Here is a 56,822-nt window from a genome sequence, read left to right as displayed (position 1 = left end):
GCAGGATGCCGGCTCGATCCGCTTCAATGGCGAGATCATCGACGCACTGCCGACGCCGGAACGGGTCCGGCGCGGCATCGGACGCCTCTACCAGATCCCGCAATTGCTCGCCGACGACTGCGTGCTCGACAATGTCGCGCTCGCCGTCCAGGCCTCGCAGGCGCATTCGTTCCGGTTCTGGCGCCAGGCGCGCCGCGACCCGCGCCTCGTCGCCCCTGCGATGGCGGTGCTCGACCGGGTTCGTCTTGCCGGGCGCGCCGGGGCCAGGGCCGCCGACCTGTCGCATGGCGAGCAGCGCACGCTGGAACTTGCTATCGCGCTGGCGCGCGGATCGCACCTGCTCCTGCTGGACGAGCCCATGGCAGGCCTCGGACCGTCGGAGACGGTCGAGATGACCGAGGTCATCGAAGGCCTCAAGAGAACCCACACCATTCTGCTGGTGGAGCACGACATGGAGGCGGTGTTCCGCCTGGCCGATCGGATCTGCGTTCTGGTCGCCGGACGTGTCGTGGCGAGCGGAACCGCCACCCAGGTGCGCAGCGATCCGCAGGTGCTCGCCGCCTATCTCGGCACGGAGGCCCCCTGATGCTGGAAGTAGTTGGCCTGAAGAGCGGCTACGGCTGCAGCCAGGTGCTTTTTGGCGTCGACCTGCAGGTCGGCAAAGGCGACATCGTCACGCTCATGGGGCGCAACGGCATGGGCAAGACCACGACCATTCGTGCTCTCATCGGGCTCAATCACGTGCTCGGCGGCGAGGTCGTCTTCGATGGCGCGAAGGTGACCGGCCTCCGGCCCGAGGTCATCGCACGCCGTGGCATCGGTTATGTGCCGGAAGGCCGCCACGTCTTTCCGACGCTGACCGTCCACGAGAACCTGGTCGCCACGGCGGCCAATCGTTCCGGCCAGGGCGCCTGGTCGCTGTCGCGCGTTTATGCCTTGTTTCCGCGCCTCGCCGAGCGTCAGCGCCAATATGCCCGCACCTTGTCGGGAGGCGAGCAGCAAATGCTGGCGATCGGCCGGGCGCTGATGACCAATCCCAAGCTGCTGGTCCTCGATGAAGCGACGGAGGGCCTTGCTCCGACCGTCCGTACGGAGATCTGGACCTGTCTCGAAGCACTGAAGGCCGAGCGCCTGTCGATCCTGCTGATCGACAAGAACGTCGCGGCACTGCGGCGCCTGGCGACCGCGCATACCTTCATCGAAAAGGGCGTCACGGTCTGGCGCGGCAACGAAACCGCGCTCGCGGCAGATCCGCATGTCTTTGCCCGTTATGTCGGCCTTTGAGCGCGACAAATGCTGATGGGAGCCTCCGCATGCTTACCAACCTGACCGACGCATCCTTCGACAGCGACGTGATTCAGGCGCGCGGCGCCGTGCTCGTCGATTTCTGGGCACCGTGGTGCGGCCCCTGCCGCATGCTCAAGCCGGCGCTGAAGCGGCTCTCGGTCGAATTCGCCGGGCAATTGCGCATCGTCAAGCTGGACATTTCGCAACACGAAGAAACCGCCCGGCGTTTTGCCGTTCGTACCACGCCGACATTGCTCCTGTTCAAGGACGGCGAAGCCGTCGACAGCCGCGTCGGCGCATTGCCGGGCGCCGCCATCGCAGATTGGCTGCGCGCCGTGCTGGGCGAGGGCCAGTCACCACGAGCCGGCCGGAGTTGAGGCTGACGCGGCGGTCGCCGAGACGATTGATCAATGCAGAACATTCTCTTATCGTAGAATAGGATCCACCATATAAGATTTCATGGCATCCCCCTTGGCCTCCCGGAACGTGCGCAACAAGGCTCTCGGACATAATGGCGGGCCCGCCCTGGACGACTATCTCGGGCCGCCCTGGGGCAAGGGCGACGCCCATCTCTTCCTGCACTGGAAACGGGCCCATCGCGACGCGTGGCGCAAGGTTTCGGCCGATGTCATGCGCTTCCGCATGGACAAGGCCGACCGGCTCGGCCTGACCTACGAGGAATATACGCTCGAGATTCTCGAACGCGGCCGCCACCTGCAGATCGAGGACGAGGTGCGTATCGCCGAGATCAAGGCGGCGCGACGCAAACGCCGCCGCCGCTGAATCTCCGCTTCGAATGCTCATGTCCGCGGTGCGGGACGCGATCCTCGCGCCGCCGCCGTGCCCTCCTGCAGCGCCGCCAGCAATTGCTGGCGCAGCCAGGCATTGGCCGGATCGGCATCGGCATTGGCGTGCCAGTAGAGATAGATGTCGACGACCGAAACCTCGAGCGGAAACGGCAGCAGCTGATTCTTGAACTGGGCGTTGATGATGCCAGCGTAGCGTTCGGGCATGGTCAGGATCAGGTCGGTTTCGCTCACCACGTGGCAAGCCGCGAAATAATTCTGGCAGCGCAGGCGGACGCGGCGGCCGAGATTGTGCCGCCCGAGTTCGAAGTCCTCGGCGGTCTGGCCGCGGCGGCGCGCCGAGACGACGATGTGCTCCTGGGCCAGATAGCTGTCGAGATCGAGCCCCGGCCGGACGTGCCGATGCTGCCGTCGCGCCACAACCGCCAGTCCCTCGGCGCTGACGCGCCGGCGCCGGATCTCGTCGGCCAGCGGCAACAGGATGTCGATCGCAACATCGAGCGTGCCGGCGGAGAGCTCGCTTTCCAGCTCCCGCCGCTCGGCCCTGACGATACTGATGTCGATATGCGGAGCATCCCTGGCGATGCCACGCATGAAGTTCGGCAGAACGACCGATTCGAGCACATCACGGATGCCAATCGTGAAGCGCTTGGTGGCGCCGGCCGGATCGAACCGGTCGACCTTGTTCAAGGTCAGCTCCAGCTGCTGCAGTGACTGACGGATCGGCTCGATCATCCGGCGCGCCAGCGGTGTCGGGGTCATGACATGGCCGTGGCGGGTGAACAGCGGATCATCGAACATCTGCCTGAGGCGCCCGAGCGCGTGGCTGATGGCCGGCTGCGACAGGTTGAGCCGCTGGCTCGCACGCGTGATGCCGCCTTCCGCATAGATGGTGTCGAACACCACGAACAGGTTCAGGTCGACCCGCGATAGATGCATCTGATTTATTGGTCCGTATTCAGACAATGCATTTGCTGAATGATACGCCCGCCTCCTACCCTCGCTCAACGGGAAAAGGCGTGGCGACCGCCGAGCCCGCCGATGCCGCACCGCGCCGGCGGCGCCGGATGGCGATCAGCAGGGGACAGCGATCATGGATTTCGACAGGACAGCCAAGATAGCCGCCGTCCGCGCCGCGGGAGGCTTCAGCGGATTCCGCGTCGCCAAGGACAACCTGCGGCAATGGTCCTGGCACGAGCGCGATGCGCCGGACAGCACCCGTATCGCGGCTGGCCAGATCGTCGTGGCGATCACCAAATTCGCCTTCACGGCCAACAATGTCAGCTATGCCCGGTTGGGTGACCAGATCGCCTACTGGCGGTTTTTCCCGGCCGAGGACAACTGGGGGTGTATTCCGGTCTGGGGTCTCGGCGACGTGGTCGGATCACGCCATCCGGAGGTGCATGAGGGCGAGCGCATCTATGGCTATTTTCCGATGGCCACACATCTCCCGATGCAGCCGGACGGCTTGCGCGGCACCCGCTTCGTCGACGCCACGGCCCATCGCAACGTGCTGCCGCCAACCTATAACGAATATGTCCTGGTCAACCGTGACGGCAGCTATGAGCGGACCCACGAGGACGCGCACCTGGTCCTGCGTCCGCTGTTCAGCCTGTCGTTCTTCTGCTCGGAATTCCTCAAGGACGCGCGGTTCTTCGGCGCCCGGCAGATCATCATCTCCAGCGCCTCCAGCAAGACCGCGCTCGGCCTCGCCTTCCTGCTGGCGCGGATACCGACGCGGGAATTCGAGATCATCGGGCTGACCTCGGGTGCCAATGCGGACTTCGTCCGGCGTCGCGGCGTTTACGACCGGGTTGTCGGTTATGACGCGATATCGTCGCTCTCCGACGCACCTGCGGTCTTCATCGACATTGCCGGGGATTCGAAGGTGCAGGCGGCGGTCCATGGCCGCATGGGCAACGCCTTGCAGCACAGCGCCCGGGTCGGCCTGACGCATTGGGATGCCTTTGCAGGCGCGTTTGGTTCAGCTGGCGCCGAACTGCCGGGGCCAGCGCCGACGCTGTTCTTCACCCCCGACCACATCATCGCACGCCGCAAGGAATGGGGCGCCGACCTTCTGAGGGCGCGACTGGCGGAGGCATGGCACGGCTTCCTCGGATATGTCGGGCCTTGGCTGGTGGTCGAACATTCGACCGGCAGGGACGGGCTCGAGCGCATCTATCGCGACGTCCTCGACGGCAGGACGGCCCCTGAAAAGGCGCATGTCCTGTCAATCGGCGCGTCCTGAAGCGGCGCGGCGCCCGCCGCCGGTCAGGCGGCCACCGGTTCGGCGACGGCCTTGAGCACCTGCTGCGCATCCTTCGGGGCGAGCCGCACCTGCAAACCGCGCTGGCCGCCATTGATGAAGACGTGATCTTCGGCCAGGGCTGCCGTCTCGATCACGGTCGGCACGGCGCGCTTCTGTCCGAACGGGCTGATGCCGCCGACATGGTAGCCGGTCAGCCGCTCGGCATCGCCCGGCTTCATCATGTTGGCCGATTTGCCGCCGAAGGCCGCGGCGAGCTTCTTCATGCTGACCTCGCGGTCGGACGGCAAGACGACACAGACCGGCTTGCCATCGACCTCGGCCATCAGCGTCTTGAGCACGCGCCGGGGCATTTCGCCAAGTGCTTCCGCCGCTTGCAGGCCAATGCGGTCGGCGCCCGGGTCATAGTCGTAGGTATGAACGGTGAAGGTGGCGCCGGCCTTGGCAAGGGCAAGCGTCGCGCGGGTGGTCTTCGACATCGGTCATTTCATTCGGTCGGCGCAACGATGACGCCAAGGCTATGGCGCCGGCCGAATGGCGGTCAACCGGGCCGATCGCCGGTCATGCCCGATGCCGCCGCAAAAAAAACGCGGCGTCAGGCGAACCGCTTTGGCTCCTGGCCGCCTCTTCATCCCTGCAAGCCGGCCAGCCCGGCGACACAGGAGATGAGATCCATGGTCTTCTACCGAAAGAATATTGGCGGCTTTCAGCAGATCGCCCGCATTGCGCTCGGCCTTGCCGGCGCCGGCGCCGCGCTCGCCCTGATGGCGCCCCCACTCAGCCTTGCCGGCGCCGCGGCGGGCGCGATGTTCGCCTTGACCGGTATTGTCGGCTATTGCCCGATGTGCGCGGTCGCCGGTGTCGGCCGGCGCGATGGACGCGGCGCGTGACCGGCAAAACCTGGCCCCAACCTCTGTTCGAAGCGGCGCGCCTGGGCGACCAGGCCGCCATCGTCGCGCTTCTCGCGATCGCCCAGCCCGACATCCGGCGTTATGCGCGCGCCGCCTGCCGCGGCTCGGCTGATGCCGAGGACGCCGCCCAGGAGGCACTCTGGCTGCTGTTCAGGCGCGTCGGCAGCATTCGTTCGCTTGCGGCGGTATCGCGCTGGCTGTTCGTGGTGGTGCGGCGCGAATGCCTGCGCCTGGCACGTCGCGCCGGCCTTGTCCCGACCGAACCGATCGACGGGATCGATCTGGAGCGCACCTTTGCCAGCCGTCCCGACATCGAGATACGGCTGGATATCGCCGCCGCCATGGAGGCCTTGCCGGCGCAGTATCGCGAGATCGCGCTGATGCGCGATGTCAGGGAAATGACCATCGACGAGATCGCAGGCGAACGCGGCCTCAGCCGCGAGGCGGTCAAGGCGCGGCTTCACCGGGCGCGCATGATGATGCGCGAATATCTCGCCCGATGAGATCGATGTTCTCTCCGGGCCACGATTAACGACAAATGCATCCCCTTTTCCGACATGACCGATTTGTCGGGCGGGGGGCTTACCCGCGCCCCCGCCGCCGTGGCAGCCTGTGCGCAGGGGAGACGATGCATGACCAGAATTTCCGATCTCGACGCTTTCGCCCTTGGCCAGGCTTTCCGGCGCAAACAATTGTCGCCGGTGGAGGCGACGTCCGACGCGCTCGACCGGGCCGAGGCGGCGCAATCGACGATCAACGCCTTCGTCACCCTTGACCGCAAGCGCACGCTCGACTGGGCGCGCGCGGCGGAAGCGCGCTGGATGAAGGGCGAGCAGAAGAGCCGGTTCGACGGAGTGACCGTCACGGTGAAGGACAACATGGCGGTCGAGGGCTGGCCGAGCCGCAAGGGCTCCAAGGTCGCGTCGGCGACGCCGATGACCTTCGACGCGCCGGTTACCGCGCGCTGCAAGGACGCCGGCCTGGTCGTTCTCGGCACCACCACCATGCCGGAATTCGGCTGGATCGGCCTGTCCTCCTCACCGCTCACGGGCCATACCCGCAATCCCTGGAACAAGGACCGGACCGCCGGCGGCTCGAGCTCGGGCGGGGCGGCGGCGGCGGCGCTCGGCATCGGCCGTTTCCATCTCGGCTCCGACGGCCTCGGCTCGATCCGCATCCCCTCGGCCTTTTGCGGCGTCGCCGGCATCAAGCCGAGCTTCGGCCGCGTGCCGGCCTATCCGCTCTCGGTGATGGGCGAGCTCGCTCATCTCGGACCGATCGCCCGCGAGGTGCGCGAGGTCGCTGCCCTGCTGTCGATCCTGTCCGGGCCCGACGCACGCGATCCGATGGCCTGGAACACGCCGGCGCCCGACTTCACCGTCGGGCTGGAGGACGGCGTCAAGGGGCTCCGGATCGCCTATTCGCCACGGCTCGGCTTCGTCAAGAAGGTCGATCCGGCCGTGGACAAGGCGATCGCCGACGCGGCCCGGGTGTTCGAGGATCTCGGCGCGACCGTCGATCAGGTCGACCCGCCGATCGACGATCCCGCGCCGCTGGCCTGGGATATCTGGAACGCCGGGGCAGCGCTGGCGCTGTCCGCCTTCAGCCCGGCCGAACAGGCGGAGATGGATCCGGGCCTGGTCGACTGTGCCCGGATCGGTGCCAGGATGCCGGCCACCGCGCTGATCGACGCCTTGCTCTACCAGCGCGCCAAGGTGGTCATCGCCATGGCCAAATTCCACGAGACCTATGACCTCCTGATCACTCCGACCATGCCGACCGGCGCCATCCCTATTGGCGCCGACCTGCCGCCGGCCGGCTTTGCGGGCCAGGCCGAATGGGGCCCGCTGTGGACCGACTGGAGCCCGTTCACCCCACCGTTCAACGTGACCCAGCAGCCGGCGGCCAGCGTCCCTTGCGGTCGCGACGGCGACGGCTTGCCGATCGGCCTGCATATCGTCGGCGCGAAGCGCGCCGACGCGCTGGTTTTGAAGGCCATGAGTGCCTTTGAGACGGCCCGGCCCTTCGCACGCGTCTGATTGTCGCATCGCCGGTCTGCACAAAGCCTGTGCGTGCATCGAAATTACGCGCCCCCTGGCTGCGGAACGGGATTGACTTCGCTTTGACAAGCATCGTCTCATCCCGATCGCGCTCGGTGGCTCCGTTTACCCACCGCGTCCTCCGAGGAGTTTCGCTATGTCGTCCGTGAAATTGTCCCGCCGTTCCGTCGTGGCCGGCGCCGCCGCCACCGCAGGCGCGCTCTCTGCCCCGATCTCCGTCAGTGCGCAGCAGCCGCAGGATGTCCTGCGCGTCGTGATGCACTCCGACCTGCGCATCGTCGACCCGATCTGGACCACCGCCTATATCACCCGCAACCACGGCTACATGATCTACGACACCCTGCTGGCGATGGACGCCAAGGGCGAGATCCAGCCGCAGATGCTGCAGGGTTTCACTGCCAGCGCCGACAAGCTGACCTATGACTTCACCCTGCGCGACGGGCTGCTCTGGCACGACAACCAGCCGGTCACGGCGGAAGACTGCGTCGCCTCGATCAAGCGCTGGGGCGCCCGCGATGCGCTCGGCCAGACCGTGCTCGGCTTCGTCGAGGCCATCACGGTGAAGGATGCCAAGAGCTTCCAGATCAAACTCAAGGAGCCGACCGGCCTCCTGATCTTCGCGCTCGGCAAGCCCTCCTCCAACGTTCCCTTCATGATGCCGAAGCGGGTCGCCGACACCGATCCGAACACTCAGATCTCCGACTTCACCGGTTCCGGCCCGTTCCGGATGGTGCGCGAGGAATGGCGGCCGGGCGACAAGGCTGTTTATGTCAAGTTCGACGGCTACAAGCCGCGCGCCGAGCCGCCGTCCAGCCTCGCCGGCGGCAAGGTCGCCAAGGTCAACCGGGTCGAGTGGCGTGTCATCGCCGACCAGCAGCAGGCAGCCAATGCCCTGCTCGCCGGTGAAATCGACCTGATGGAGGCACCGAGCCACGACTTGCTGCCGCTGTTGAAGGGCGATCGCTCGATCAAGCTGGTCGAGTGGAACCCGCTCGGCAACCAGTACACCATGCGCTTCAATCAGTCGGTCAAGCCGTTCGACAACCCGAAGATCCGCCAGGCCGTGCTCTATGCGCTGAACCAGGAGGACTTCCTCAAGGCGACCATCGGCGACCCGGAATATTACAAGGTCTGCAAGGCCATGTTCGTCTGCGGCACGCCGCTGGAGACGACCGCCGGCATGGAAGACAAGCTGGAATCGAACTTCGCCAAGTCGCGGCAGTTGCTGCAGGAAGCCGGCTACAACCGCGAGCCGATCGTGCTCCTGCATTCGACCGATCTGCAGGTTCTGACCAATCTCGGGCCGGTCGCGAAATCGCTGCTGGAGCGCGGCGGCTTCGTCGTCGACATGCAGTCGATGGACTGGCAGACGGTGGTCGCCCGCCGCGTCAAGAAGGACCCGCCGGCGCAGGGCGGCTGGAATGCCATGCTGACCTCCTGGGTGTCGGCCGACATTCTCAACCCGGTGATGGCCGGCTTCTTCAACGCCACCGGCGACAAGGCCGCCTTCGGCTGGCCGAACGACCCGGAACTGGAGGCGCTGCGCCAGCGCTTCGCCCGCGCCGGCACGCCGGCCGAGCAGAAGAGCATTGCCGAAGCCGTGCAGCGGCGCGTGGCGGAAAGCCCGACCCACGTTCATCTCGGCCAGTGGTATCAGCCGGGCGCCACGCGCCCGAACATCAGCGGCTGGATCCCGGCGCCCGCGCCGATCTTTTGGAATATCGAGAAAGGCCGTGGAGCCTGATAAGGTGAGCTGTCGGCGGCCGGACCCTCCGGCCGCCGTTTTCTTTGCGTAGTCGATCGGTTTCGTATGATTTCCTATATCCTTCGCCGCCTCGCCGCGACCGTGCCAGTACTGCTCACCGTTGCGGTATTGGTGTTCTTGATGCTGCGCCTGACGCCCGGCGACCCCGCGGCGGTCATTGCCGGCGACAACGCCACCTCCCAGCAGATCGTCGAGATCAGGACCAAGCTCGGGCTTGACCAGCCGATCGTCTCGCAGTTCTTCATCTGGCTGACCAACACGGTCCGCGGCGATCTCGGCGAGAGCTTCTTCTTCCGCAAGACCGTCTGGGAGCTGATCTCCGACCGGATCGAGCCGACCCTGTCGCTGGCCGCCTTCACCATCCTCATCGCCGTGCTGGTCGCCATTCCGCTCGGCGTGCTCGCCGCCTATAAGCAGGGCACCTGGATCGATCGGGTGGTCATGGGCTTTTCGGTGATCGGCTTCTCCGTGCCGGTCTTCGTGATCGGCTACCTGCTGGTCTATATCTTCGCGATCAAGCTCGGCTGGTTTCCGGTGCAGGGCTATCAGCGCATCGGCAACGGGCTTTGGCCCTGGTTCGTCAGCCTGGTTCTGCCGGCCTTCACGCTGTCGGTCATCTATGTCGCGCTGATCGCCCGGATGACCCGCACCAGCGTGCTGGAGGTGCTGTCGGAAGACTATATCCGCACCGCCCGCGCCAAGGGCCAGACCGAGATCAAGGTGCTGTTTCACCACGCGCTGAAAAATGCCGCTGTGCCGATCGCCACCGTCGTCGGCATCGGCGTTGCGCTGCTGATCGGCGGCGTGGTGGTGACCGAGAGCGTCTATTCGATCCCGGGTCTCGGACGACTCACCGTCGACGCCGTGCTGGCGCGCGACTTCCCGGTGATCCAGGCGATCATCCTCTTGTTTTCGCTCGTCTATGTGCTGATCAACCTGCTCGTGGACCTCTCCTACACGATCTTCGACCCGAGGATCCGCTATTGACCGCCCCCGCTGCCTCCACACCGCTCACCACCGCCGCCGTGGACATTCCGGCGCCGTCGAAGCCGACCGTCTGGCGCAAGCTGAAGCGGAACCCGTCGGTCATCGTCGGCGCGGCCATCGTTCTGGTGATGATCTTCATCGGCCTGATCGCGCCCCTGATCGCCACCAACGACCCGTCCGCGATCAACCCGGCCGCGCGCAATCGCTTGCCGATGGCCGAAAGCTCCTACCGGCTCGATGACGGCACCCGCAAGACGATGCTCCATTACATGGGCACCGACACGCTCGGCCGCGACGTCTATTCGCGGGTCATCTACGGCGCTCAGGTGTCGATTTTCATTGGCGTGACCGTGGCCTTCTTCTCGGTCGTGATCGGCCTGATCATCGGCATGCTGGCCGGCTATTTCCGCTGGCTCGACGGCATCATCATGCGGATCATGGACGGACTGATGGCGATCCCCGCCATCCTGCTGGCCATCGCGCTGGTCTCGCTGTCGCGCGCCGGCGTGCTCACCGTCATCGTCGCCATCATGGTGCCGGAAATTCCACGCGTCGTGCGGCTGGTGCGCTCGGTGGTCCTGTCGGTGCGCGAGGAACCCTATGTCGAAGCGGCGATCACCGTCGGCACCCCGACGCTGCCGCTGCTGATCCGGCATATCCTGCCCAACACCATCGCACCGCTGCTGGTCCAGGGCACGTTCATCTGCGCCTCGGCGATCCTGGTGGAAGCGATCCTGTCCTTCCTCGGCATCGGCATTCCCCCTGAAATCCCGACCTGGGGCAATATCATGGCCGAGGGCCGGCAAGTGTTCCGCCTGTTCCCCCACAACATCCTCTATCCGGGCATTTTCCTCGCCCTCACCGTTCTGGCGGTCAACATGCTGGGCGATGGACTGCGCGACACGCTCGATCCGAAAATGGAGAAACGCGGATGAGCGGGCCAGTTCTCGACATCAGGAACCTTTCGGTCCGACTGCCCAAGGGCGGCGACCGCGCGCATGCGGTCGACAATGTCTCGTTCTCGGTCAATCCGGGCGAGATCGTCTGCGTGGTCGGCGAGTCCGGCTCGGGCAAATCGGTCACCGCCCATTCGGTCATGGGGCTCTTGCCCAAGGGCCAGCTGGCGCCGGTGGCCGGTGAAATCATGCTCGAAGGCGAGGACATGCTGAAGGCCAGCGGCAGCCGGCTGCGGGCGTTGCGCGGCACGCGCATGTCGATGATCTTCCAGGAGCCGATGACCGCGCTGAACCCGGTGGTCACCTGCGGCGAGCAGATCGACGAGGTTCTGGAAATCCATACCGACCTGTCCTTCGCCGAGCGCAAGGACAAGGTGCTGGCGGTGATGGATTCGGTGCGCCTGCCGGATCCGGCCAAACTTTACGACGCCTATCCGCATCAGCTCTCCGGCGGCCAGCGCCAGCGCATCATGATCGCCCAGGCCTTGGTGCTCGACCCCTCGCTCCTGATCGCCGACGAGCCGACCACCGCGCTCGACGTGACGACCCAGGCGCAGATCCTGAAACTGATCGCCGAGATGCAGCAGCGCCGCGGCACCGGCGTGCTGTTCATCACCCATGATTTCGGCGTGGTCGCCGAGATCGCCCACCGGGTGGTGGTGATGCAGAAGGGCAGCGTGGTCGAGACCGGCACCGCCGACGCCGTGCTGAAGCGGCCCGAGCATCCCTATACCAAGATGCTGATCAACGCCGTGCCGACCCTGACCCCGCCGAAGCGCGAGGTGAAGACCGGCCAGCTCATGCTGGAAACGGTCAAGCTGTCCAAGGTCTATGGCGGCGGCGGCTTCTTCCGGAAGGCCCGCGAGGTGCGCGCGGCATCCGAGGTCGACATCCAGATCCGCAGCGGCGAGACGCTCGGCATCGTCGGCGAGTCCGGCTCCGGCAAGTCGACGGTTGCGCGCTGCATCGCCCGGCTGATCGAGCCGACCTCCGGCACGATCCGGGTCGGCGATCTCGACGTCGCCATGCTGCCGGAACGCCAGCTTCGCCCGCATCGGCGGATCTGCCAGATCGTCTTCCAGGATCCCTATCGCTCGCTCAACCCGCGCCGCTCGGTCGGCGCCTCGATCGTCGAGGGGCCGTGCAATTTCGGCATGAGCGCGGAGGATGCGCTGAAGAAGGCGCGCGACCTGATGAAACTCGTCGGCCTGTCGCCGGATGCTCTCGATCGCTATCCGCACCAGTTCTCCGGCGGCCAGCGCCAACGCATCTGCATCGCTCGCGCCCTCGCCATGGAACCGGAGGTGCTGATCGCCGACGAAGCGGTGTCGGCGCTCGACGTCTCGGTTCAGGCCCAGGTGCTCGACCTGCTCGACGATGTCAGGCGCAAATTCGACCTCGCGGTGCTGTTCATCACCCACGACCTGCGCGTCGCCGCGCAGATCTGCGACCGCATCGCGGTCATGAAGAACGGTATCGTGGTCGAGCACGGCAAGACCACGGAGATCTTCGCCGCGCCCCAGCACCCCTATACCAAGTCGCTGTTCGAGGCCGCTCCCGGGCGAAACTTCCAGTTCGCGCGGGTGGCCTGAGGGCGTTTCGGCTTCCGTCGACCGGAAGCCCGCCTTATCTCTTTGTCCGTTCGCTTCCTGCCGGCTCCGCGCGCCGATCGAAGGCCCCGCGGAGCCGGCAGGACGCCCAAGCACCGGACCGGAGGGACCATGACCCGGATCGACGCCGCAACGCTTGCCCGCCGCATTGCCCAGGGCCGTGGCACGAACCCGGCCGACCTGGTCATTCGCGACGTCAGGCTGCTCGATCTCGTCACCGGTGAACTGATCAGGACCGACATCGCGATCGCCGGCGACTGCATTGTCGGGACCTATGGTTCCTACCAGGGTGCGCGCATTGTCGAGGGCCGCGGCCGGATCGCCGTGCCGGGCTTCATCGACACCCATCTGCATGTCGAATCCTCGCTGGTCACGCCAATGGAATTCGACCGCTGCGTCACCCGGCACGGGGTCACCACCGCCATCTGCGACCCGCATGAGATCGCCAATGTGCTGGGGCGGACGGCGTTCGACTACATGCTGGAAGGCGCCGGCCGCACCGTCATGGACCTGCGCGTCCAGCTCTCGTCCTGCGTGCCGGCAACCCATCTGGAAACCTCGGGCGCCAGGCTGGAAGCCGCCGACCTCGTCGCCTATCGCGACCATCCGAAGGTCATCGGGCTTGCCGAATTCATGAACTTCCCCGGCGTGCTGCACCAGGACCCGGCCTGCCTGGCCAAGCTCGAAGCCTTTTCCGACCGGCAGATCGACGGCCACGCGCCGCTGCTCGTCGGTCTCGACCTCAACGGTTATGCCGCGGCCGGCATCCGCACCGATCATGAGACGACCACCGCCGACGAGGCGCTCGAAAAGATCCGCAAGGGCATGACCGTGCTGATCCGCGAAGGCTCGGTATCCAAGGACCTGCACGCCCTGGCGCCGCTGCTGACGCTTCAGACCTCGCCGTTCCTGGCCTTCTGCACCGACGACCGCAACCCCCTCGATATTGCCGAGGAAGGCCATCTCGATTTCATCATCCGCACCGCCATTGCGCTCGGCGTGCCGCCGCTCGCCGCCTACCGCTCGGCCTCGCTGACCGCGGCGAGCGCTTTCGGCCTGAGGGATCGCGGCATGATTGCGCCGGGCAAGCGCGCCGACATCGTGCTGCTCGACGATCTCGAAACCTGCGCGGTGAGCCAGGTCTTCGCCGGCGGCGTGGCGGTTGACGAGGAGGCCTATCGCGGGCGCCAGACCGTGCCGCCGGTCGGGCTCGACAGCATGAAGGCAAGGGTGGTCGGCGCCGAGGATTTCCTGGTACCAGCGACCGGCTCGACCGCCTCGGTGATCGGCGTGATCCCCGGCAAGATCATCACCCGGCACCTGCGCATGGAACTGCCGGTCAGGAACGGGGCAATGGGCGTCGATCTCGACCAGGACGCGGTCAAGGTGGCCGTGGTGGCGCGCCACGGCATCAACGACAATATCGGTCGCGGCTTCGTCCATGGTTTCGGCATGAAACGCGGTGCGATCGCCTCGTCGGTCGGCCATGACAGCCACAATATCTGCGTGGTCGGGGTCGACGAAACCGACATGGCGATCGCGGTCAACCGGCTGGTGGCGATCCGCGGCGGCTTCGTCGTGGTCGAGGGCGGCGCGGTGCGCGCCGAATTGCCGCTGCCGATCGCCGGGCTGATGAGCGACCGTCCCTTCGAGGAGCTGATCCGGCCGCTCAGCGATCTGCGCGAGGCGGCCAGGGCGCTCGGCGTCGTGTTGCAGGAACCGTTCCTGCAAGTTGCCTTCCTGCCGCTGCCGGTGATTCCGCACCTGAAGATCTCGGATCGCGGCATGGTCGATGTCGACCGCTTCGCGCTGATGGTTTGAGCGCAAGAAACGGATTTTGACCGCGGCGGCGCCATGGGACGAGCGGGCCAGGAGATCATCCATGGCCACGCCCTTCGCCCGCCTCTTCACCACCTCCGGTTTCGTCCAGGCCGCCGATCAGATCGCGCTCGCCGCGCTGCCGGTGACCGCAGTTCTGGTTCTCGATGCCGGGCCCGGCCTGGTCGGCGTACTGGTCGCGGCGCAGACCGCCGCCTGGTTGCTGATCTCATTGCCGGCCGGCGTGATCGTCGACCGCTGGCCCAAGCGGACTGTTCTGATCGGCGCTTTGACGCTGAGCCTGGTCGCGGCGGCCGCCGCGACGCTCGCCGCCCTGGCCGGCAGCGTGCCGCTGCTGGCGCTCGGCGCCTTTCTGGCGGCCGGCGGCACGGTGACCTTCGTGCTGGTGCAGATCGGCCTGGTGCCGTCACTGGTGCCGGGCGCCGATCTGCCGACCGCCAATGCGCGCATCGAACTTGCGCGCGCTTCGGCGGTGGCCGCCTCGCCCTTCATCGTCGGTCTCCTGGCCGAGCGGGTTTCACCCATGGCCGGTTATCCCCTGGCCGCGGCGCTGGCCTGCGCGGCGCTTATCGCAGGGCTCACCATCGTGCCGCCAGCCGCGGCCAGCTCCGCTGGTTCGATCCCTGCCAAACCGCCGATCCTCAAGGCCATCGCCGAGGGCGGCCGTTTCGTGCTGAAGGAGCCGCTGCTGCGCGCCATCGGGCTCTGCGCGATTTTCTGGAACTTCGCCTTCATCGCACTCACCGCCATCTTCGTGCCTTTCGCGCTCGCCCGGCTCGGGGCCGATGTGGCGACGGCCGGCCTCGCCATCGGCGCGAGCGGTCTCGGCATGATCCTGGGGGCGGCCACGGCGCCTGTCATCTTCGCCCGGGTCGAGCCGAGGGTCGTGCTGATGTTCGGGCCGGTCTCCTCGATGCTCGGCGCCATGCTGATGGTTGCCGCGCCGCGTTTCGGCGGCATCGCGATCGCGGCTGTCGCCTTCGGCCTGATCGGTTTCGGGCCGATGCTGTGGCTGGTCATGCAGACCTCGGTGCGCCAGCTGGTCACGCCGCCCGGCCTGATGGGCCGGGTGACCGCGACGATCCAGGTGGCGATCTATGGGGTCAGGCCGCTCGGCGCGCTCGCCGGCGGCTTGGTTGGCCAGATCTATGGCCTGGATGCCGCGATGGTGCTGGTCGCCGTGGCTTTCGCTGCCTCGGCCCTGGTCTCGCTCGCCTCGCCGCTCGCCAGCCTCAAGACCATGCCGCAAGCGGCTGCGGCCTGACGCGGCGGCGTCGTCCTCACTCGGGCAGGGACGACCACATGGCGCTGGCGAGCGCGAGGATCTTGTCGGGCAGGAAGCGGACCTGTTCCGGGGTCATCACGTCGTCGAGCCGCGCCACCTGGATGATCATGCTGGCGGGCCGGCCGGGGGCGTTGACCAGCGCGTCGGTCAAGAGTTCACGCACGGCCGCCTGCTCGTCCGGGCGAAGCCCGGAAAAGTCCGGCCTGCCCTTCAGCACATCGTCAATGGCGGTTCCTGCCGCCGCGAGCCGGCGCATGGCGGTTCTCGGTTCGTGAGATCGGACCCGTTGGCGCGCGTCGAACGCCGTCGCCAGCAGGCGCTTCCAGCGCGCGACGTCGATCGGATCCTCGATCTCTTCCGCCATGCGGACCAGCACGCGCTCGAAGGTCTCGTCGTCGAGCTGGCGCAGCCAATCGATGGCCGGTGCGAAGTTCACGGCCCATTTTCGCACATCCCGCGGCGTTGCGCCGGCAGGCAAGGTGAACATATTGCTCCAGGCTTCGGCCTGCTTGCGCCGGCTCTCCAATCGCTCGGCGAGTTCGGCTTCGTAGCGCCCGAGGACCTGCCGGTCGGTCGGGCTCAGGGTTGTGCCGCCGGCACTTTCGAGGAAACGCCGCAGGCCTTGCGCCGTGGGTGCGTCGCGCTCCAGCCGCCCCGATCCTGCGATGGCCGCGACCCAGCCCTTGTCGAGCGGCCGGCTGCGGTCCTGCAGGGCCCGGAAATAGGATTCGAGCGCGGCTTCCGCGCGCATCGCCGCCTCGAACCGGGCATCCAGAAAGGCCTTGGCGCTATCGACTGCCCGGGCTCCCGGGGGGTGGTCGACGTCGACCGGAAGCGAGGCGGCCGGCGCGGGGACGCCGGCTGCCGCCCCGGGCTGAGGCGCGACATCGACCGAAGGCGCGCCGGCATCCGGCGCGGCCTTGGCCGACAAGCCCCAGCAAGCGACCAAGATCAGCACCACGATCCGTCCGATCACCATCTCCTCCATTGCCGGCGGTGACGATCCGGGCCAAGCGCATGCTGGTGCAGCTCGTCCGAATCCGGCCCCGGCGCAACGCGCATTCCTGATCGAAGGTGCTCGTCGACGCAATATCGCGGCGGCCGGGCCAGGTCATCGCGGGCGGTGGGAGAGGGCCGGAGCGCCGAGCGCCACGGCGATCCGTTCGGCGGCCGATTGCACCGGCTTCAGAAAGCGGCCGATGGCTTCTTCGCGACCCATCGGCTCGCGCAGCAAGGTCAGGTTGAGCGAAGCCAGGGCCTCGCCAGAAACCAGGACCGGCACGCTGAAAGCCCAGACCGCCGAGCCATAGGCTTCCCGTGAATAGGCTTCGGTCATCAGCGAATAACCGCGCGCCCGGATGTCGCCGAGGAGCTTCTCCAGAGCCTTGTCGTCACGCGCCAGATCGTTCCACGCGCCGGACTGGCCGGATGCGCCTTCGATCGCGCGCCGACGGTCCAGCGGGTTGCAAAAAGCCAGATAGGCCAGACCGAGCGAGGTTCCGAACACCGGCGCCCGGAAGCCCGGCTTGCGATCGAAGAACAGGCGCCCTCGCCCGCGGCTGGTCTCGGCGACGATCATCGCGTCACCGTCGAAGATCGCGAGGTCGGAGGGCCAGGCCACCTGCCGCTGGAGCTCCTCCAGAAACGGCCGGGCGATGGCTCCCACTTCCAGATGCGCCTGATAGCCGCGGCTCAGGTCGAGCGTCCGGCCGGTCGGCGTGAAAGTGCCATTCTCGATATCCCTGCGCACGAAACCGCCGGCGACCAACGTCTCGAGCATGCGGATCGCGGTCGCGGCATTGATGCCGACCGCGCGCGCCACCTGGCCCGACGTCGGCCGCTCCAGCCGGTTCACCGCGAGGAGGACGTCGAGGACCCGCAAGGCGGCAATGACGGGCCGGTACGATGCCATGTGTTCTCCGCAAAATGGCCAGGGGATGCGCCCGCCGATCGGCCAATTGACTCGGCCTGCCTGCGCGTGATTTTCTAAGAATGAACTATAATTTCACTAGATGAAAGTCTCTAGAACCTTTCGGCCTGCTGATCCCCGGGGATCAGGCCCCGATGGGTTCTGTGCTTGCGTCAACGCCCCTGCCTCGCTCCCCGACACTCTCGAAGGCCCGCCATGTCGCCTATGCCCGATACGTCTCACCTCCCCACCCTCGGCCACGGCTTCTTCTGGCAAGACCTGACCGCAGGGCAGAAGCTCAAGACCTTCCGCCGCACCATCACCGAGACCGATCTGGTCAATTTCATCGGTGTCACCGGCATGCTCGAGGCGATCTTCATCGCTGCCGACTACGAGCATGGCGCGATCACCGGACGGCCGGTTCCGGCCGCCCTCACCTACGCGATCATCGAAGGCTTCATCCTGCAGACGATGATCCAGGGCACCGGGCTTGCCATGCTGGAACTCGCCCAGACCATCCATGCCCCGGTCAAGGTTGGCGACAGTGTCTGGGCGACCGTCGAAGTGACCGAGATCCGCCCGACCTCTAGGAGCGGCCGAGCCGTCGTCACCTCGCTGATCCAGGTGTTCAACCAGCGCAACGAGGGCGTGCTGACCTATACCGCCAAGCGTCTCCTGGCTGGCCGGCCGGCCGCCTGAAGACGTTCGACTCAAAGCAAAAAACGACCCTTCCGGAGGACCACCCATGCTGACGCGCCGATCGACCTTACTGACATCCCTGGCCCTCCTCGGCGGCACCGCCTCGCGCGCGGCGGCTCAGGCTGGCTATCCATCCCGCAATGTGCGCCTGCTGGTGCCGTTCCCGCCCGGTGGACCGACCGATCTCGTCGCGCGCGTCCTGGCAGAAAAGATGGCGGTGGCCCTTGGCCAGGCCGTGGTGATCGACAATCGACCCGGCGCCAATGGCAACATTGCCGCGGAGGGGGTCGCGAAAGCCGAGCCCGATGGCTACACCGTCCTCTACAACACCTCGTCGATCGCGCTCAGCGCCTCGCTCTATGCCAAGCTCAACTATGACGTGACGCGCGATTTCGCGCCGGTCGCGCTGACCGCGACCGTGCCCTTGCTGATCGCCGTCCATCCCTCGCTGCCGGTCCGCTCGCTGGCCGAATTCATCGCCTATGTGAAGGCCAATCCCGGCAAGCTGTCCTATGGTTCGGGCGGCGCCGGCAACGTCACCCATCTCGGCAGCGCGCTGTTCCTGAAATCGCAAGGACTGGAGGCGGTCCATATCCCGTTCCGCGGCAGCGCGCCGGCGCTCAATGCGCTGGCCGGCAACCATGTCCAGTTCGTCGCCGACACCGTGAATTCGGCCCATCCCCTGGCGCAAAGCGGTCATGTGCGGGCGCTGGCCATCATGAGCGCCAAGCGCAGCCCGGTGCTGCCGGATACGCCGACCTTCGCGGAGGCCGGCCTGCCCAATGTCGAGATCGGCGCCTGGCAAGGCATCCTGGCTCCCGCCCGCACGCCACCCGAGGTGATCGCCCGGTTGAACCAGGCGACCCTCAAGGCGCTCGCCGACCCGGAAGTGAAGGCCAAGCTGGATATCCAGGGCGCCGAGCTGCTCGGCTCCACGCCCGAGGCCTATGGCGCCTATATGCGCGCCGAGATCGCGCGCTGGGCCGGCGTGGTGAAGGACTCGGGTGTCAGGATCGAATGAGCCGATCCGCTCGCCCTCCGGTCACGCCGCCCACGCCAGCCGCTTGAGCCCGACGCGGGACAGGCCACGGCCGGCCCGCGCGCCGGAATGGCCGCCATTGGTCCAGGTCAGGACGCCATTGACCCAGACGCCGGAAATGCCGGCGGCGGGCTGCGCCGGGTTCTCGAAGGTCGCGGTGTCGATGACGCTGGCCGGATCGAACAGCACGAGGTCGGCAAAGGCGCCCTCCTCGATCACGCCGCGGTCGCGCAGCCCGAAGGTCGCGGCGGTATGGCCGGTCATCTTGCGCACAGCATCCTCGAGCGTCAGCAGGCCGGTCTCACGGACATAATGGCCGAGCACGCGCGGGAACGTGCCCCACAGCCGGGGATGCGGATGGCTGTCATGCGGCAGGCCGTCGGAGCCGATCATGCTGTGCGGATAGGCCAGGATGCGGCTGACATCGGCCTCGTCCATCTGGAAATAGATCGCGCCTGCCGGCGACAGGCGCTCGACCGCCTCGTCGAGCGTCAGGTTCATCTCGCGCATGACATCGGCGAGGTCTCGGCCCGACAGGTCCGGGAACGGCACCGACCAGGCGATCATGGTGCGGGTCGAGCGCTTGACCCGGACCGCCGCCAGCATGGTCGAGGAAGCGACATAGGGGTAGACGTCGAGCGTCACCACCTGGGCCGTGCGATAGCCTTCGATCGCGGCGAGCGTCTCGACCGATTTGCCGTGGTGGCCGATGCCGGACAGCTTGTGATGCGAAATCACCACCGGCACCTGGGCGTGCTTGCCGATGCGGGCGCTCTCGGCGAGGCTCGCCATCACGTCCTGGCCTTCGTTGCGCATATGGGTGGAGTGGAAGCCGCCGAACTCATGCACCACCTCGGCGATCCGCTCGATCTCTTCGGTCGGGGCTGCCTCGGCGGTCGGATATTCGAGGCCGGTCGAGAAGCCGGCGGCGCCTTCGCCGAGCGCCTGGCGCAAGATCTCCTGCATGCGGCCGATCTCGGCCTCGGTCGCCGGCCGCTTCAGGTCGTCCATGGTCATGAAGCGCAGCGAGGAATGACCGGCCTGGGCGACGACGTTGAGCGCCGGGGCATTGTTGCGGAGATGATCGAAATAGGCCGCGAAACTTGGAAAGAAATGCTCGGGTTCGGAGCCGATCAGGTCGATCGGCGCCGGCGGCCGGACCGGCGCCACCACCGGGCTGAGCGAGATGCCGCAATTGCCGACCACCACCGTGGTCACGCCCTGGCTGACCTTGCAGGTCATGGCTGGGTCGGCGACGACAGCCCGGTCGTCATGGGTATGGGCGTCGATGAAGCCGGGCGCCAGCGCCAGGCCCTTGACGTCGATGTCGTGCCCGCCATGGGGCAGCATATCGCCGATCGCGACGATCCGGTCGGCCGTGACGGCGACGTCGCCGACGCGGCCCGGCGCACCGGTACCGTCGATGATCAGGGCGTTGCGAATGACAAAATCGGCGCGGGGCATGGGACACTCCTGCTGGTCTTCTTGAGCGCGCTGTTGCCGCGCGGCTTGTTTGGAAACGCCATCATCGGCCGGGCCGCGATGGCGTCACGGCCGGATTCTTAGCCGGGCAATCCGGCTTTTTTGGTGGAATGTGGTCGCCTTTGGCGGAATGTGGTCACCCGGCGAGCATTGCCAGCTCGCGCGTCAGCTCCGAGGCAGGATCGGCAAAGGGCAGCACCACGGTGAAATGATTGGCACCGGCCACTTCGATCGCCCGGGTCGTGGCGCCAAGTACGCCCCAGCATTCGATCAGGCTCCGGCTCTGGCGCAGATATTCCGGCGCCTCGTCGCCGCCGACCACCGTCGTCACCGGCAGGCCCCGCCGCGGCGTCCAGGTCAGCGGCGACAGCCGGGCCGCCGCGGCCGCGTCGAGGCCGAGCGCCGTGTTGAGGCTGGTCGGCACCAGCGGCGCCAGATGAAACAGCCCGGAGATCGGCAGGATCCCGGCGATCAGATCGGCGGGCTCACCGAGCGAGAGCCAGTCGGTCGCGCCGAGACAGGCCGCCAGATGGCCACCGGCCGAGTGACCGAACGGCAGGATCCGCCGGCCGAACCGCTCGCGCAGCACGCGGGTGCAGGCGATCACCTGGCCGACGATCTCGGCGACCGTCACGGCGGGGCAAAGGTCATAGCTCATGACGGCGACATCGAGGCCATGGCCATTGGCGCCGCGGGCCATCTGGCTGAACCAGGTCTTGTCAAGCGCCTGCCAATAGCCGCCGTGAATGAACAGCAGAAGCGGCGCTTCATGGCGAGCCGCGGCGGCCGGAAACAGATCGTAGCGATGCCGCGCGCCGGCGCCGTAGGGCTGGTCGAGCCGGGCGGCGGGCGAAGCCTCGCGATAGGCGGCCGCATCGCGCGCCCACACGTGCATGACCGCGGGATGATCGGCCACACGGGCGCGGTTGTTGTATTCGATTTCGAGGTCGGGGCTGGACATGACAGGCTCGCTCATTCCGGGCAGCGGCGCAGGACTTCGCCGTCGAGATCGATGCGGTCGTCGTCGAGCCGCTTGATCGGCACGCTTCGGCCGACAGTGCCGATGATATAGTCGCCGTCGGCGACGCCAACTTCGGTGATCGCCTGCTCCTGCTCACCGGCGACCCGCAGCGATCGCGCGGTGATGTGGGTGACCCGGTCGCCGCCGGCCTTGCAGGCCGCCTCGTCGCCGAACGAGCCCTCGAAACCGAAGACGCGCATGCGAGCGCCGCCGGTCACCACCCCGAGCGCCGTCCAGGTGTCGAGCGCCCGTTCGATATCGGCCGGGCAGGATGCCGCCGGATCGGAGAACACGCCGCGCAGCAGGGTGGAGGCAAACCGCGTCATGCCGCGGTTGAAGCTGCAGGCGTGAACGGCGCGATTGGCAAGATCGATCGTCACCGACACCAGGGTTTCGTCGGGCTTGTAGCTGCCGGAGACGAAGATCAGCTCGCCGCGCCGCTCGACCGGCGTGGTCAGCGTCATCTTGAACGTCCAGCCGAGCGCCTCGGGCTCGAGCAGGGCAGCCAGCGCGTCGGCCACCGGGGTGAAATTGAAGAAGCGGAAGCCCCGGTCGATGCGCTCCCAGGGCTGCCGCCCGACCCACCAGGTCAGCGCATCGAAAGAGCCGGCGATGACCAGCCGCTCGAACTGGATCGGCTCGCCCGGTGTCAGTGACCAGCGGGCGTCGAGCAGGCTGGTGCGCGCCTGAGCGGTGACGATCAGCCGGCCGCTGTCGACCGCGAAAGTGGGATCGGCAGCACAACTGTCCTCCCGATCGGTGACCAGGAACCGCTCGCGCGTCAGCGTGACATAGACCCGAGTATAACCGCAGCCCGCGGCGTCCGCCGTGCCGCGCAGCACCACCACATCGGCACCGTTGACCTGAAACACCTTGGCGTCGCAGCAGTCGACGAAGGTCGCCAGCGCCGCGTCCACCCGCTGGCCGGCAATGCTGACGCGCCGGCCATCGGAGAAACCGGCCGGCGCTCCGGCCTGCCGGAACGTCGTGATCTCCATCGGGCCGAAGCGGGTCGCCACGGTCTGCTTATGCGCCGCCCTGGCCTTGCCGGCACGAATGCGCTTTTCCAGGTCGACATCGCGCACCAGCGCTCCGAAATGGCGAAAGGCCCGATCGGGCGGGTCGCGAAAGCCGGCCTGGCGGACATAGACCGCGATCGCCGCCGAGAGCGCCTCGGAGTTCTCGCCGTCGACCGGCCCTTGGAACAGGCCGAGCGTCTTCAGATCCTCCTGCAGCGCGCGAATTTCCGCTTCCTGGGCCGCGGTTCCGCAGATCAGGCCGAACAGCAGCATGACGCCGGCCAGTACACTGGCGAAGCGCACGGCAAGGCGGTCGAAATGCCGGCCGGTCGATGGGCTCACGATTGCCTCCCGCCGGAGAAACTGCCGGATTGACCCGTGCTGCAGCGCAGCCTAGGGCTCATGGGCATGGTTCGGCGGGCCCGCGCGCGATGACATCGATCAAACAAAAAGCAGCCCTCGCATCCATTGCGATCACCATTGCGCTGACCTTGGCGAAACTCGCGGTCGGCCTGGCGAGCGGCTCGATCGCCATTCTCGCCGAAGCGGCCCACGGTCTCGTCGACACCGCCGCGACCCTCCTCACTTTCTACGCCGTGAGGCTCGCCGACAAGCCCGCAGACGAAGAGCACCAATACGGCCACGGCAAGGTGGAATCGATCGCCGCCCTGGCCGAGACGGCATTTCTGTTCCTGGTTTCCGGCATCGTCGTGACCGAGGCCCTGCGCCGCCTGGCCGATGGTGGCGCCACCGTCGAGGTCACGCCGGTCATGGCGCTGCTGATGGCCGCGGTCATCGCCGTCGATTTCTGGCGCTCCCGGATCATGGGCCGGATCGCCAAGCAGACCCATAGCCATGCGCTCGAATCCGGCGCGCTGCATTTCACCGCCGACATGGGCAGTTCGGCGGTGGTGCTCGCCGGCCTCGTCTTCGTCTGGCTCGGCTACCCCAAGGCGGACGCCATCGCCGCCATCCTGGTCGCGGTGTTCATTTGTGCGATGAGCTGGCGGCTCGGCCGGCGGACCATCGATGCGCTGATGGACGCAGCCCCCAAGGGCGCCACGGAAGCGATCACCGCGGCGGTCGACGGCGTCCCCGGCGTGGTCGCCGTCGATCAGATCCGGTTGCGCCAGGTCGGCCCGGAAGTGCTCGCCGAGATCCTGGTCAGGGTCAGCCGCGCGCTGCCGCTTGAGCGCGTCGCCGAACTCAAGGCCAGGATCGCCGCGGCGGCGATATCGGCTCACCCCGGCACCCGGCCGACGGTGACCGCCAATCCGGTGGCGCTCGACGACGAGACCGTGCTGGAACAGGTCCACCTGATCGCGCGCACCGAAAATCTCGCGGTCCATCATGTCACGGTACAGCGTCTCGGCGGGCGGCTCTGCATCGGGCTGGACCTGGAGGTCGACGGCGTGATGACGCTCGGCGTTGCGCACGAGATCGCCAGCCGGCTCGAACAGGCGATCCGCGGCGAACTCGGCGAAGATGTCGAAGTCGAGACCCATATCGAGCCGCTGCAGGCCGAATTGCTGGCCGGCAGCGATTGTGAACCCGATCTCGTCACCGACATTGCCCGCTCGCTGGCGACACTCGCCGACGAGACCGGGCTGATCACCGACGTGCATAGCGTCCGGGCGCGCTCCACCGAAGCCGGGCTGGTGGTCATCTATCACTGCCGCGCCGATCCGGCCTTGCCGGTCGCCCGGGTGCACGAGGCGGTGGACCAGATCGAGCGCCGGTTCCGGCGCGCGCATCCCAAGGTGTTGCGGGTGGTCGGCCATACCGAGCCGCCAAGGACCTGGACCCCTTCCCTCGGGCCAGCCTGAGCCATAGGTTCGACCTCGACGTCGATTGCCTCTGGAGTGCCCATCATGCGCAGCGATCAAGCGAGACCGGTCAAGCTGTCCGACTACCACGTGCCGGATCACCGGGTCACGAACGTCGATCTGCTGGTGACGCTGCATCCGACCGCGACGCGCGTGGTGGCGAAGCTGACCGTCGAGCGCCACCCCAAGGGCCGGCCCGCTGCGCCGCTCGCCTTCGACGGCGACGAATTGAATCTCGTCGCGCTGACGCTCGACGGTGCCGTCCTCGCCGCCTCGGCTTATGAAGCGATGCCCGATCGGCTGGTGATCCATCTCCCGCCGGCCGGTCCCTTCACGCTGACCATCGAAACCATGGTCAATCCGGAAGCCAATACCCAGCTGATGGGTCTTTATCGCTCATCGGGCACATGGTGCACCCAATGCGAGGCGGAAGGCTTCCGCCGGATCACCTATTTCCCCGACCGGCCTGACGTGCTCGCCGTCTATACGACACGGATCGAGGCCGACAAGGCCGAGGCGCCCGTGCTGCTCGGCAACGGCAATCTTGTCGAGACGGGCGATCTCGGCAATGGCCGGCATTATGCCGTCTGGCACGACCCGCATCCGAAGCCGAGCTACCTGTTCGCCCTGGTCGGCGGCGACCTCGCCTCGACTTCCGACCGCTTCGTCACCCGTTCGGGGCGCGACGTCGCGCTCAGGATCTATTCCGAGCACGGCAAGGAAGGCCGGCTGGCCTATGCGATGGACGCGCTGAAGCGCTCGATGCGTTGGGACGAGGAGGTGTTCGGCTGCGAATATGACCTCGACATCTTCATGATCGTCGCGGTCAGCGACTTCAACATGGGGGCGATGGAGAACAAGGGCCTCAACATCTTCAACGACAAATATGTCATGGCCCTGCCGGACACCGCGACCGACCAGGACTATGCCCATATCGAAGCGGTCATCGCGCATGAATATTTCCACAACTGGACCGGCAACCGCATCACCTGCCGTGACTGGTTCCAGCTCTGTCTGAAGGAAGGCCTGACCGTCTTCCGCGACCAGGAATTCTCCTCCGACATGCGCTCGCGGGCGGTCAAGCGGATCGCCGATGTCCGGCTCCTGAAAGCCCAGCAATTCGCCGAGGATGCCGGTCCCCTCGCCCATCCGGTGCGGCCCGAACTCTATAACGAGATCAACAACTTCTACACCGCGACCGTCTATGAGAAGGGCGCCGAGGTCATTCGCGTCCTGAAGGTCCTGCTGGGCCCCGCCGAGTTCAAGACGGGCATGGACCTCTACCTCGCCCGCCATGACGGCGATGCCGCGACGATCGAGGATTTCATCGCCTGCTTCGCCGAGGCGAGCGGCCGCGATCTCGGCCAGTTCTTCCTGTGGTATCGCCAGTCCGGCACGCCCGAGGTGAGTGTCGAGGGCCATCACGACCCGAAGGCCGGCACGTTCAGCCTCGACATCCGCCAGACCTTGCACCCGACGCCCGGCCAGCCGACCAAGCAACCCATGGTGATCCCGCTGGCGCTCGGGCTGATCGGCCCCGATGGCGCCGAGCGGCCGCTGCTGACCGAGGACGGCCAGAGCGTGCCCGGCGTCGTCGCGCTCACCGCCAGCCGGCATCGCTTCGTGTTCACCGGGCACACGACCCGGCCGATCCTGTCGATCAATCGTGGCTTCTCGGCGCCGATCAGGCTGACCACCGACCTGACCGAAGCCGACCTGCAATTCCTCGCCCGCCACGACGGCGATGCCTATAATCGCTGGCAGTCGATCCAGACACTGGCGAGCCGGTTCCTGATCGCCTCGACGGCGGCGATCGCCAGGGGCGACGCGGCGCTCGTCTCGGTGCCGTTGATCGAGACGCTTGGCGCCGTGCTCAATGACGCCGGGCGCGACCCCGCCTTCACCGCCCAGGCGCTGAGCCTGCCGTCGGAGGCCGACATCGCGCGCGAGATCGGCAGCGAGGTCGACCCGGATGCGATCCAGGCCGCCCGCCTGGCGTTGCGCCGGACCATCAGCGACCAGCTCGGCGACGAGCTTGTGGCCACCCTTTCGGGCTTCGCCGCCAAGGGTCCGTTCGCACCGGATGCGGCCGCCGCCGGTCGCCGCGCCATCGCCAATGTCGCGCTCGACCTATGGGCCGCCAACGGCACCGAGAGCCGGCTCGCCGAAGTCGAGCGCCGTTTTGCCGGCGCCGACAACATGACCGACCGCTTCGCGGCTCTGGCGATCCTCGCCCAGCACGCCGGCACGCGGCGCGAGGCGGCGCTCGGCGCCTTCTACGAACGTTACGGCAGCGATCCCCTGATCATCGACAAATGGCTGGCCCTGCAGGCCGGCATAGCCGAACCGGCCACGCTCGACCGGATCAAGACCCTGCTGGCCAACCCGGCGATCAATTTCGGCAATCCGAACCGGCTGAGAGCCCTGGTCGGCAGCTTCGCCATGACCAACCAGACCCAGTTCAACCGGCCCGACGGGCTCGGGTATGGTTTCCTGGTCGACGTGGTTCTGGATGTCGACGCCAAGAACAGCCAGGTCGCGGCGAGGCTCCTGTCGGCCTTCCGCTCCTGGCGGGCGATGGAACCGGGCCGGCGCGGCCGCGCACAGGCAGCCCTCATCCGCGTCGCCAATGCGCCGAGCCTGTCTCCGGATGTGCGCGATATCGTCGAACGGTCGCTTGGTTAGACCGGGAGCCGTGAAGATCAAAAGCCGCGCTCCCGGCGGCTTTCATTCCTAACGCGTTAACTAAATATTTCCATTTCGGTGAATCCACGACTCTAGACAGTTGACCCCAAAATCGATTCTTATGTGCGTGATTCGGGGACGTCAGCGACACTTCTCCTGATGAAAATCAACTGATTGTCGACGGGGGAACCGGCGATGGCGCGCAATTCAGCGGCCAGCGCGGAAGCGCGGATTCATGCTCTCGGCGCGCGCGGCTTCGCGCAGCCGATCAGCGCCTCGCTTGAGACGTGGCTTGCCCCCTATGAACCGCTGCTCCGCCGTCTGGTCCCCGGTCTGATCGTCGCCTTCCTGGTGGTGATGGGAACCGGCGCGGTCCTGCAGATCTACAACAGCCGCATCGAGGCGCTCGGTTCCGCGGCCGAAGACCTGGCGATGATCGCGCAAGCCTTCGACGACGGCCTCAGCCATCGCGCCGCGATCGCCACCGGCGACCTGACGACGGCGGCGCAGACCGCAATGAATCTCGCCACCACGCGGGCTACCACCGGCGTCAACCGGACCCTTGTCGTCACCGACCTCGCCGGCACCATCATGGCCGCCATTCCGGCCCGCGCCCGCAGCGCGCTGGTCGGCCGTCCGATCACCGACCTGCTCGGCGGTGCGCTCGCCGGTGCCGAGACAGACCGCCAGCAACTGGCCATCCATGTGACGCTGCCCGACGGCGACACGGCATTGCTGGCCATGCGGACGCTGCAGCCGCCGTTGCTGCGCCTCTATGTCCTCCAGCCGACCGGCGATGCGCTGGCCAGTTGGATGCGCGCCTCGCTGCTGACCGGCACGTTGTTCACCACCACCGGCCTGCTGCTGTTGATCCTGGGCCTTGCCTTCCACATCCAGACGGTGCGCGCCGCAACCGCCGACATGATCAACCAGAACGCCCGCGCGACCATCGATGCGGCACTGGAAAGCGGCGGCTGCGGCCTGTGGGACTGGGAAATCGGCAGCCAGCAGATGTTCTGGTCGGCCTCGATGTTCGAAATCCTGGGATTGAAGCCGCGCGAAGGCCTGCTCACCATTGCCGAGCTGCAGCCGCTGCTGCATCCCGAGGACGGCTATCTCGCCAGCATCGGCTCGCTGGTCGACCTCGATCCGAGCACCGCCGTCGACTTCCAGTTCCGCATGCGCCACGCCGATGGCCGCTGGATCTGGCTGAGGGCGCGCGGCCGCGGCCTGAGCATCGCCGGCGTGCCGCACCGCCGCTTTGTCGGCATCATCGTCGACATCACCGAACAATTGGCGCTGGCCGAACGCAGCGCCGCGACCGACATCCGCATCCGCGAGGCGATCGAGACCATTTCGGAGGCCTTCGTGGTCTGCGACGACGACGAGCGCATCGTCGTCTGCAACTCGAAATTCCGCGAGCTCAACGGCCTCACCGAAGAGGGCGCCCGCGCCGGCACCTGCTACCACGAGGCGCTGGCCAAGGGCGGCGGCGCCAAGATCGTCGATGGCCGGGTGCTGGCGACACAAGCCCAGGACGGCTCGCGCGACCTGGAGGTGAAGCTTGCCGACGGCCGCTGGCTGCAGATCAGCGAGCGGCGCACCCATTGCGGCGGCTTCGTCTCCGTCGGCACCGACATCACCGCCCTGAAACACCATGAAACCGAGCTGACCGCCAGCGAGCAGCGGCTGCGGGCCAGCGTCGCCGACCTGCAGCGCAGCCAATATACCCTGGAGATCCAGACCCAGCAGCTCGCCGAGCTCGCCGAAAAATATGGCGAGCAGAAAACCCGTGCCGAAGAGGCCAATCGCGCCAAATCCGAATTCCTGGCCAATATGAGCCATGAGCTCCGAACCCCGCTCAACGCGATCATCGGCTTTTCGGAGATCCTCAAGGAGGGCCATTTCGGCCCGATCGGCGTGCCCAAATATGGCGAATATGCCCGCGACATCTACGACAGCGGCCATTTCCTGCTCTCGGTGATCGACGACATCCTCGACATGTCGAAGATCGAGGCCGGCCGGCTGAAGCTCGACCCGCGCGAGACCCATCTGGAGGAGACGCTCGACGAGACCATGCGGGTGCTCGCCAAGATGGCCTCGGACAAGCAGATCATCATCGAAGCCGAAATTCCCGAAGGCCTGGAACTGGTCGCCGACCGGCGGGCAATCAAACAGATCGCGCTCAACCTTCTGTCCAATGCGGTGAAGTTCACGCCGCCGGGCGGCATGGTGTCGGTGCGCGTCCGAAAGGCCCGCGGCGTGGTGGCGCTGGCCATCGAAGATACCGGCATCGGCATTCCGCGCCAGGCGATCCGCAATCTCGGGCGCCCGTTCGAACAGGTGCAGAGCCAGTTCTCCAAGAACCACAACGGCTCGGGCCTGGGCCTGGCGATCGCCAAGTCGCTCGCCGAAATGCATGGTGGATCGCTCAGGATCCGCTCGACCGAAGGCCGTGGCACCACGGTGGTGGTGCGCCTGCCGGTCGACGGTCCCAATGCCAAGACCGCAGCCTGAGCGACATCTTCCCGGCGGGCGCCGGATACCGCCCGGCGGCGCTGCCGTCGTCCCGGCTCAGATCGGGCCGACGACGCTGACGAAACTCTTGCGCACGGCCTTCTGCACTTCGCCCAGATGGGCGTTGAGCGTGACGAAATCGGGCAGTTCGCCGGCCCGCGCCAACAGCCGCTTGAGGCCCGGCGTGCCCGATGCCGGCTCGAACCGGTCGACCAGGCAGAGCCTGAGGATCTGGGTCAGCCGCTGATACAGCCGGCAAGCCGAACGCAGGACGTCGGCATCCTCGGCGGTCAGCAGACCGGCGGCCGCCGCCCGCTCCAGCACGCGCAACGTGTTGGTATCGAGAATATCGGGATGTTTGTGGGCATGGACGAGCTGCAGCGCCTGGGCGACGAATTCGATGTCGATCAGGCCGCCGCGGACATATTTCAGGTCCCAGCGGTCGCTGTCGCCCTTGTCCTCGGCAATCGCCCTGCGCATGTCGACGATGTCGCCGAGCGTCGCCTTGGTCACCCGCTCGGCGGTCAGGACCGCGTGGATCGCAGCCTCGACCTCGGCATCGAAGCCGGGTGTCGCCGAAATGACCCGGGCACGGGTCAGCGCCATGTGCTCCCAGGTCCAAGCTTCCTCCAGCTGGTAGGAGCGGAAGCCGTCGAGATGGGTGGCGACCGGACCGGACCGGCCCGACGGCCTGAGCCTGAGGTCGACGTCATAAAGCACGCCCTCGCTGGTCGGCACCGAGAGGGCGCTGATCAGCCGCTGCGTCAGCCGGGCAAAATAATGGCTGCCGACCAGCGGACGCTTGCCGTCGGAGGCGTTCTCGTCGGGGTCGTGGGCATAGAGCAGGATCAGGTCGAGATCGGAGCCGGCGGTCATTTCGCGGCCGCCGAGCTTGCCGAGTGCCACCACCGCTGTGCGCATGCCCGGGATCCGGCCGTGGGCTTCGACGATCTGCGCCTCGACCGCCTTATGCAGCGCGACGATCAGGCGTTCGGCAAGCCGGGCGAAAGCCTGGCCGGCAGCCTCCGCCGAAACCGTGCCGGCGAGCACCCTCACCCCGATCAGGAACAATTGCTCCTGACCGAAGATACGGACCCGGTCGAGCACCTCCTCGGCGTGCCGGGCGAGCCCGATCATATGGTCGAGGCTGCGCGCCAGTTCGGCGTCCGAGGGCAATTCGCCGAAGAAGGCCGGCTCGAGCAGCGCGTCGAGCACATGAGCCCGCCGGCCGAGGAGATCGGCAAGGCGCGGCGCCGAACCGAGGATCTGCGAAATGAGCTCCAAGAGATCGGGATGCGCACGCAGCAGGGCCAGGAGCTCGATCGGCTGCGAATGGCGGGTCAAAAGCTGGTCGAAGGCGCGCAGTCCCAGATCCGCATCGCCGGTGCGCGACAGGGCATCGAGCAGCGCCGGGGCCAGTTCGGCAACCCGCTCGCGCGCCTCCCGGGCCCTGAGGCCGCCCGACTGCACCTCCTGCCAGCCGCGCACCATGGCGATCGCCGCCATGGCGTCGTGAAAGCCGAGATCGGTCAGCGCCGAAAGGGTCGAGGCCCTCGGCGGATCGGCGGTCAGGTCGAGCGTGCCCTTGACCTCGGACATGGGCGGCAAGGTCTCGAACAGATGCGCATAGGCGGCTTCCACCGGCCGCAACTCGTCGATCAGCGCTTCGGCGAAGGCGGCGCGGTTCTTGAAGCCGAGGAACCGGGCGATGCGCTCGACGTCCTCGGTCGCCTCCGGCAGGCTGTGGGTCTGTTCGTCCGCGACCATCTGCAGGCGGTGCTCGACCTTGCGCAGGAACCGGTAGGCCAGCCCCAGCGCCTCGCGGGTTTCCGGCTGGACCCAGCCGGCGGCTACCAATTGCGCCAGCCCGTTCAGCGTGTCCTTGACCCGGAGCGCCTGGTTGCGCCCACCGGCGATCAATTGTTGGGTCTGCACGAAGAACTCGATCTCGCGGATACCGCCGCGGCCGAGCTTGATGTTGTGGCCTTCGACGGCCAGCGCGTCATGGCCGCGGAAAGCGTGGATCTGCCGTTTCATGGCGTGGACGTCGGCCACTGCCGTGTAGTCGAGATATTTGCGCCAGATGAACGGCTCGATCTCGCGCAGGAAAGCCTGGCCCGCGGCCAGGTCGCCGGCACAGGGCCTGGCCTTGATGAAAGCCGAACGTTCCCAGGTCTGGCCCAGCGTCTCGTAATAATGCAGCGCCGCCGGAACCGAAATCGCCACCGCGGTGGCGCCGGGGTCCGGCCTCAGCCGAAGATCGGTCCGGAAGACATAACCTTCGGCCGTACGCTCCTGCAGGATCTTGACCAGCCGCTGGGTCAGCCGGACATAGGCCTGCTGGGGCTCCTTGCCGGGCTTGAATGGCGCCTTGTCCGGATCGAAGAAGACGATCAGGTCGATATCGCTGGAATAATTGAGCTCATGGGCGCCGTGCTTGCCCATGGCCAGCACGATATAGCCGGAATCGCGCTCCGGATGCCTGGCATCGGCGGATCTGAGCGTTCCGGCCTCTGCCAGTTCGCGCATGAGATGGGCGACGGCCTCGGCGACCGCCGTATCGGCGGTGCGGGTCAAGGCGGCGGTGACACGTTCGAGCGGCCAGACGTCGCCGATATCGGCCAGCGCCACCAGCAGCGCGACATGGCGGCGGAACCGGCGCAGCGCGACACCGACCGCTTCGTCATTGGCCGCCTGCCGGCAAGCGGCGGTCGCCGTCGCCACCAGCGCCTCGAACTGCACCTGCGGGCCCGTCACCAGGCAGTCGCGCAGGAATTCCGGCTCGTGGGTGGCGATGGCGGTGAGGAAAGGCGAATGAGCGAGCAGGCCGGCGACCACGGCACGCGGTTTCGGCGCCTTCAGGATGACGCCGAGCTCACCGGCTACCGCTCGATCCTCGATCGCGCCGAGGAAGGCGCCGATGAGTTTCGCTCCGCCGACGCCCTTGGGCAGCACCGGCGCGGCCACGAACCGCTGGTGCAGGGGGTCTTCGTGGTCAGGGATTTCCATTCGCATTGATCGCATCGCCCAGCATTCGCGGCAGACGTAGCACGACCTTCAGGCCCGGTGCATTGTCGACGAGCGAAAGGTTACCGCCATGCAGCCTTGCAACGGCTGCGGCAAGCGACAGGCCGAGCCCCGACCCGGGGCGCGAACGGCTGGCCTCGAGCCGCACGAAACGCTCCAGCACGCGCTCGCGATCGGCCTGGGGAATGCCCGGCCCGCCATCCGCCACCGTCAGAACCGCATCGGCACCATCAACCGCGACGGCCAGTTCGATACGTCCGCCCTGGCCTTCGACCTGGCCATATTTCAAGGCATTGTCGACGAGATTGGCGACCACCTGGCCAAGCAGTTCGCGGCTGCCTTTGACCGAAACCTGCGCCGCGCTCACCACCAGCGCCATGCCGGCCTCCTCGGCCAGCGGCTCGTAGAGCTCGCCGACGCCCTGAACGATCTCGGCGAGGTCGACCGACGCCATGCCGTCCTGCTGGTTGCCGGCTTCCGCCCGCGCGATCATCAGCAGCGCGTTGAAGGTGCGGATCAGGCCATCCGATTCGTCGATGATACCGGCCAGCGCCTGGCGGTGCTGCTCGTCGCCCGAGGCGTTGCGCAGCGCCTCCTCGGCCCGGTTCTTCAGGCGTGTCAGCGGCGTCTTCAGGTCGTGGGCGATATTGTCGGACACCTCTTTCATGCCGGCCATCAGCGCCTCGATGCGGGCGATCATGGCGTTGACGCTCTCGGCCAGCCGGTCGAGTTCGTCGCGCGTGCCGGCGACCGGCAGGCGGCCGGTGAGGTCGCCGGCCATGATCCGGCGCGAGGTCTCGGTCATCGCATCGACACGCTTCAGCACGCGGCGGGTGACGAAATAGGCGCCGAGCAGGCCAAGGACCAGGGCAACCAGCAGGGACAGCCGGAAGCCGCTGCCGAAGATGTCGAGCACCCGGTCGCGCTCTTCGAGATCGCGGCCGACCAGCAGGCGGAAACCACCCGGCAGGCCATAGACCTGGGCGAGCGCGCGGTGCGGTCGCGCCGCCGCGGTCTCCTCGGCGCGCCGATAATCGGTTTCGATCCAGCCCTGGCGGGTCAGCGTTCCATCGGGCAGGTCGCCGATATTGCCGGCGACCACCTGGCCGGCAAAAGTCGTGACCATGTAGAGCGAGGCGCCGGGCCTGCGGCCGCGCTCGTCGATGACATTGACCAGCCGGCGGATGCCGCCAATGGCATATTGCTCGGCCAGGCCGCGCACCTCGGCTTCGACCGTCTCGGTGATCTGGTCGGTGAACAGGCGCTGGGTGGCAAAGCCGAGCCAGCCGATGAGAAAGCCGGCGAACAGCACGAACATCAGGAGATAGGCGGCGATGATCTTGAACGCCGTGGTGCGCAGCAGGGTGCGCAGGCCGAAGCCGCGCCGGCCGGCATGATCGTCGGGCACGCCGGCATCCACCTGGCGCGGCAGAGCCCCGGTCACGCGCGCACCGTATAGCCCGCGCCACGAATGGTCTGGATCAGCGCCTTGCTGAAACCCTTGTCGATCTTCGAGCGCAGCCGGGAGACATGCACGTCGATGACATTGGTCTGCGGGTCGAAGTGATAGTCCCAGACATGTTCGAGCAGCATGGTGCGGGTGACCACCTGGCCGGCATTCTTCATGAGATATTCGAGCAGGCGGAACTCGCGCGGCTGCAGCACGATTTCTTCACCCGCGCGGGTGACGCGATGCGACAGGCGGTCGAGCTCGAGGTCGCCAACCCGATAGACGGTTTCCGGCGTGCCGGTAGCGCGGCGGCGCGACAGGACCTCGACACGGGCGAGCAGTTCCGAGAAGGAATAGGGCTTGGGCAAATAGTCGTCGCCGCCGGCGCGCAGGCCTTTGACCCGGTCGTCGACCTGGCCGAGCGCGGAGAGGATCAGCACCGGCGTCTCGCGCCCCGAGCGGCGCAACTCGCCGATCAGCGTCAGTCCGTCCTTTTTCGGCAGCATGCGGTCGACGACCAGCACGTCATAAGGACCGCCTTCGGCGAGCGCCAGGCCGGTCTCACCGTCGGCGGCATGGTCCGCGACGTGGCCGGCTTCCTTGAACGCCTTGACCAGATAGGACGCCGCATCACGGTCGTCTTCGACAATCAGAATCCGCATGTCGGGCATGGTAGGGAGGTCTCGTGCCAATCGCCAGACGCTGAATGCGCCAGCGGGAAGGGCCAGAACGGGAACGAGGCGAACGGTGGGTGATCCGTCCGCCTCGCCCGAGACCGATCCGACGCAGCGGGGGGCGACTGGGGGGTTGCCACGCCGGATCGCTTATGTGTCGGCGTGGGTCCGAAAAAGGTTCGAACCCACGCGACTTTTTTTTCAGCCCGCGTTGAGCGGGATGGCGATGAAGCGCTGGCCGTCGCCGGAACGCAGCCGGATCAGCGCCGAACGGCGGCCCTGGGCGCGTGCTGCGGCCAGCGCCTCGTGCACGTCGCGGGTGGAGGCGACCGCCCGTCCCGCGACATCGATGATGATGTCGCCCTCACGGACGCCACGCTGGGCAGCCGGCCCCGATGGGTCGACCTCGGTGACCACGAGGCCTTCGCCGCTGCCGCCGAACTTGCCGCCGCGGCCGGCCGGCTGGAGCGACAGGCCGAGGCGCGGAACCTGCGGGCCGGCCGACTGATCGCCACGCGGCTCGTTCGGCTGATCGCCACCGCGCGCCGCCGCCTGACGCTCGTTCGGGATCTGACCAAGCGTCAGGTTGATGCTGCGCTCGGCGCCGTCACGCTGGACCGTCAGCTTGACGGTCGCGCCGGGATGGGCGGTGCCGATGCGGCGGCTGAGATCACGGGCATCCTTCACCGGCTGACCGTCGACCGCGGTGATCACGTCGGACGGCCTGAGCTCGGCGCGTGCCGCCGGGCTGCCGGCCTGGACGCCGGCGACCAGGGCGCCTTCCGGCCGGGCGAGCCTGAGGCTCTCGGCGATCTCTTCGGTGACCGGCTGGATCTGGACGCCGATCCAGCCGCGCGAGACCGTGCCGGTTTCGCGCAGGGCGGCGACCACGGTCTGGGTGGTCTCCGAGGGGATGGCAAACGCAATACCGACATTGCCGCCCGACGGGGAATAGATCGCCGTGTTGACGCCGATCACTTCTCCGGCGGCATTAAAGGTCGGGCCACCGGAATTGCCGCGGTTCACCGCTGCGTCGATCTGCAGGAAATCGTCATAGGGACCGGAGCCAATGTCACGACCACGGGCCGAGACGATGCCGGCGGTCACGGTGCCGCCGAGACCGAAGGGGTTGCCCACCGCCAGCACCCAGTCGCCGACCCGCGGCGCCTGGGCCGCGAAACGGACGAAGGGGAAGTTCGAGCCTTCGACCTTCAGCAGCGCCAGATCGGTGCGCGGATCGGTGCCGACCACCTTGGCCTTGACGGTGCGGCCGCCGTCGATGACCAGCTCGGCCTCGGTCGCGCCCTCGACCACATGGTTGTTGGTCACGACATAACCGTCGGCGGAAATGAAGAAGCCGGAGCCCTGGGCCATGGCGCGCGGACCGCGGCCCTGGCCGCCACGGCGCTCGCCCTGGCCGAAGCGCTGATCGCCCTGACCGAAGCGCTGATCGCCCTGGCCCTGCTCGCCGAAGCGGCGCATGAAGCGCTCCATCATGCCGCGCTCGTTGTCATCCAGGCCGGGCATGTCGCGAAACGACATCTGCTCGCTGGTGGCGGCGCGCGACACGCGCACCGAAACCACGGCAGGACGGACACGATCGACGACGTCGGCGAAGGACGGCAGGCCGGCGATCTGGGCCTGCGCCTGAGCATGGGCGGGAGCGATGAAATTGGACGGGGCAGACTGGAACTGCAGGACGCCGGCGCCGATGGCCAGGGCTGCAACGGTGCCGTAGAGCGCGGTACGCAGGCGGGGGGACATGGGATCTCTCCATCGAAACGGGGACACGGAAGCTCCGTGAGTGCCCCGGACAATGGTGCAGGCCAGATTACGGCGCTCTGGCCGGGAGATTACAGTTTGGTAAGGTGACGCCCAGCCCTTGCGCGACTGCCGTCCGAGCCCGGATTTCGCGCAAGCCCTAGTGCGCTCCGCCGAAGCAGTCTGACGCGATCTAGAATGCGCAGAGGTTGATTTTGCGGTGCGTTGGCAGGAATAGAGGCATCATCCGCCTCTGATAAAAGCGCATCCAGGCGAGCAATAAGTGCTACTGCAGTGTCAGAAATATCTGCGCAATCTCCAAAATTTATATATCTGCATTGTTCAGAACGCTTGCTTGCGCTATAATAAATCATAGTGATAATACACTCGGCTCTTATCAATTATTACTGTAAAACGCTTCGGAGAAAAAATTTTTGTTTGGGATTATTGTAGCACACTGTCATCACTTCGGCAGATGAACGAACTTCACGCATCAGGCGTTTTCTCGGCAACGGGCGGCAAATCGCCCTTGGCAGAGGCTATGTTCATGGTATGTTCTCATTCGCGACAGAGTGCTTCGGTAAGAGACTCATGCTAATTTGATATACGCGCTCACCTTAGAGGCATTCAAACGTGGGCCTGAGTGGGGATAGTTTCATGCTAATCTACCGCCGGACGAGCATCATGGAGTCGTCGGCGCAGACGTTGGTTAACACCGTGAACTGCGTCGGTGTGATGGGGAAAGGTATCGCCAAGGAATTCAAGGAGCGATACCCGGCGATGTTCGCTGCATACAAGCACCTTTGCGATCAGAAGAGCATTCGCCCGGGCGTGCTCTGGCTCTGGCGAGGCGCGGATCGTTGGGTGCTCAACTTTCCAACCAAAATCCATTGGAAGAACCCGTCCCAGCTCGATTGGATCGAGATGGGTCTTCGCAAGTTCGCGGATAATTATGAGTCACAGCTGATCCAAGAAATTTCATTCCCTCGGCTGGGATGCGGAAATGGAGGCTTGAATTGGGACGACGTGCGGCCAATCATGGAGCATTATCTCAGCCCACTCCCAATTCGTGTCTATATTCACGACTATAACGTGAATATTGGCGTTCCTGAACATCTAGAGGACGCCACGCGCGCACTCGCGAAAGAGTTCGATCAAGTTGACGTTTTTGAGGAGTTCGTCGCGGCAATACACCGCTTGATGGATCTGACCAAAGGTGAACTCGTTAACCTGCATTCTGGGCACCCGTTTGAGGCTTCGCTGGAAGGCGAAAACGAAATTGCTTTGGTTAAGGATGGGCATGTCAGCCGTTTCGAGGACGAAGACTTGTGGGGTATCTGGCTGGGCTTGCAGAAGGGGTTGGTTACAAGCGACCGAACGGGACGCTCTAGCCGAGAGGGGGTGTCCGACCTGCTTTCGATGATTAGCCTGCTTCCATGCGTGCGATCAGTGGAGGTTCAAAAGACGGACTCAGGGCCTGATTTGGCAATCGAGTGGCAACCGTTTCGGACCGATGCTCCGGCCCCCAAGCCGGTCACCAAACAGCTCGAGCTTCAATGGCGCTAAGTGCAGATGCGGTTGATGCGCATATCAAGGAATGGACGGAGCGGCTAAGCTCCAACACCCTCGCCTATCGTGCCAAATGGCCTCGGCATTTGTTCCATCATACTCGGCTGGAAAACGCCGTGCGTATTCTTCGTGGAGGGTCGCTGGGAGCCCGTAGCTGCCTGACAGTTGGATCATTTTTGGATGCGGCGCACACGGAAGTGATCCTTACTAATTCTCATGCGCATCGCTGGGTCCGACTTTACTTTCGTCCCCGCACGCCCACTCAGTATCACATCGAAGGAATACGCAAAGACGAAGAGTGCGCTGGCGGGGTAACCGCGCATGCGCCCATGCTTGTTATGTTTGTGTTTGACGCAAAGTCGGTGCTCTGCCGCAAAGGAACGCACGTTTCGAACATGAACATGCAGCGCTCCGAAGTGACATACGACGCTAGCGATGAACTCCTGCGCAGCGGCATTCCTTTCGCGAAGGTTTATCATGATAGCAGCCTCGGTGGAGATTACTCGATAATTCATCACCGATGCGCTGAAATATTGGCTGAGCACCCCCTTGAGTTAGACCATCTTTCTTGGATTTATTGTCGGTCTACAGCGGAGCGCGATACCCTCCTTTACAGCATGGGTAACTCTGCCGCAGCCAAATGGGTAGAAAGGGTTGTAGTTTCAGACGATCTGCGTGTATTTTTGAAAGAATTTCCGTTCACCGAAGAGGTTACCCTTCAGTCGGACGGTCTCCGTTTCCAATTTAATCCACGCCGTCGAGGCTCGGGGAACATAGCGGTCAAAATAAAAGTAACGGACGCGAAGGGAAATAAGACAATCGAGTACGAACATGGCAATGTACCCCCAATGCCCACCCCGCCATCAACGAAATATTTCATTAATCAGAAAATTAGGCCCGGCCTATATCGTGTAACGATGAATATTGATGGACATATCGCCTACGATAACATCATCCTAGTCGGCGACGATCTCTTCTGATTTGGCCGCAATACTGCAACAAAGTCGCATTGAAGGTATGCGGTGCGCCGCGCGTGCCCGGCCATTCCTGGCACGTCACCTTGATCCATGGCACGGTCGAAATCTCGCGTCACCAAAATTGCGTCACCGTGCGACTGGAGTGCACCCCTTCAATGAGACAGTCGAATTTAAGTGACAGTGGGCATGGGTTGGGGAGTTCAGTCGGATCGAGGGATGGAAAGGTCAGCTTCGAATTCGGTTGGGGGTTTGTAGGCAAGAGCGGAATGGAGCCTCTGGCGATTATAGGTTGTCTCCAGGAACGCGCCGATATTGCGCCTGGCTTCGTCGATTGAGGAATAGGTGTTTGCGTTGACCTCCTCCTTCTTCAGGGTCTTGAAGAAGCTTTCGGCTTTGGCGTTGTCGTAGGGATTGCCGGGCGCGCTCATGCTGAGACGGACAGCATGGTCATGGAGGCGCTTGGTGTAGTCGGCGCTGGCATATTGGGCGGATTCAAACGGTCGTCGCAACACCGATTGTGTTCACTCATGGCAGTAACGCGTCAAGCGCCTCTGCCGGCGTTTTCCAGCCCAGCGTCTTTCTCGGTCGGGCATTGAGGACCGCTGCCACGGCGGCAATCTCATCGGCGCTGTGGATGCTCAGGTCGGTGCCTTTCGGGAAGTACTGACGCAGCAGCCCATTGGTGTTCTCGTTGGTGCCGCGCTGCCATGGGCTTTGCGGATCGCAGAAGTAGACCTGGACACCCGCATCGATTTTGAGACGATCGTGCTGGGCCATTTCGGCTCCCTGATCCCACGTCAGCGAGCGACGCAGTTCTTCGGGCAAGGTGATGATGGTGCGCGCGATCGCATCGCGCACGGCCTCAGCTCCGTGTCCCGCGAGCGCTGGCCCGTTCTTCGTGCGAGGAGCTTCGCCGTGCCCCGCGAGGCGGGGCAGATGCAGCAGCATCGTGAAGCGCGTTGTGCGCTCGACCAGCGTGCCGATCGCCGAGCTGCCAAGACCGAGGATGAGGTCTCCCTCCCAGTGGCCAGGCACCGCTCGATCGGCTGCTTCGACGGGGCGTTGACTGATCATGATCTCGGGCGAGACAAAGCCCTTGCCTCGCCTGCGGACGCGCGCCCTTGGCACCCGCAACACGCGTCCTGTTCGCAAGCAGGCCGTCAGTTCGCGGCGCAGCACCCCCCGGCCCTGAACGAAGAGGGCCTGATAGATGGCTTCGTGGCTGATACGCATCGTCTTGTCGTCCGGGAAGTCGATCGGCAAGCGCCGGGCAATCTGCTCCGGACTCCAGGCCCTTGCCCATCGCCGATCCTTTCGCGGGCCATGCCGGCGGCCCTTCCACGGAACGGCAGGACCTGGAACGGAAACGCCGCTCGGAGCCACGACGACGCCGGCAAGTCTCTCCTCCACATAGGTGCGCAAGGTTGTGTTGAGCGCAAGCTTGGTCGGTTTGGGCCGACGGGCCGATCGATCCGCATGCCACTGGGCAGTCGTCGCCCGATACTCCAACCCGCCGCTGCGCGTGGCTGCGTTGCGCCGCAGTTCACGGGAGATTGTCGAGGCGGCTCGCCTCAGGCGGCGCCCGATCTCCTGCATGGAATGGCCCTGCACCCTAAGAAGTGCGACCTCTTCACGCTCCACCAATGACAGGTAACGACCAGGCGGCTTTGCCGAGGATCTGAACATTGCTGGTGGCATACCGCCCGCCTTTCGGAACCATCTGGTTCCTACAGGCTGCGACACTCCGGCTTCGAGAGCAGCATCTTCGCTGCTCAGCCCCGCGGCGATCGCCCGCCAGAATCGAATCTGTTCATCGCGCCCCGCCAAAGGCGGCCGTCCTGGTGAAGGTAATGGCGCTCGTCCAGACCGTGCCGATCGCCGCTTTCGGATGCTCATCGCAACCTCCAACTTCAGAGTGTTGCGACGACCGTTTGAATCCGCCTTGGACGCCTCTGTCGGAATGATGGATCAGGCTGTCGGGCGGCGGCTTGCGGTGGCGAAGGGCCATGTCGAGGGCTGCGAGAGCCAACTCGGCGCGCAAGTGCTCATCCAGCGCCCAGCCGACGACGCGGCGGGAGAAGGCGTCGAGGATGACGGCCAGATAGACGAAGGCTTCGGCCAGGCGGACATAGGTGATATCCGCCACCCAGATCTGATCGAGCCCCGTGGGGATGAGCGATCGGATCAGGTTAGGCGCGATGCGAAAGCCATGATGGCTGTCGGTGGTTCTGGGCACGAAGGCCTTGGTGCGCAGGGCGAGCAGATTGTCCTCGCGCATGAGGCGCAGCACCCGCTTGGCGTTCACCTCGATGCCCTGGCGCTTGAGCGTCGCGGTCATGGGACGGTAGCCATAGTGCTTGTGCGCGAGGGCGATGCGATGGATGGCGTCGCGCAGATCGGCGTCGGCTCTGGCCGGGGCTTTGCGCTCGAGGAAGCGATAATAGCCGGCGCGAGACACACGGCCGAGACGGCAGAGCTGGTCGATGACGGCGGCGCCTTGCAGGGTGCTGCTCCCGGTCATGGCTTGGATGACCGCGTAGAGCCGGGCACGGACGGTTCGGGCGTCTTGTCCGCGTCCAAGGCCTGCAAGGCACGTTGAAAAAAATCGAGGCCCGCCTGCTGCCGGCCAATGATGCGTTCGAGTTCGCCGATGCGGGCCTGTGCGTTGGCCAGGGCCTGCGCCTGATCGGGCGGAGACGGTTTGGCGGGCGCAGCCAGAGCGGCCGCCAGGCGCCGCGCGCGCAGACCAGGCTTGGGGCCGCGCTTGTGGCAGAGCCCGCTGGCCCCTTCCGCCCGCCACAACGCCCGCCAGCCATAGAGCACCTTGCGGCTGATGCCGAGGCCGCGAGCAACCGCCGCAAGCGTCTCGCCGGCTTCAAGCCGAGACATCGCCGCCTGCTTGAACGAAGGCGGGAAACTGCGTGTGGGAGTCCTGGGCTTGTCGGGCATTCAGCCTCCGATCGCCCATGTCACCCTAATTCATTTGTCTCACAAATGGGGTGCAGTCCACGACATCATGAAGTCTTCAATTGCATCAGCCTGCCCTGGCGTCAGAGCATCCCATTTGAGACGCCAGACGCTGCGAATGTGGTTGATGCCGTCTGGCCTCTCTTGGCTGTTATGGTCGCCAAAAGGAGCCGAAAGGATCTTTAGTTCCGGAGTGTTCCCGGTGCCAGGCGATGGACCGGGATTGGGTGCGCAGCATGCGAGGCTCATTGGCCCTATCTCCGGTAGGCGTCAAAAAAGCCGCCGGACCGGATGGCTCTACGCATTTCGTCCGCTACAGCGCCCCGCAGAGCACCCTCCATCTCGCGGGTCGTTAGCTGCGCTAGGATTTCAGGACAGCGTCGAGCTTGGCCTTTTCCTCATCCGTCAGGGGCTGAACGGCGGCCGGCAGCGTGCGTCGGCGCCGGCGCAGGGTGATCAGGATATAGGCGCCGCCAGCCACCAGGAAGGCGGCCGGAGCCGCCCACAGCGCCAGCGTGTAACGGCTGAGCCGGGGCGTCAGCAGGACGAACTCGCCGTAACGGTCGACCAGGAAATCCAGCACCTGCCTGTCGCTGTCGCCAGCCTTCAGGCGCTCGCGCACCAGCAGCCTGAGGTCGCGTGCAAGCGTAGCATCGGAATCGTCGATCGACTGGTTCTGGCAGACCATGCAGCGCAGTTCCTGGCTGAGCGTGCGGGCACGCGCCTCGAGCCGGGGATCGGCCAGCACTTCGTCCGGCAGCGCCGCACAGGCGGGCCCCGCCAGCGCCAGCATCAAGGCGACGGCCAAGGTGCCTTTCCGCATGGACGCGGCCATCACTCCGCCGCCTCGATCGCCACGGCACGCCGCGCCGCCGGCTTCGGCGCTCCGACGCGCAGACGCCGGTCCGACAGCGACAGCATGCCGCCGAACACCATGAACAGCGTGCCGATCCAGATCAGCAGGACCATCGGCTTGTAGAACAGCCGGAGTGCGATCGAACCGTCCTCGGCGGGATCGCCGGGCGAGACATAGAGCTGCGACACGCCGCGGGTCTTCAAGGCCGCTTCCGTTGTCGGCATGTTGCGGGCGGTGAACACCCGTTTGGCCGGGTTCAGCACGCCGGCCGGAACTCCGCCCTCGCCAACCTGCAGACGCGCGACGACGTCACGGTAATTCGGCCCTTCTTCAGGAAACAGGCCTTCGAAAGTCAGGTCGTAGCCGGCGATCGAGACGGTCTGGCCGGGCCTGACCTGGACGATCAGTTCCTGCCGGTAGGCGGTCTCGCCGACGATGCCGATGAGCATGACGCCGACACCGGCATGGGCGAAGGCCGTGCCCCAGGCCGAGCGCGGCAACCCCTTGGCCCGCGACCAGACGGTTGCCGCCGGGGCGCGGAACAGCTGGATCCGCTCGGCGACCTCGATCAGCGACCCCGCGATGATGTAGCAGGCAAGGCCAATGACGACCGGCGCCAGGACCGGTCCACCCGAGGTCGTGGCATAGGCGGCCAGCATGGCGGCGACGCCAAGCCCGAGAGCCCAGGTCAAGCGCTGGGCGACGCCATAGAGATCACCACGCTTCCAGGCCAGGAACGGGCCGAACACCATGACCACCAGCAGCGGCACCATCAGCGGGCCGAAGGTCCAGTTGAAGAACGGCGGACCGACCGAAATCTTGGCGCCGGTGAGCGCCTCCAGCGCCAGCGGATAGAGCGTGCCGACAAAGACCGCGGCGCAGGCGGCGGTGAGGAACAGGTTGTTCAGCACCAGCGCGCCCTCGCGCGACACCGGCGCGAAGATGCCGCCCTGTTTCAGCATGGGCGCCCGCCAGGCATAAAGCGCCAGCGAGCCGCCAATGAACACGACCAGGATGGCGAGAATGAACACCCCGCGCTCGGGGTCGACGGCAAAGGCGTGAACCGAGGTCAGCACGCCCGAGCGCACCAGGAAGGTGCCGAGCAGCGACAGCGAGAAGGTCAGGATGGCAAGCAGCACGGTCCAGACCTTCAAGGCCTCGCGCTTTTCCATGACGATCGCCGAATGCAGCAGCGCCGTGCCGGCGAGCCAAGGCATCAGCGAGGCATTCTCGACCGGATCCCAGAACCACCAGCCACCCCAGCCGAGCTCGTAATAGGCCCAGAACGAGCCCATCGAGATACCGGCGGTCAGGAACATCCAGGCGGTCAGCGCCCAGGGCCTGACCCAGCGCGCCCAGGCGGCGTCGATCTTGCCGTCGATGAGTGCTGCCACGGCAAAGGCAAACGACATGGAGAAGCCGACATAACCGACATAGAGCAGCGGCGGATGGATCGCCAGTCCCGGGTCCTGCAGCAGCGGATTGAGATCGCGGCCTTCGAAGGGCGCCGGCGAGAGCCTGGTGAACGGGTTGGAGGTCTTCAGGATGAACAGCAGGAAAGCCACGGTGATCCAGCTCTGCACCGCCAGCACATTGGCCTTCAGGCTGAGCGGCAGGTTGCGGCCAAAGGCCGCCACCAAGGCCGAAAACAGCGCCAGGATCAGCACCCAGAGCAGCATCGAGCCCTCGTGGTTCCCCCAGACACCGGAGATCCGATAGATCAGCGGCTTGGCCGAATGGCTGTTGAGGAAAACGTTCTCGACCGAAAAATCCGAGACCAGATAGGCCTGTGTCAGGACCGCGAAGGCGAGTGCGACAAAAGCGAACTGGCCGAGCGCCACCGGCCCGGCGGTGCCCATCAGCACGGCGTCGGCCTGCTTCGCCCCCCAGATCGGCACGACCGATTGGATCAGTGCCAGGGCGAGCGCGAGAACCAGGGCATAATGACCGATTTCCGGAGACATGGTCACCTCGTGCCGGTTTCACGCGCCGCGTTGCGGCCAGGTACCGGATCGCCGGGCCGCCAAAGCCCCTGCTGGCGCAGGCTGTCGGCGACCTCCTTCGGCATGTAGTTTTCATCGTGGCGGGCCAGCACGCTGTCGGCGCGGAACTGCCGGTCGGGCGCGACCAGGCCCTCGACGACCACGCCCTGACCCTCGCGGAACAGGTCGGGCAGCACGCCGGTATAGGCGACGGGCACCGAATTCCGACCGTCGGTGACGCTGAAGCGCACCTGCATGTGCTCGCCGCGCTGCACCGAACCGGTCTCGACCAGGCCGCCGAGCCGGATGCGCTGGCCCGGCTGGATCGCCCGCTCGACCACGTCGGTCGGCGAATTGAACAGGGTGATCGACCCGGACAGCGCGTAGAGCACCAGGCTGGCGGCGATGCCCAGCACGCCGAGCGCGAGGCCGATCAGGGTCAGACGGCGCTGCTTGCGGGTCATGTCGATCAGCCTCCGAGGCCCAGTTCGCGGACCAGCGCATCGAGGCGCGTGAGTTTCTCGGCCTCGGCCAGGAAATGGCGGCGGGCGTCGGACGCCGCCTGGCGCGCCTTGGGCGTGTCGCCCAGCACGGCATAGGAGCGGACGAGCCTGAGCCAGCCATCGAAATCGCTGCCGTCGGCGGCGAGCCGCGCGGCCAGCCCGTCGACCATGCCGCGGATATCCGAGGCGGTCGGGGTGGCTGGCGCCGGTGGCGGCGTGCCGCCAAGCCGGACGATCTCGCCCTGGATCGTGCCGAGCCAGGGCGCGCCGGGCGGCGCCGCTTCGGCGAGCCGGGTCCAGACCGCGCGCGCGTCGTCGGGCTTGCCGTCCTGCTCGGCGGCGAGCCCGGCGAAATAGCTGGCCTTCGGATGGTTCGGTTCGAGCGCCATGGCGCGCTGAAAGCCGGCCTTGGCCTCGGCCGTCACCTGCCCCTGTGCCGCGAGCACCCGGGCCTCGGCGAGGTCGGCCTCGCGATCGGCGGTCGCGCCCAGAAGGCGCAGCGCATTGGCCCGCGCCTTGATCGCATCGGCGCCGCGCCCGAGCCGGACATAGATGGGCGCGAGGATCTCCCAGCCGCGGCCATCCTCGGGATTGGCGGCCAGATGCGCCTCGACGCGGCCGATCAGCGTCGCGAGGTCGCGCTCGGCCGGGGTCTGCCGATCTCGCCCGGCGAGCGGCTGGCCCGGATAATCCGGCTGGCCGCGCGAGCCATAGATACCGGCGGCGACCAGCGGCACGACGACGATCGCGGCAATCGCCGTGATCCGCCGGCGCCTGAGCGAGGAATCCGGCGCCGGACGAGCCTGGTCGGCGGCGGCGATCAGCCGGCGCGACACTTCGATGCGGGCGGCTTCGGCCTCGAGCTCGCCGATCAAGCCCGCCTGGCGATCACGGCCGATCTCGGCCAATTGATCCTTGTAGACGGCCAGATCCGAGCCGGAAGCCCGGGTCGCTGCCTCGCGCGAGCGCGCGAGCGGCACCAGCACCGCGAAAATCGCGGCGGCCGTCATGATCGCAAAAATCAACCAGACCGTCATGGACCCATCCATGCCGCAGACTTAAAGGCTGGCCGCGCCTTCCGCCACCGGACGATGCGTCGCGGGCCGGCCTGGGCAATAGACCAGCCGGGCATCGGCGACAATGACGGCGATCAAATGGCAATCATGACGAATGCGCGACGGCCGTCCGGCCGCGAAGGCGATGAAGCTCTGAATGCGGCCAAAACTCCGGGCGTCGTCAACTCAAGTCCTCTTGAGTTCGGGCCTTGGCGGGCTCAGCGCCCGGCATTCCTGGCGCTCTGGATCGCGACCTCGGCGGCCTTTTGCAGGAGCTGGGCATAGCTCGCACCGAAGATCCGCGCCGAAAACCGGATGCCGGCCTCGATCTGGCTGATCTTCAGCGCCCGGTCGGTCTCGGGCGCGCTGCGGATCGATTCCAGGAGCTGGGTCAGCCGCGGATCGAGATAGCCCTGGATCTCGGTGAACACCCGCACGGTGATCTCGTTCAGCGCGATTTCGGAGGCCGAATTGCGGCAGACGGTGAGCAGGTCGAGCCGTGTCTCGATCTCGCCGACCACATCTTCGGTGACCTGCTCGACATGCATGTCGTCGCGATGCCGGCCGCGCAGGTGCCGGCGGATCTGTCCCGGCACGCCCTCGATCTCGGCCGACAGCAGGCGCGCCAGAGTACCGCGGAGCTTGGCCATCCGACGCTGCCACGGGCCGTCGCCCGACAGGTTCATGTCGGTGCGCAGCGCGCGGGCGGCGTCGTGGAAATCCTTGACCAGGCCGCCGACATTCTGCGGCCGGTTGGCCTTGAGCGCGGCCGCCGTGCCGAGCACCGCCAGTTCGGCATCGGCCAGCACCAGTTCGACGGCGTGGCGATAAGGATTGGCGGCGATCTTGGTCGGGTCGTCGCTTTCGGCGGCCGCCACCGCCAGACGCACCAATTGATGGCGATGGGCGAGCCGCGACTGCACCAATGCCAGCGCAAAGGGCAAGAGCGAGGGCCGCTTGACGGCGATCGGATCGAGCAGCGCGCGGGCGTTGTCGAGCCCGTCGTCGGCGAGGTTCTTGATCAGCGGCGGCAGTTTGGCCGGCAAATAGGCGAGCGCGCCGATATCGGGCAGAATCCGGACAATATCGGTGGCGTCGTCGAGCACCCGTTCGTCGCCGAGATGGGCGGCCAGGCGCTTGCGTGTCGGCTCGCCGGCCTCGGTCGAGGACAGCTTGGCCTCGATCGCCGGGATCATGATCGAGAGAAATTTGGCGCAGTGATAGTTGACCGCCTCGGTGTCGTTGGCGGCGCTCGCCGCCGCCACCGCCGCCTCGAACACCCTGGTCTCGGCCGGTTTCAGGTCGCGCTCGACCCAGGTCCAGATCGCGGCGACCGAGGCGCGCATGATCCGCGCCCTGGTCTTGGCTTCCAGGCGGTCGTCGATGAGGAAGGGTTCGAGCGGCCGGAACAGCAGGCGGGCGGCCTGATCGGACCGCGGCGCCGGCTCGACGCGCAGCGGCGGTTCGGTGCCGGGTTCGAATTCGGGCGTGTCGCGCATGCTCGAGCGCAAGGCCGCCAGCACCATTTCGCCGCCCGGCAGGTCTTCGCCGCGCAATCGCGCCCGCTCGAATTCGTTGGCAAGCAGCGCCTTGGCGGCTGACGGCAGGCCGTCCAGATAGGCGCGCAGGCGCTCGCCCGGGGAGGCCGGCGCCACTTCTTGATCCGCCACTGTCGCAAGCTCAGCCATTCTGCCGCGACGCTACGCCCAGTGCGGTTAAGAATCGGTTGGCCGTCCATACGGCCAACCGAATCGGCGTCGGTGTCAGGACACCGGCGACCAGCTGCCGTCGGGATTGCGGCAGGCTGTGCCGACCGCCGTCTGCGGCGCGCCGTTGATATAGATCGTGTTGGTATATTCGCGGCACAGGCCGCCGGCGCGCCGATAGGTCGGGCCCGGCTCGACATAACCATAGGCCTTTTCGCCACGCCATTCCGACCGGCGGCCTTCCCAGATGGCGACACGCTCGGCCTCATAGGCGCGCTGGCGGTCCTGGGCATCGAGATCGCGGCCGATGGCATTGCCGATCAGGCCGCCAATGGCCGCACCGGCAAGGCCGGCGCCGACGCGGCCGGCGACGCCGCCGCCGAATTGCGAACCGATCAGGCCGCCGGCGACCGCACCGATGGCGGTGCCGGACTGTTCGCGGGTTTCGCAACCGGCGACGGTGAGACCGATCAGGGCGGTGGCGACGACAAGGCGGAGGCGCATGAACAATCCCGTTGGCTTGAACCGCGCCGGGTTCGACCCGGCGCCTGAATGACCGGCGCCAATGTCCAGCGGAATGAGGCAAAAAGGCGGCGTCTGGGCTGGATGATCGGCCCGTTCACACCGTCGGCAGCCGCAGGCTCGCGCGCAGCCCGCCGAGCGGCGAGGCATCCAGCAAGAGCTTGCCGCCATAGAGCCCGGCGAGCTCGGACGCGATCGACAGGCCGAGGCCGCTGCCGGGCTTGGTTTCGTCCAGCCGCTTGCCACGCTGGCCGACGGCTTCGCGCTCTTCGGCCGACAGGCCGGGACCATCATCGTCGATGGCAATGGTGAAAAAGGCCCGATCGGCCGAGGTTGCCGCGGATTCCGGCCGGACCGTCACCAGGACGCGCTGATTGGCCCATTTGCAGGCGTTGTCGACGAGGTTGCCGACCATTTCCTCGAGGTCGTGGCGCTCGCCGCGGAAGGTCACGCCAACAGGCACATCGGCGGCAACCCCAAGGCCACGGTCGCGGTGGATCTTTTCCATGGTGCGGGCGAGCCCGCCGACCACTTCCGCGACCGGCACCACGGTGGTGGCAACCTGCACCCTGGCGGCGACGCGGGCGCGGTCCAGGTGGTGGTTGACCTGGTCGCGCATGATGCCGACCTGTTCGGCGACTTTCACGGCCAGGGCGTCATCACGGCCGGCGGCCTCGTTCTGAATCACCGAGATCGGCGTCTTCAGGGCATGGGCGAGATTGCCGACATGGGTGCGGGAGCGCTCGACGATCTCCCTGTTGGTGTCGATCAAGGCATTCACCTCGCGCGCCAGTGGCGCGATCTCGACCGGGAAAGTCCCTTCCAGGTGATCCTTTTCACCGGTCCGGATGGCGGTCAGCCCGCCGACCAGCCGGTTCAGCGGGGTCAGGCCGACCCTGACCTGCAGCAGCGCCGCCACCACCATGCCGATGCCGAGCAGCACCAGGGTGGCGATGAGCGTCAGGTTGAACTGGCTGACCGCGCCCGAGATCTCGTCGGCATCGCCGGCCACCATGACGACGAATTCGCCATCCTCGCCAAGTTCGATGGTCCGCTCGACCGCCCGGAGGCGCTGATTGACCGGCCCCTCGACATAACCTTCGCGGGACCGCGTCGGCCCCTCCGGCACGATGCCGGGTCCAAGGCCGGCGAGCCGCCCTTCGAACAGCGAACGCGACGCGCGCGTGTCGCTGCGCCCGGCATCGACTCGGATGATCTGCCAGTACCAGCCCGACTGCGGCAGTTCGAACAGCGGCTCGCCGAGATTGGCGCCGATCTGGATCTGCGGATCGTCGACGGCCCCGGCAATGTCGGCGATGAGCAGTTTGACATAGACACCGAGGCGCCGGTCGAAGCCGCGCTCGACGGCGTCGCGATTGACCTGCGCCAGCACGACGCCGGTGATGGTCAGCAGCACCACAGCAAAGGTCAGGGCCAGAACGAACAGGCGCCGCGCGAGCGACGGGGCGCGGATTCCAGTCACCGTTACGCCGCCTGTGGCGGCTGCAGGATATAGCCCAAGCCGCGCACCGTCTGGATCACATCGACGCCGAGCTTCTTGCGCAGGCGACCGATGAACACCTCGATCGTATTGGAATCGCGGTCGAAATCCTGGTCGTAGATATGTTCGACCAGCTCGGTGCGCGACACCACCTTGCCCTGCTGATGCATGAGATAGGCGAGCAGGCGGTATTCGTGCGAGGTCAGCTTCACCGGATTGCCGTCGACGGTGACGCGGCCGGCGCGCGCGTCGAGCCGGACCGGCCCGCAATTGAACTCGTTGGTGGCCTGGCCGGCGACCCGCCGGAGCAGGGCCCGGAGCCTGGCCAGCACCTCCTCCATGTGGAAAGGCTTGGCGACATAATCGTCCGCGCCGGCGTCGAAACCCTGGACCTTGTCGGACCAGCGGTCGCGCGCGGTGAGGATCAGGACGGGCATGGTGCGCCCCGAGCGGCGCCATTGCTCGAGCACCGAGATGCCGTCCATCTTGGGCAGGCCGATATCGAGCACGACCGCATCATAGGGCTCGGAATCGCCGAGGTAATACCCCTCCTCGCCGTCGAAGGCGCGATCGACGACATAACCCGCATCGGTCAGGGCGGTGAAAATCTGCCGGTTGAGATCCGGATCGTCCTCGACGACGAGCAGCCGCACGCTTGGTTTCCTTGTCTTGGCTCGCGCGCTTGTTAAAGGGCGCCGCGGTTCATGCGCCCGTCAGCGGACCTGGACGAGTTGCCCGGTCGCCGCGTCGAAGCGCGCGCGCATGACCTTGCCATGCCGGTTGACGACTGTCAGCAGGTAGACGAGCTGGCCGGTCGAAACGCGGCAGAGCCGGGCATTGACCACGTCGCCGCGATGCTCCGGACGCAGGTTGCGGGTTGCCTGCTCAAGCGGCACGGCCTGGTTGCCGGCGATCGCGGCGCGCTGTTCGGAAGGCGTCAGACAGCCCTGGGCCATGGCGGAAGCGGGCGCCAGCGCGAGCACGAACATGACGGCACAGGTCTTGAGCAGGGTCATGTCTGGAACGGACCATGGCGAGGAAGCCGGCAAGGTAGTCACGCGGCCTGAACGGTCGATGAATAACAATGCGGGAGCGGCTTTGCGCAGCGCCGCCCGGGACCGCGATGCCCGGGACATCGTTCGATCGCCATGCATCGTCCGGCCATTGCCTTCCCGGCCGGCCGAGCCGAGTGTAGCCTGACCTGCACGCCGCGTCGGCCTGCGGTCGACGACATGTCGAAGCGACGATGTCGCCGGCTGGTCATCATCGGGCCTCACACGGATGGCTCAACGATTGCGGCGCCCGATCGCATCTGGAGTGAAGACATGAGCCATGTGCCCAACGACCTTGCTGCGGAATTCCCGGATGCCGGCCCGGCGATTGCCAAGCTGAAGGCATCGAACCCGCATTTCGCCAAAGTGATCGAGAGCTATCACTCGGTGAACAAGGAGATCCACCGGATCGAGGCCGATCTCGAGCCGACATCGGACGAGACGCTGGAGGATTTCAAGAAGCAGCGGCTGGCCTTCCTGGATGAGATCGCCGCCATGATCGCCCAAGCCGGGACCTGAGCGGACCGCCGCCGACGGCAAGACCGGGACAACCGCTCGTGGCGAGGTCGGCCCGGCGTCAAATACCCTAGGTGTTTGATCCCGGGCTTTGATGGTGCAATCTCGATGCAGGAATCGAGGGACGCGCTATGGGCCAGGTTCTCCACGGGAGCGCCACGACGACTGAGGCGGTCCGTCGAGCGATACAACATAGTCAAGAGAGCCTGAGGGCTCTGTCTAAGCGCTACGGGATTAACCAGAAGACGGTCGCGAAGTGGAAGAAGCGGACCTCGGTGACCGATGTGCCGACCGGGCCGAAGAACCCGACTTCGACAGTGCTGACGATTGAGGAAGAGGCCGTGATCGTCGCCTTCCGGAAGCATACTTTGCTGCCGCTCGACGACTGCCTCTATGCGCTACAGCCGACGATCCCGACGCTGACGCGGTCATCCCTGCACCGCTGCCTGCAGCGTCACGGGATCAGCCGCCTGCCCGAGGTCGAAGGCGAGAAGCCGGCGAAGACGAAGTTCAAATCCTATCCGATCGGCTTCTTCCACATCGATATCGCCGAGGTGCAGACCGCTGAGGGCAAGCTGTACCTCTATGTCGCCATCGATCGCACGAGCAAATTCGCCGTCGTACAGATCGTCAGGAAGACGGGGCGGACCTCCGCGTCAGCCTTCCTCTCGGCCTTGATCGAGGCCGTCCCCTACAAGATCCATACCGTTCTCACCGACAACGGCATCCAGTTCACCTTCCCGCCACGGTATGCCGATGGTCCGACGGCGCGCTACGTGACGCACATGTTCGGCATGCGCTGCCAGGAGAACGGCATCGAGCACCGCCTCACCAAGGTGAAGCACCCTTGGACTAACGGCCAGGTCGAGCGCATGAACCGCACCATCAAAGAAGCCACCGTCAAGCGTTACCACTACGACAGCCACCGGCAGTTCGAAGCGCATCTCGCCGACTTCGTCAGCGCCTACAATTTCGGGCGGAGGCTGAAGACCCTCAAGGGCCTCACACCCTACGAATTCATCTGCAAACTCTGGACAACAGAGCCTCAACGATTCAGGCTCGATCCACTCCATCAAATGCCGGGACTAAACACCTAGGCGGCCGTGCCCGGCTTGGCGCGCGGCGCCCAGCGGTCGCCGGCGACCACCGACAGGACCGGTCCGCCATTGGCGGCCTCCGGCGAAATCGTTCCGGCCAGGCGAACCAGGAAAGGCAGTGTCCAGCCCGGCAGCCTTGATCCGGCATGGGCGCCCGACCGGCCGAAGACGATGGTGGTCGAGGCGGTCACGACACGACCTCCAGGCAGCCGGTGCAGGTTGCGGCGGCGATCACATTGACGACATCGCACGGTGCGGACGCGGCGATGGCTCCCGCCCTGCCCGCCGGCGATTCGACCCGGGCGGCGGAACTTGCGGATGACGGCTTGGTCTCGACGAAGGTCATGAGAATCTCGCGGGTTTGTGATGGGTCGCCGCCAGGAGATGTTTGGTTCATCCCCAGATACGGTTGGATGGCGGCAATCGGATTGACAGGTCCTGATAGTTCCGGGCCTCATCGGTGCGACTTTGAGGAGACAGCGTGCGGATATTGGTTCTTGCCCTGGCATTGATGCCTGCCGGTCCGGCCTTGGCTGTGATCGGCGGCACACCCCTGTCGGCTTCCGATCCACTGAACAGCCAGACCGTGATGATCTCGGGCGGCCAGGGCTTCTGCTCCGGCGCCGTCATTGGCGAGCGCCTGGTGCTGACCGCCGCCCATTGCATCGAGGGCAGCCCCAGGCTTGCCGTGCTGGTGTTCGGTCCGAACCGCCAGCCGATCCTCAACGAGATCACCGGGCGTTCGATCCACCCCGCCTATAGGCGTGTCGACTGGCAGAACCGGCGCACCGCGGTGGATCTGGCGGTGGTGCGCACCGCCCAGCCGATCGGCCAGGGCAGACGTGCCGCGAGCCTCAGTTCAGCGCCGCTGCCGGCGGCCGGAGCGTCGATCCGCCTGGTCGGCTATGGCCCGCTTGCCGAGGGCGACGGCGCCAGCGCCGGTGTCCTGCGCCAGGCGGCGCTGACCGTGACCGGGCGGCCGTCGAGCTACCAGGTCCGCCTCGCCGGGCCGGCGGGGGCAAGGCTCGGCGCCTGCACCGGCGATTCCGGCGGGCCGGTGTTTTCGACCGAAGGCGGACAGCCGGTGGTGGCCGGCGTGGTCAGCTGGACCACCGGCCAGGGCGCCGCCCGCTGTGGCAATCTGACGGGGACGGTCCCTGTCGCACCTCACCGCCGCTGGATCGAAGAGACGATCCAGGGCCTTGGAGCGCAACGATGAGACATCTGACAGCTTCCATGAGCCTCGCGGGCGCCCTGGCCGGCGCCGCACTCATGATCGGCACGCCGGCTCACGCCATTATCGGCGGCAATTCGGTGCCAGCCTCGGATCCGCTGGCCCGGTCCTCGGTGCTTGTGGTGACCGGCGATGCCAATGGCTGCACCGGCACGCTGATCGGTCGCCGCAGCGTGCTGACCGCGGCGCATTGCGTGCAAGGCGCCCGCATCGCTGTTGTCGCCTTCATCCGCGCCGGCCGGATCGTGGCGCTGACGCCGGTGCTGACCGCATCCGGGCATCCCGGCGTGCGCGGCCCGCGCGGCAACAACGCGCCGATCGACGTCGCGGTGCTGACCATGCGCGACCTGCCGCCGGCCGGTTTCGGCCCGGCCCGCGTCGGCGGACGCGAACCGCCGCCGGGCTCGCGTGTCACCATTGCCGGTTTCGGCCGCCAGCGGCTCGAGAGCATGCGCAGCGCCGGCGAATTGCGGCGGGTCGACCTGCCGGTGATCCAGCGGTCGCCGTCCGGCTATACCGCCCTCGGCGTGCCCGGCTTGTTCGAAACCGGCCGCGCGCCATCGGCCTGCCAGGGCGATTCGGGTGGGCCGGCGCTCTCCGGCGGCAGCGTCGTCGGTGTGGTCAGCCTGGTTTCGGGCCCGACCGAGACGCGCGGCTGCGGCTTCCTGACGATCGCCATGCCCGTGGTTTCGATTGCGCCGTGGATTCGTGGCGCCGTCGCGACCGGTGAAAGCCGGGCACCAGCCAATCCGCGCGTCGCGACCTTGCCGCCGCCGCGGGCACCGGAACGGGAAGGCTTGCCGCCTTGGGCGCGAATCGACCGGCAATAAGGCGAGCTTGCCCGGGCCTGCCGATCCAAGGTGAGGAAATGAGGGGCGCACGGACTGGCCCGGCAGCCACAAATCCCGAGCCTGGATAAATCGTATCGGAGCCCGACCGGCATCGCAAGGATTATATTCCTCGATCCGGTGGCGGCGCGATCAATGTCCCCAGGCCGTCCACAGCATGGCGAGGCCGGACACCAGCATCAGCCCGTCCAGCATGACGCGGAAATGCGCGGCATCCATGCTGAGGACGAAACGTTTGGCGACGAAGGCGCCGGCCATCAGCGACGAACCGGTGATCAGGCCCTTGAGGACGATCTCGACCGGCAGCGCGCCGAACTGGCGAAACGACAGCACCTTGGCGGCATAAATGGCGAGCGAACCGGCCGATTCGGTGCCGAGGAACGCGCCGCCGACAAGCCCGTAGGACACGAAGACCGGCACCGAGATGGGTCCGGTGGCGATCACGATGCCGGTCAGATAGCCAATGACCGCGCCAGCCAGCCCGAGATGCCAGAGCGTGAAGCGGAACTGGCGCGCGGCGAACCAGCGGCGCAGCGGGATCATGGCGATCAAAAACAGGCCGATCGCGATGTCGGCGGCGCGCGGGGGAATGGCGATCAGCGTGCGCGCGCCGAGTGCTGCGGCCGGCGCGCCGGTGACGGCGTAGGCGGCAAAGGCGCGCCAGTCGACCTCGCGCCACCAGGCCAGGATACGCGAGACATTGGCGAGGATGGAAGCGACCGCCATGATCGGCACCGCTTCCTGCGGCCCGAAACAATAGGCCAGGACCGGCGCCAGCATGATGGTCGAACCAGTGCCGATGATACCGCTGATGGTGCCGGCGACGAGGCCCACGGCGAGAACGACAATGAATTCCATTGGCCGGTCCTTGCGAGCGGACGGTTGTGCGATTGGCCGGCAGAGTCGGTCAAGCGGTCCGGGCGACGGCGCCCCCCTGCCCCAGCGGCATGGCTTCGGCGGTGATTCGGACCAGCCGGCCCGGCCGCCGCGGGCAACGCGGTGCGGGTTCGGATGCCACGCCCGGACGCTCGTCACGGCCTCGCACAGCCGCCGCCCTTGGAATTGGCACCCTGCAACACCATATTGACACTCGATCGGCCTGCTCTCGATTCGGAGGCGGCTGGCGATCCAGGCGCTCCTGAAGACGGGCGGAAGCCCCACCCATCACGATTGGCGACCATACCGTCCGGCATCCCGTCGCTGCCGCGGCGCTGTTGACGTCGACGAGGCTGGGGCGCGATTCAGAAGGAAAACGCAGTGACAGACGAATCGACGAAGACCTTGGCCGCAGCCCAAACTCGCAAGGAGCGGGCCGAGAAGCAGGCCGAGGATGCTATGAAGGCGCGGGCCGAGGCGGCAAGCCAGGCCCAGCATGTCCAGGACCGCACGGCCAAGCTGCGAGCTCTCCGGCTCGCCAAAGAACAGGCCGACGCGATCGCCGCGACCAAGGCTGCCAAGAAAGCCAAGGCTTAAGCCAAAGGTTAGAGCCAAGGCTTGGGGCCAAGGCTTAAAGCCGAGGCTTGAGGCCGCAGCGGCTCGCTGCCATCCTGGTCAGG

53 protein-coding genes (1 of these 53 cut by a window edge) are annotated in these 56,822 nt (G+C 66.4%); 26 read left to right on the top strand and 27 right to left on the bottom strand.

Annotated elements, in window-relative coordinates:
• The 4 genes from E8M01_RS21545 to E8M01_RS21530 all read left to right on the top strand — a co-directional run.
• Positions 1-586, top strand: partial view of an ABC transporter ATP-binding protein gene (locus E8M01_RS21545; protein WP_136962026.1) — the 3' portion only. It extends 173 nt beyond the left edge of the window; only the last 586 of its 759 coding nucleotides appear in the window; the start codon falls outside the window, past its left edge; its stop codon occupies positions 584-586.
• Entirely contained in the window at positions 586-1,284 is a 699-nt protein-coding gene (locus E8M01_RS21540) for an ABC transporter ATP-binding protein (protein WP_136962025.1), read from the top strand. Before E8M01_RS21545 ends, E8M01_RS21540 begins: the two co-directional genes overlap by 1 nt.
• 29 nt (positions 1,285-1,313) lie before the next feature.
• Positions 1,314-1,664 carry a thioredoxin gene (gene trxA / locus E8M01_RS21535; protein WP_136962024.1) on the top strand — a complete coding sequence of 117 codons (351 nt, stop codon included), beginning with the start codon at positions 1,314-1,316 and terminating at the stop codon, positions 1,662-1,664.
• Between the two features lie 82 nt (positions 1,665-1,746).
• On the top strand, positions 1,747-2,070 hold the full coding sequence (locus E8M01_RS21530; protein WP_136962023.1) for a hypothetical protein: 324 nt from the start codon (positions 1,747-1,749) through the stop codon (positions 2,068-2,070).
• A gap of 17 nt (positions 2,071-2,087) precedes the next feature.
• On the opposite strand, the gene E8M01_RS21525 is transcribed toward E8M01_RS21530, so the two are convergent.
• Positions 2,088-3,032: a LysR family transcriptional regulator gene (locus tag E8M01_RS21525; protein ID WP_136962022.1), complete on the bottom strand. Its 945-nt coding sequence runs from the start codon at positions 3,030-3,032 to the stop codon at positions 2,088-2,090.
• Between the two features lie 154 nt (positions 3,033-3,186).
• On the opposite strand from E8M01_RS21525, the gene E8M01_RS21520 reads away from it, so the two are divergent.
• Positions 3,187-4,341, top strand: a complete 1,155-nt coding sequence (locus E8M01_RS21520; RefSeq protein ID WP_136962021.1) for a DUF2855 family protein — start codon at positions 3,187-3,189, stop codon at positions 4,339-4,341.
• Between the two features lie 23 nt (positions 4,342-4,364).
• On the opposite strand, the gene ybaK is transcribed toward E8M01_RS21520, so the two are convergent.
• Positions 4,365-4,838 (bottom strand): Cys-tRNA(Pro) deacylase, encoded by a 474-nt coding sequence (ybaK, locus tag E8M01_RS21515; RefSeq protein WP_136962020.1) that lies wholly within the window; start codon positions 4,836-4,838, stop codon positions 4,365-4,367.
• Positions 4,839-5,033: 195 nt separating this feature from the next.
• On the opposite strand from ybaK, the gene E8M01_RS21510 reads away from it, so the two are divergent.
• The 9 genes from E8M01_RS21510 to E8M01_RS21470 all read left to right on the top strand — a co-directional run bounded on the left by E8M01_RS21510 (position 5,034) and on the right by E8M01_RS21470 (position 15,751).
• Positions 5,034-5,249: a YgaP-like transmembrane domain gene (locus tag E8M01_RS21510; RefSeq protein WP_136962019.1), complete on the top strand. Its 216-nt coding sequence runs from the start codon at positions 5,034-5,036 to the stop codon at positions 5,247-5,249.
• Entirely contained in the window at positions 5,246-5,773 is a 528-nt protein-coding gene (locus tag E8M01_RS21505; RefSeq protein ID WP_246088379.1) for an RNA polymerase sigma factor, read from the top strand. Before E8M01_RS21510 ends, E8M01_RS21505 begins: the two co-directional genes overlap by 4 nt.
• Before the next feature lie 129 nt (positions 5,774-5,902).
• The gene (locus E8M01_RS21500) at positions 5,903-7,309 is read left to right on the top strand and encodes an amidase (RefSeq protein WP_136962018.1); all 1,407 of its coding nucleotides are present in this window, start codon (positions 5,903-5,905) and stop codon (positions 7,307-7,309) included.
• Positions 7,310-7,466: 157 nt separating this feature from the next.
• Positions 7,467-9,074, top strand: a complete 1,608-nt coding sequence (locus E8M01_RS21495) for an ABC transporter substrate-binding protein (protein ID WP_136962017.1) — start codon at positions 7,467-7,469, stop codon at positions 9,072-9,074.
• Positions 9,075-9,140: 66 nt separating this feature from the next.
• Positions 9,141-10,082, top strand: coding sequence for an ABC transporter permease (locus E8M01_RS21490; RefSeq protein WP_136962016.1), 942 nt, complete (start codon positions 9,141-9,143; stop codon positions 10,080-10,082).
• 38 nt (positions 10,083-10,120) lie between these two features.
• Positions 10,121-11,017, top strand: coding sequence for an ABC transporter permease (locus tag E8M01_RS21485; protein WP_425467748.1), 897 nt, complete (start codon positions 10,121-10,123; stop codon positions 11,015-11,017).
• Complete coding sequence (locus tag E8M01_RS21480) at positions 11,014-12,630, top strand: ABC transporter ATP-binding protein (protein ID WP_136962014.1); 1,617 nt, start codon at positions 11,014-11,016, stop codon at positions 12,628-12,630. Before E8M01_RS21485 ends, E8M01_RS21480 begins: the two co-directional genes overlap by 4 nt.
• Before the next feature lie 129 nt (positions 12,631-12,759).
• A complete protein-coding gene (gene ade, locus E8M01_RS21475) occupies positions 12,760-14,469 on the top strand; it encodes an adenine deaminase (RefSeq protein ID WP_136962013.1) in 1,710 nt (569 codons plus the stop codon).
• 61 nt (positions 14,470-14,530) lie between these two features.
• Positions 14,531-15,751: an MFS transporter gene (locus E8M01_RS21470; RefSeq protein WP_136962012.1), complete on the top strand. Its 1,221-nt coding sequence runs from the start codon at positions 14,531-14,533 to the stop codon at positions 15,749-15,751.
• Between the two features lie 16 nt (positions 15,752-15,767).
• Here the strand turns inward: E8M01_RS21470 and E8M01_RS21465 are convergent, their stop codons facing one another.
• Entirely contained in the window at positions 15,768-16,748 is a 981-nt protein-coding gene (locus E8M01_RS21465) for a hypothetical protein (RefSeq protein ID WP_136962011.1), read from the bottom strand.
• A gap of 135 nt (positions 16,749-16,883) precedes the next feature.
• Complete coding sequence (locus E8M01_RS21460; protein ID WP_136962010.1) at positions 16,884-17,684, bottom strand: IclR family transcriptional regulator domain-containing protein; 801 nt, start codon at positions 17,682-17,684, stop codon at positions 16,884-16,886.
• Positions 17,685-17,897: 213 nt separating this feature from the next.
• Here E8M01_RS21460 and E8M01_RS21455 point away from each other — a divergent pair, with 213 nt between their 5' ends.
• Both E8M01_RS21455 and E8M01_RS21450 read left to right on the top strand, forming a co-directional pair.
• On the top strand, positions 17,898-18,380 hold the full coding sequence (locus E8M01_RS21455; RefSeq protein WP_215908781.1) for a MaoC family dehydratase: 483 nt from the start codon (positions 17,898-17,900) through the stop codon (positions 18,378-18,380).
• Positions 18,381-18,426: 46 nt separating this feature from the next.
• The gene (locus E8M01_RS21450) at positions 18,427-19,401 is read left to right on the top strand and encodes a Bug family tripartite tricarboxylate transporter substrate binding protein (protein ID WP_136962009.1); all 975 of its coding nucleotides are present in this window, start codon (positions 18,427-18,429) and stop codon (positions 19,399-19,401) included.
• A 21-nt stretch (positions 19,402-19,422) separates the two neighbouring features.
• On the opposite strand, the gene E8M01_RS21445 is transcribed toward E8M01_RS21450, so the two are convergent.
• The 3 genes from E8M01_RS21445 to E8M01_RS21435 all read right to left on the bottom strand — a co-directional run bounded on the left by E8M01_RS21445 (position 19,423) and on the right by E8M01_RS21435 (position 23,283).
• Positions 19,423-20,883: an N-acyl-D-amino-acid deacylase family protein gene (locus E8M01_RS21445; protein ID WP_136962008.1), complete on the bottom strand. Its 1,461-nt coding sequence runs from the start codon at positions 20,881-20,883 to the stop codon at positions 19,423-19,425.
• 154 nt (positions 20,884-21,037) lie between these two features.
• Complete coding sequence (locus E8M01_RS21440) at positions 21,038-21,862, bottom strand: alpha/beta hydrolase (RefSeq protein WP_136962007.1); 825 nt, start codon at positions 21,860-21,862, stop codon at positions 21,038-21,040.
• Between the two features lie 11 nt (positions 21,863-21,873).
• Positions 21,874-23,283: a peptidoglycan-binding domain-containing protein gene (locus tag E8M01_RS21435; RefSeq protein ID WP_136962006.1), complete on the bottom strand. Its 1,410-nt coding sequence runs from the start codon at positions 23,281-23,283 to the stop codon at positions 21,874-21,876.
• Between the two features lie 89 nt (positions 23,284-23,372).
• On the opposite strand from E8M01_RS21435, the gene E8M01_RS21430 reads away from it, so the two are divergent.
• The 3 genes from E8M01_RS21430 to E8M01_RS21420 all read left to right on the top strand — a co-directional run bounded on the left by E8M01_RS21430 (position 23,373) and on the right by E8M01_RS21420 (position 29,969).
• On the top strand, positions 23,373-24,767 hold the full coding sequence (locus E8M01_RS21430; protein WP_136962005.1) for a cation diffusion facilitator family transporter: 1,395 nt from the start codon (positions 23,373-23,375) through the stop codon (positions 24,765-24,767).
• A 45-nt stretch (positions 24,768-24,812) separates the two neighbouring features.
• Positions 24,813-27,452, top strand: coding sequence for an aminopeptidase N (gene pepN / locus E8M01_RS21425; RefSeq protein WP_136962004.1), 2,640 nt, complete (start codon positions 24,813-24,815; stop codon positions 27,450-27,452).
• Between the two features lie 195 nt (positions 27,453-27,647).
• Positions 27,648-29,969, top strand: coding sequence for a PAS domain-containing sensor histidine kinase (locus E8M01_RS21420; protein WP_136962003.1), 2,322 nt, complete (start codon positions 27,648-27,650; stop codon positions 29,967-29,969).
• Between the two features lie 57 nt (positions 29,970-30,026).
• Here the strand turns inward: E8M01_RS21420 and E8M01_RS21415 are convergent, their stop codons facing one another.
• From E8M01_RS21415 to E8M01_RS21400, 4 genes are all read right to left on the bottom strand, one after another.
• Positions 30,027-32,978: a bifunctional [glutamine synthetase] adenylyltransferase/[glutamine synthetase]-adenylyl-L-tyrosine phosphorylase gene (locus E8M01_RS21415; RefSeq protein WP_170182008.1), complete on the bottom strand. Its 2,952-nt coding sequence runs from the start codon at positions 32,976-32,978 to the stop codon at positions 30,027-30,029.
• Positions 32,965-34,368: a sensor histidine kinase gene (locus tag E8M01_RS21410; protein ID WP_246088840.1), complete on the bottom strand. Its 1,404-nt coding sequence runs from the start codon at positions 34,366-34,368 to the stop codon at positions 32,965-32,967. Before E8M01_RS21410 ends, E8M01_RS21415 begins: the two co-directional genes overlap by 14 nt.
• 68 nt (positions 34,369-34,436) lie before the next feature.
• Entirely contained in the window at positions 34,437-35,108 is a 672-nt protein-coding gene (locus E8M01_RS21405; protein WP_136962001.1) for a response regulator transcription factor, read from the bottom strand.
• A 213-nt stretch (positions 35,109-35,321) separates the two neighbouring features.
• Positions 35,322-36,884, bottom strand: coding sequence for a Do family serine endopeptidase (locus tag E8M01_RS21400; RefSeq protein ID WP_136962000.1), 1,563 nt, complete (start codon positions 36,882-36,884; stop codon positions 35,322-35,324).
• Positions 36,885-37,538: 654 nt separating this feature from the next.
• On the opposite strand from E8M01_RS21400, the gene E8M01_RS21395 reads away from it, so the two are divergent.
• Both E8M01_RS21395 and E8M01_RS21390 read left to right on the top strand, forming a co-directional pair.
• Positions 37,539-38,447, top strand: a complete 909-nt coding sequence (locus E8M01_RS21395; protein ID WP_136961999.1) for a macro domain-containing protein — start codon at positions 37,539-37,541, stop codon at positions 38,445-38,447.
• The gene (locus E8M01_RS21390; protein ID WP_136961998.1) at positions 38,438-39,430 is read left to right on the top strand and encodes a DarT ssDNA thymidine ADP-ribosyltransferase family protein; all 993 of its coding nucleotides are present in this window, start codon (positions 38,438-38,440) and stop codon (positions 39,428-39,430) included. The genes E8M01_RS21395 and E8M01_RS21390 overlap by 10 nt, the downstream gene beginning before the upstream one ends.
• A gap of 197 nt (positions 39,431-39,627) precedes the next feature.
• Here E8M01_RS21390 and E8M01_RS21385 read toward each other — a convergent pair whose 3' ends face one another.
• The 13 genes from E8M01_RS21385 to E8M01_RS21320 all read right to left on the bottom strand — a co-directional run bounded on the left by E8M01_RS21385 (position 39,628) and on the right by E8M01_RS21320 (position 51,655).
• On the bottom strand, positions 39,628-39,939 hold the full coding sequence (locus E8M01_RS21385) for an integrase core domain-containing protein (RefSeq protein ID WP_136961997.1): 312 nt from the start codon (positions 39,937-39,939) through the stop codon (positions 39,628-39,630).
• A 13-nt stretch (positions 39,940-39,952) separates the two neighbouring features.
• Complete coding sequence (locus E8M01_RS21380) at positions 39,953-41,323, bottom strand: IS30 family transposase (RefSeq protein WP_211596664.1); 1,371 nt, start codon at positions 41,321-41,323, stop codon at positions 39,953-39,955.
• Entirely contained in the window at positions 41,238-41,948 is a 711-nt protein-coding gene (locus E8M01_RS21375; protein WP_136961996.1) for an IS3 family transposase, read from the bottom strand. The genes E8M01_RS21380 and E8M01_RS21375 overlap by 86 nt, the downstream gene beginning before the upstream one ends.
• Positions 41,945-42,376, bottom strand: a complete 432-nt coding sequence (locus E8M01_RS21370) for a transposase (protein ID WP_136958698.1) — start codon at positions 42,374-42,376, stop codon at positions 41,945-41,947. The genes E8M01_RS21375 and E8M01_RS21370 overlap by 4 nt, the downstream gene beginning before the upstream one ends.
• A gap of 379 nt (positions 42,377-42,755) precedes the next feature.
• Positions 42,756-43,229, bottom strand: a complete 474-nt coding sequence (locus E8M01_RS21360) for a cytochrome c-type biogenesis protein (RefSeq protein ID WP_425467675.1) — start codon at positions 43,227-43,229, stop codon at positions 42,756-42,758.
• Positions 43,229-45,214: a heme lyase CcmF/NrfE family subunit gene (locus tag E8M01_RS21355; RefSeq protein WP_136961994.1), complete on the bottom strand. Its 1,986-nt coding sequence runs from the start codon at positions 45,212-45,214 to the stop codon at positions 43,229-43,231. Before E8M01_RS21355 ends, E8M01_RS21360 begins: the two co-directional genes overlap by 1 nt.
• 2 nt (positions 45,215-45,216) lie before the next feature.
• Entirely contained in the window at positions 45,217-45,696 is a 480-nt protein-coding gene (ccmE, locus tag E8M01_RS21350; protein ID WP_136961993.1) for a cytochrome c maturation protein CcmE, read from the bottom strand.
• A 5-nt stretch (positions 45,697-45,701) separates the two neighbouring features.
• Complete coding sequence (gene ccmI, locus E8M01_RS21345; RefSeq protein WP_136961992.1) at positions 45,702-46,772, bottom strand: c-type cytochrome biogenesis protein CcmI; 1,071 nt, start codon at positions 46,770-46,772, stop codon at positions 45,702-45,704.
• A gap of 236 nt (positions 46,773-47,008) precedes the next feature.
• Positions 47,009-48,445 carry a hypothetical protein gene (locus E8M01_RS21340; protein ID WP_136961991.1) on the bottom strand — a complete coding sequence of 479 codons (1,437 nt, stop codon included), beginning with the start codon at positions 48,443-48,445 and terminating at the stop codon, positions 47,009-47,011.
• A gap of 108 nt (positions 48,446-48,553) precedes the next feature.
• Positions 48,554-49,000, bottom strand: a complete 447-nt coding sequence (locus E8M01_RS21335; RefSeq protein WP_136961990.1) for a glycine zipper 2TM domain-containing protein — start codon at positions 48,998-49,000, stop codon at positions 48,554-48,556.
• Between the two features lie 115 nt (positions 49,001-49,115).
• Positions 49,116-50,492, bottom strand: coding sequence for an ATP-binding protein (locus tag E8M01_RS21330; RefSeq protein ID WP_136964746.1), 1,377 nt, complete (start codon positions 50,490-50,492; stop codon positions 49,116-49,118).
• Between the two features lie 11 nt (positions 50,493-50,503).
• On the bottom strand, positions 50,504-51,172 hold the full coding sequence (locus tag E8M01_RS21325; protein WP_136961989.1) for a response regulator transcription factor: 669 nt from the start codon (positions 51,170-51,172) through the stop codon (positions 50,504-50,506).
• A 60-nt stretch (positions 51,173-51,232) separates the two neighbouring features.
• Positions 51,233-51,655, bottom strand: coding sequence for a PepSY domain-containing protein (locus E8M01_RS21320; RefSeq protein ID WP_136961988.1), 423 nt, complete (start codon positions 51,653-51,655; stop codon positions 51,233-51,235).
• A gap of 189 nt (positions 51,656-51,844) precedes the next feature.
• On the opposite strand from E8M01_RS21320, the gene E8M01_RS21315 reads away from it, so the two are divergent.
• Entirely contained in the window at positions 51,845-52,090 is a 246-nt protein-coding gene (locus tag E8M01_RS21315) for an HP1242/YdcH family protein (protein WP_136961987.1), read from the top strand.
• A gap of 128 nt (positions 52,091-52,218) precedes the next feature.
• Positions 52,219-53,184 carry an IS481 family transposase gene (locus E8M01_RS21310; RefSeq protein WP_136958885.1) on the top strand — a complete coding sequence of 322 codons (966 nt, stop codon included), beginning with the start codon at positions 52,219-52,221 and terminating at the stop codon, positions 53,182-53,184.
• Here the strand turns inward: E8M01_RS21310 and E8M01_RS21305 are convergent.
• Positions 53,181-53,375 carry a hypothetical protein gene (locus E8M01_RS21305; protein ID WP_136961986.1) on the bottom strand — a complete coding sequence of 65 codons (195 nt, stop codon included), beginning with the start codon at positions 53,373-53,375 and terminating at the stop codon, positions 53,181-53,183. The genes E8M01_RS21310 and E8M01_RS21305 overlap by 4 nt on opposite strands.
• On the bottom strand, positions 53,372-53,530 hold the full coding sequence (locus tag E8M01_RS35125) for a hypothetical protein (protein ID WP_170182006.1): 159 nt from the start codon (positions 53,528-53,530) through the stop codon (positions 53,372-53,374). The genes E8M01_RS21305 and E8M01_RS35125 overlap by 4 nt, the downstream gene beginning before the upstream one ends.
• Positions 53,531-53,665: 135 nt before the next feature.
• Between E8M01_RS35125 and E8M01_RS21300 the strand changes: the two genes are divergently transcribed.
• Positions 53,666-54,403 carry a S1 family peptidase gene (locus E8M01_RS21300; RefSeq protein ID WP_136961985.1) on the top strand — a complete coding sequence of 246 codons (738 nt, stop codon included), beginning with the start codon at positions 53,666-53,668 and terminating at the stop codon, positions 54,401-54,403.
• Positions 54,400-55,248 carry a trypsin-like serine protease gene (locus E8M01_RS21295; protein WP_136961984.1) on the top strand — a complete coding sequence of 283 codons (849 nt, stop codon included), beginning with the start codon at positions 54,400-54,402 and terminating at the stop codon, positions 55,246-55,248. Before E8M01_RS21300 ends, E8M01_RS21295 begins: the two co-directional genes overlap by 4 nt.
• Positions 55,249-55,398: 150 nt before the next feature.
• Here the strand turns inward: E8M01_RS21295 and E8M01_RS21290 are convergent, their stop codons facing one another.
• The gene (locus E8M01_RS21290; RefSeq protein ID WP_136961983.1) at positions 55,399-56,124 is read right to left on the bottom strand and encodes a sulfite exporter TauE/SafE family protein; all 726 of its coding nucleotides are present in this window, start codon (positions 56,122-56,124) and stop codon (positions 55,399-55,401) included.
• A 399-nt stretch (positions 56,125-56,523) separates the two neighbouring features.
• On the opposite strand from E8M01_RS21290, the gene E8M01_RS21285 reads away from it, so the two are divergent.
• On the top strand, positions 56,524-56,739 hold the full coding sequence (locus E8M01_RS21285) for a hypothetical protein (RefSeq protein WP_136961982.1): 216 nt from the start codon (positions 56,524-56,526) through the stop codon (positions 56,737-56,739).
• Positions 56,740-56,822: the final 83 nt, after the last annotated feature.

Source organism: Phreatobacter stygius (assembly GCF_005144885.1).
GTDB lineage: Bacteria > Pseudomonadota > Alphaproteobacteria > Rhizobiales > Phreatobacteraceae > Phreatobacter > Phreatobacter stygius.
This window is presented reverse-complemented; position numbering and strand designations above follow the sequence as displayed.

Coding starts and splice junctions, on each gene's coding strand:
- E8M01_RS21540 (WP_136962025.1), top strand. CDS start 586: ATGCTGGAAGTAGTTGGCCTGAAGAGCGGCTACGGCTGCAGCCAGGTG.
- trxA (WP_136962024.1), top strand. CDS start 1,314: ATGCTTACCAACCTGACCGACGCATCCTTCGACAGCGACGTGATTCAG.
- E8M01_RS21530 (WP_136962023.1), top strand. CDS start 1,747: ATGGCATCCCCCTTGGCCTCCCGGAACGTGCGCAACAAGGCTCTCGGA.
- E8M01_RS21525 (WP_136962022.1), bottom strand. CDS start 3,032: ATGCATCTATCGCGGGTCGACCTGAACCTGTTCGTGGTGTTCGACACC.
- E8M01_RS21520 (WP_136962021.1), top strand. CDS start 3,187: ATGGATTTCGACAGGACAGCCAAGATAGCCGCCGTCCGCGCCGCGGGA.
- ybaK (WP_136962020.1), bottom strand. CDS start 4,838: ATGTCGAAGACCACCCGCGCGACGCTTGCCCTTGCCAAGGCCGGCGCC.
- E8M01_RS21510 (WP_136962019.1), top strand. CDS start 5,034: ATGGTCTTCTACCGAAAGAATATTGGCGGCTTTCAGCAGATCGCCCGC.
- E8M01_RS21500 (WP_136962018.1), top strand. CDS start 5,903: ATGACCAGAATTTCCGATCTCGACGCTTTCGCCCTTGGCCAGGCTTTC.
- E8M01_RS21495 (WP_136962017.1), top strand. CDS start 7,467: ATGTCGTCCGTGAAATTGTCCCGCCGTTCCGTCGTGGCCGGCGCCGCC.
- E8M01_RS21490 (WP_136962016.1), top strand. CDS start 9,141: ATGATTTCCTATATCCTTCGCCGCCTCGCCGCGACCGTGCCAGTACTG.
- E8M01_RS21480 (WP_136962014.1), top strand. CDS start 11,014: ATGAGCGGGCCAGTTCTCGACATCAGGAACCTTTCGGTCCGACTGCCC.
- ade (WP_136962013.1), top strand. CDS start 12,760: ATGACCCGGATCGACGCCGCAACGCTTGCCCGCCGCATTGCCCAGGGC.
- E8M01_RS21470 (WP_136962012.1), top strand. CDS start 14,531: ATGGCCACGCCCTTCGCCCGCCTCTTCACCACCTCCGGTTTCGTCCAG.
- E8M01_RS21460 (WP_136962010.1), bottom strand. CDS start 17,684: ATGGCATCGTACCGGCCCGTCATTGCCGCCTTGCGGGTCCTCGACGTC.
- E8M01_RS21455 (WP_215908781.1), top strand. CDS start 17,898: ATGTCGCCTATGCCCGATACGTCTCACCTCCCCACCCTCGGCCACGGC.
- E8M01_RS21450 (WP_136962009.1), top strand. CDS start 18,427: ATGCTGACGCGCCGATCGACCTTACTGACATCCCTGGCCCTCCTCGGC.
- E8M01_RS21445 (WP_136962008.1), bottom strand. CDS start 20,883: ATGCCCCGCGCCGATTTTGTCATTCGCAACGCCCTGATCATCGACGGT.
- E8M01_RS21440 (WP_136962007.1), bottom strand. CDS start 21,862: ATGTCCAGCCCCGACCTCGAAATCGAATACAACAACCGCGCCCGTGTG.
- E8M01_RS21430 (WP_136962005.1), top strand. CDS start 23,373: ATGACATCGATCAAACAAAAAGCAGCCCTCGCATCCATTGCGATCACC.
- pepN (WP_136962004.1), top strand. CDS start 24,813: ATGCGCAGCGATCAAGCGAGACCGGTCAAGCTGTCCGACTACCACGTG.
- E8M01_RS21420 (WP_136962003.1), top strand. CDS start 27,648: ATGGCGCGCAATTCAGCGGCCAGCGCGGAAGCGCGGATTCATGCTCTC.
- E8M01_RS21415 (WP_170182008.1), bottom strand. CDS start 32,978: ATGGAAATCCCTGACCACGAAGACCCCCTGCACCAGCGGTTCGTGGCC.
- E8M01_RS21405 (WP_136962001.1), bottom strand. CDS start 35,108: ATGCGGATTCTGATTGTCGAAGACGACCGTGATGCGGCGTCCTATCTG.
- E8M01_RS21400 (WP_136962000.1), bottom strand. CDS start 36,884: ATGTCCCCCCGCCTGCGTACCGCGCTCTACGGCACCGTTGCAGCCCTG.
- E8M01_RS21395 (WP_136961999.1), top strand. CDS start 37,539: ATGCTAATCTACCGCCGGACGAGCATCATGGAGTCGTCGGCGCAGACG.
- E8M01_RS21390 (WP_136961998.1), top strand. CDS start 38,438: ATGGCGCTAAGTGCAGATGCGGTTGATGCGCATATCAAGGAATGGACG.
- E8M01_RS21380 (WP_211596664.1), bottom strand. CDS start 41,323: ATGAGCATCCGAAAGCGGCGATCGGCACGGTCTGGACGAGCGCCATTA.
- E8M01_RS21375 (WP_136961996.1), bottom strand. CDS start 41,948: ATGACCGGGAGCAGCACCCTGCAAGGCGCCGCCGTCATCGACCAGCTC.
- E8M01_RS21370 (WP_136958698.1), bottom strand. CDS start 42,376: ATGCCCGACAAGCCCAGGACTCCCACACGCAGTTTCCCGCCTTCGTTC.
- E8M01_RS21360 (WP_425467675.1), bottom strand. CDS start 43,229: ATGGCCGCGTCCATGCGGAAAGGCACCTTGGCCGTCGCCTTGATGCTG.
- E8M01_RS21355 (WP_136961994.1), bottom strand. CDS start 45,214: ATGTCTCCGGAAATCGGTCATTATGCCCTGGTTCTCGCGCTCGCCCTG.
- ccmE (WP_136961993.1), bottom strand. CDS start 45,696: ATGACCCGCAAGCAGCGCCGTCTGACCCTGATCGGCCTCGCGCTCGGC.
- ccmI (WP_136961992.1), bottom strand. CDS start 46,772: ATGACGGTCTGGTTGATTTTTGCGATCATGACGGCCGCCGCGATTTTC.
- E8M01_RS21335 (WP_136961990.1), bottom strand. CDS start 49,000: ATGCGCCTCCGCCTTGTCGTCGCCACCGCCCTGATCGGTCTCACCGTC.
- E8M01_RS21320 (WP_136961988.1), bottom strand. CDS start 51,655: ATGTCCCGGGCATCGCGGTCCCGGGCGGCGCTGCGCAAAGCCGCTCCC.
- E8M01_RS21315 (WP_136961987.1), top strand. CDS start 51,845: ATGAGCCATGTGCCCAACGACCTTGCTGCGGAATTCCCGGATGCCGGC.
- E8M01_RS21310 (WP_136958885.1), top strand. CDS start 52,219: ATGGGCCAGGTTCTCCACGGGAGCGCCACGACGACTGAGGCGGTCCGT.
- E8M01_RS35125 (WP_170182006.1), bottom strand. CDS start 53,530: ATGACCTTCGTCGAGACCAAGCCGTCATCCGCAAGTTCCGCCGCCCGG.
- E8M01_RS21295 (WP_136961984.1), top strand. CDS start 54,400: ATGAGACATCTGACAGCTTCCATGAGCCTCGCGGGCGCCCTGGCCGGC.
- E8M01_RS21290 (WP_136961983.1), bottom strand. CDS start 56,124: ATGGAATTCATTGTCGTTCTCGCCGTGGGCCTCGTCGCCGGCACCATC.